Below are 55161 nucleotides of genomic sequence, written 5' to 3' on the forward strand. Positions count from 1 at the left end.
CTGGCAGGCCTATGTGTCGCGACTTGAGGCCCAACCGGGCATCATCGTTGCGGAACAAAAGGTGCGCGATGGCCAATTCTACATTTCCGGCCTGAGAGACCCGCTTGGCGCCGACCCGCAGTCGCTGTTGTCTGGAACGCATGTCGATCCCGCCCGCGTTCATTCGCAATGGCAATTCTATCAGAGCCTTGAGCCGGAGTTCGTGTTGAAGCGGCTGACGGCGTCGCTGGCTCCGCCCAAATCTGTTCTGCTTTCGATCGTCCAGGGTCGCATCGTTGTCGTGGGTGAGGCTCCTGCCAACTGGATCAACCGGGCGCGGGCCGCCGCAGAACAACTTTCGGCGGACGGAGTGGTTCTGGATGTCTCGCAGCTGAGTGAGCTGAACCTTGCAGAACTTAATTATTTGAGAGAGGCCATCCAGGCGACCGATATTTTCTTCTATTCCGGCAAAGCTGTGCCGGGACCAGAGCAGATACCGGTCCTCGACAGGTTGGCGGATCAAATAAAGGAATTGGCCCAAAATGCCCGCAAGTCAGGCGTAACAGCGCGGTTCATGTTGACCGGCCATGCGGACGCCACGGGCCGTGAGACGGCCAACGTGTCGATCAGCGCCGCCCGCGCCGAGACAGTTCGTGCGCTTCTCAACAAGCGCGGCGTCGCTCCGGAACTGCTGCTGGTTCGGGGCGCTGGCACCTTTGAGCCGGTGGTGCCTGAAAATAGTCGAACTGGGAGCTCCACCAATCGCCGGGTTTCGATTACGGTAAGCCTAGAGTAGTGCGGAGCTAGGATATTGCAAAAAAAGATCTGCATGTTGGGTGGGTTCGCTGTCGGAAAGACGAGTCTGGTTCGCAGGTTTGTGCAAAGCATCTTTTCAGATACCTACTTGACCACGGTGGGAGTGAAAATCGACAAGAAGAGTGTCGCACTCCCGGACAAAACCGTGGATCTAATTTTGTGGGATTTGGCCGGCGAAGACGATATCGGCTCATTCCGCGTCAGCAATGTGCGGGGTGCGTCCGGGCTCGTGCTTGTCGTCGATGGAACCCGCGCCGCTACTCTTCCCGTGGCGCTCACTCTGCGCGAGCGGGCCGAGGCCGAATTCGGCGCTATGCCGTTTGTATTGCTGTTCAACAAATCCGACCTGGCCGATCGGTGGGCAATATCGGATAGTGAGATTAACGAACTCAGGCAACTTGGATGGCAAATCTATCGAACAAGTGCGCTTTCGGGTGAACATGTTGATGATGCATTTCGTCAGCTTGCTTCGATGGTCACCAAATAGACCATGCATAGATTGCCAAGAGAAGTCGGAAGCTGGATTTACGATTTCTTCTGCAATGAGCACTCTGTCGCATATCTGAAAATTGACGCCCAGCTTTGCATAGCTGCGAAGGGCGGTAACGTTAAACATTACGGGCTCTCATCGCTTCGCATTGGCAAGCCTGTTGCCGATCAGCTTGAATTTATGGAAGGTTTGCTGCCTTGCCCGGAGCTTCCATATCATATGGCCATGGTCGAACTGCCCAGCGGGCGTGTCGCGGACCTTCATCTTTTTGCCGGCAATGCCTGCGTGTGGCTGCTCTTTCTTGACGCCACTGCCGAACGCGACAACAAGCAGCGGCTTCAACAGAAGGCCTATGAAATGACGCTCCTGCAAGAGAGGGAGCGTCAACTCAACGAGAAATTACAATCGACGAACGAGGCGTTGAGGAAGAGCCAGGAGGGATTGTCGCGTGAATACCAGCGCGCCGAATCCCTACTCCTCAACATTCTTCCGGCGTCGATCGCGGAGCGGTTAAAAGCGCACAAAAAAATTGCTGACAACCACGCAGAGGTGAGTGTGCTTTTTGCCGACATCGTCGGTTTTACGGAAAGAACGCGGAGCGTCGGAGCCGTGACGACGCTCGCTATCTTAAATTACTTCTTCAAGGCGGCGGATCGGCTCTCGGAACGATACGGCTGCGAAAAGATCAAGACAATCGGCGATTGTGTGATGGTGGTCGCTGGCCTGCCCACCGCGCGATCCGATCATGCAGAAGCCCTCGCGTACTATGCACTTGAACTGCGGAAGGCGGTTAAGCGCGAACGCTTCGCAGGAGAACCGCTGAGACTCAGAATTGGAATTCACTCGGGACCAATCGTCGCTGGCGTCATAGGCAAAAGGCGGTTCGCCTATGACCTGTGGGGCGAGACCGTTAATCTCGCCTCACGCATTCAAACGTCCGCGGAGCCCGATGAGATCCGTATTTCGGATGCAACTCACCAACTGCTTGGACCAAAATTTGCTTGCGACCTACTCGAGGAAACGGAATTGCGTGGTACAGGTCGTGTGCGAATGTGGCGGCTCTCGGCTTGATTTGCCGCTTGGCAGTGCCGATCCTGGAACGCATTGCATCTCAAACTAATCAAACATCATGGTTTCGAATGTCCGCAGAGGTGAGCGAAGCAGTCGACCACCGAGCGACCTCCAAAGGTCTGTCCTGGGTCAACTCAGAACATCGGATCCTGGAGATTTAAGTCCGCTATCGTTCTTCCCTGCGCCACAAGCGGACCTACTGCTCTCGGCCCCAAATTGGTCATTCCTCTAGGGCCAGGGCGATGTTAGCTGGAGGTGCATTTGAAATAAGGTGCCCCTGTAAGCTATAAGGGTTGTCGGTTCGTATCCGTTCAAGACGTTCCACCTGGAATCCTCGCCCAACTCATTCCTTCGGGACGGCTTTCGGTCTCGGTTGATACAGACGCCGTTTGACGTTCGAGCGTAGAGCATTGCGGAGATCTTTGTCCGCGATCGAAAGGTCGAACCATTCCGGATCAAAGCAGCCACCGCACCAACGAATGGTTTCAGCATATTCTGGATCTTCCCGATCGGCGATGATCTCCAGGAACCGCTCATAACCGGACACGCCACCAGCTCTATTTGCGACTGTAGTGAAAGGCGGGGCCCCCACTTTGGAATCTAGCCTTTCATCAACAGGAAACGCGCGCTTCCATTGGTTTTCATTGCCGGACATTGGCTTCGGCAGGAGATAAGTCAGGAGGTTGAAATGAGCGACAACAAGTCGACCCTTGCCGTCTTGGCCATCGGCTGCACGGCTCTCATCGCGCCGCTTCACGCAAACGCATTGGACATCGGCGGCAAGAACGGCATCAGCGTCAACGGCAGCCGCAGCGGTCTGAACGCTTCTGTTGGAGGCGCCAATGGAGTTAACGCCAGTGTAGGCCGCAGTTCGAGAAGCGGCCTCGGAGTGGACGCCTCGGTTGGGGGCTCCAAGGGGATCAACAGCAGCACATCCGTGAGCCGTCGCAGACCCGCCCTCGACGTCAGCACAACCGCCAGCATCGGCGGATCGAACGGCGTCAACGCTGATGTCGACGCGAGCATCGGAGGCTCGCGCCTGGCCACCGCAACAGCAAGGGTTGGAGTTTCGGAAGATGCTCCTGTCCAATCCACTCTCGGGACGCTTTCGGAAGGCGCTGCGGTCACGAGTGGTGTGGGGGCGGGCAGTATTCCTCGCAGCACGTCCATGGCCTTGAGCGAGATGTCTACGGCAGATAAAGCCAAGGCAAAATTGCGCTGCAAGGACGTCTTGAGCTCGGGTGGATTCGACGCGAGCCTTGTCAAGCTCTGCAAAATGGTCGTCGCGATGCGCTAGCTGATCGCGAAGCTCACCGTTCCAACGTCCTGATCGAGATTCCCGGTGCTTCGGCGTTTCGACCGTCCGGGAATCCCTCGCTTGTCTGATCCGCAAAGATGTCGCCGAGCCTTCGCGTCAATAGGTCAGGGTGACAACTACGGTATCGGTGTAGGTGCCGGGGTTGGGCGTGTCCTGCGGAGGGACGCGGCCATAGACGGTCAAGACTTGAGCCGCGCCGTTTCCGGTTCCAGCAACCGTGCTGCCTGGTGAGGCCGCATCCCCCCACGGCTGCGAGCGAGCCACATCCTTGTAGAGCGCGTAGGTGACGGTTTCGGCTCCTCTCGACATCTTGCGCGCCATCGGCGCTGAGTTCGTGGTGCCGCCGTTTAAGGAGATCGTATAGGTCGTTCCGGGCGTGCAAGTCGCCGTCACGGAGCCGGTGGCATCGACATTAGCGTTTAGTACGCCCTTAGTGCCGAAGTCGATATTCTGTATGGCGACAAGACAGTTCGCAGCAACGTTTGCATTCACGCTGAATGACGTCGTGGCCGAAGTTCCCGAGGCTGCATTGCAGTTGCTGTTGGTGGTGTAGCGATATCGGAACGGCGCGTGGGTTCCGGAAAATAGGCCGAGCCGATCATTTCCGGTTAAGTCGGTTGGGACAAAACTTTGTGTATGCCGGACTTCAGGCGGCAACACCCGCACCGGCGGTTTGAAGGAACTAAAACCGGTTCTGTACGTTGAGTTAGGTTGGAGTGCCATCACGAGCAACGCACCGCGCAGGTAAGCGCTATGGAGATGGTCAGGTACTCCGAGGAGACCTACATGGACCTCACCACACTTCTCATCATAGTTCTTATTCTTGCCCAGGTTGTTTCGCTGGCCGCAACCAGCCAATAACTTTATACACCGCGCGGAATCCTCCGCCAGTGGGCAAGCATTCAGACGTGTAAGGCGTCTACCAGCGTCCTCTGTTAAAATCCGACGCGTTGCCGCCGGCGCCAGCAAGGCCAGCGTCGCACGCGATATCGATTTCCTATGGGTTCCGACCCGGACGAAGCACGCACGGCGCCTTGGAAAATATCCTACCGTTTATCGGGCGCTTGAAAATGCAGATGGGTAGTCAAGGGCTCGAGATGAGTCGCACCGAACGTGGATTCTGCGTCCGTTCTGCGAGTTGCCAAAATCGCAGCTTCGGGCCGATCAGGCCTACTAGAGGCCGGATGAGGACGGTCCGCATCCGGCGAAAGAGAACCGTTTGCGCGATAGCAGCGATTTTGACTTCCGCATGCCGTCTCGCAGGGCGGCGAAGGCATCTTCCGAAACTTTATCGGTCGGCGTGTGCCACGGCTGATCGAAATCGATCTCTCCTTGCGCCACACGGTCGGCGATTTAGATCAAGGGCGACGGCCGCTTAGGCTGTGCGTAAAGCTGAGCTTCGGTGCTCCTGATCGCCTGCGGCCTCGTTTTCTGGCTGCTTCCAGCTGAAGTGAGACCGCGCGGCTGGCACCGAGCAGAAAGAACGGCCCTGCAGCTAAGGAGGGGTGTGTGCAGGGCCAGGTCGCCAGCGTTGCTGGCTTTGGACGCGCGGTGTCTGGCAGTTGTGGCTATGATGACATACCGCGCCATCCACTGCCTTAACGGGCAGAACGTCATAGCGTTCCGGTGCGGAGCGTGCGGTCCGGATCGCCATTATTGCAGCAGACGATGTGCTAGCCCCAAAAGCCGAACAGCCATACAAAAAAGCAGCGACACGATGACAAGCCAAAGCACCAAGCCGATCAAAGTCAGCAGCCCTAGGTCGTCGCATCCTCGCTCCGGCGGCTTTCCAGACTGGCGATTGGGATCACTCATTGGCACGTCCTCCAAAAATTCGGGCGCAGCGGTAACCAAGTCCATCCGTGAGGGGTGGATCGCGCGGCATCACCAAGAGGGAAGGTGTCACTTACTGGAGTACAAGACGCACAATCCTGCCCTCAAACAAACGGAGACACGCCATGTTCGCGTCGTCCGGCAGGCCCGTGGCCGACCTGCCGATGGAACTCACGTAGTTCGCGCTTCTCCACTCGACGACGTCTTCCATTTGCACCCAGATAGTATCCTCTCCGCCCGCGCGGCCATGTTCGAGCTTGTAAGTCGCGACCTTTCCGAAGATGTCGGCGTACTCCATGAGCCGTTCCTCCGAAGCGTCCGGCGGCGACGCCACGCCTTCCAACGCCTCGCGGGTGACGATCACGAGCAAGTCGGCCGTCTCATCGTTCATGGGAATATGGCCATTCTCGTCTCTGAGAAATGGCGGCACGTCCGGGCGCATCTGAAGCGGCATTGGTTCTTAGCCGAAGGACGAAGGGTGGGCCGACGTAGTCGTCAGAAGGCTGGCTCCTGGACCAACACGACCGCGAGAGCCCAGCAATGATAGATATCCTCCGTCACGTCGTCGCTAAAGACGTCCCGCCGTTCATCTGGCATGACCCACTTTTCAGAGCGCGGCTGGGTAGCCTCGGTTTGCAAACCGAAGCCGCGCCGGACGGGGCCTCGTGTTCTCACCGGGCGGCTCATGATTGTTTTCCTACCTAATGCCGCAAAAAGCACCTAGACCCGCGTATAGGTCATCCCCTCCTCGTTGGTATCCGATCCCTCCTCGCGGCCAATAGTCAGGCCTCGGAGCGTACGGTTATGGTCAGGGCACATCCTCCCCGGGGGGCCGTTACCCCAATCGCCCCCCATGGATCAACATATCGTGCGACACGAGAAACGCCGAGGATTGTGGCAATGACACAGAGCGTCGAAATCGATCTGGTCCCGTTGAAGCTGTTCTCCCGGCGCATATCGGAAGGCTAGACCAATAGTACCAGGCTATCCACTCCAGGTTCCGCCAGACGGTCAAAACTAATCGGATGCGAGTAATGCGATTTACTGTCATCGAAGGTGGCAAGAGCAAAGACTATAATTTCACGGGACGAGACGGAAAGCCAACGCCTGAGGCGGTTCGCCGGGAGGCCTCCCGGCGGCGCGATATCCTTGGCCTAAACAGGCATCGCGTCAGGGAGATGGCAGTTGGTGTCCCGGTGCCAGCTAAACTTCGCTATCTTGAAATTCAAATCGAATTCGTCGCCGAGTGCCTGCTGAATCAGGATGATATTCCAGAAGATTTTCGATCCGATAAATACTGGCCTGCGTAACGCTCGATCTATCAATCTGCCGTAGTATGCACTGCATAATTACGTGAGAGATGGCGTCTATGTGTCGGCGTACGGGATCACGGTTCTGAGGGAGCGTTATGGCGGGAGTTGGTGTCACAGTTGGCGTTTTCGAGTTGGGCGGCCACATCCTCCGACGTGCCCGCCCAATCGCTTAAGCAGCTTTTGCGTTGACGGTGGCCTTGGCGATCTTGGACAGCAACTGATCGGTGGTTTCCTCCTCGTCGAGGGTCTGCGCGAGTAGCTCAGCTACTTCGTCCAAACCGAGCGTCTTAGCCCAAGTGACCATCGTGCCGTATCGGCTGATCTCGTAGTGCTCCACAGCCTGCGCAGCGGCCAGGAGACCTGGATCGAGCGCGTCCGTTCCCTGGAACTCCTCCATGACTTCCTTGCCTTCTTCGATGATACCGAGGATGGCATTGCAGGTCTTTGGCTGGGCGGGCTTTCCGAGAATTTGGAAGGCCTGTTCGAGACGTTTTACGTGGTCTTCTGTCTGGCGGCGATGTGTTTCGAATGCCGCCTTTAGATCGGGCGCCTGTGCAGCGTCCGCCATCTTCGGGAGCGCTGTCAGTATCTGTTTCTCTGCGAAGTAGATGTCCTTCATGGTCTCGTAGAGAAGGTCGCCAAGGTGTTTAGAGCCTGCCATGTTCGTGTTCCTTTTCTGATAACTACGGGGGTCTTGCGGATGTTTATTCCTCAACGACGGCAGCAGGTTTCGTGCCAGCTACACCGCCGAACCAGGCTGCGATCACGCCGAGGACGAGTGCTACGAAGCCAAGAAGTGCACCTCTCGAAACGATCTGGGCGGTCGTCTGAGCTGCTTCCAAAGCCTGCTGCTTTGCCTGCTCAACGGATGCCCTGTAGCTGGCCTCGTATTCGTCGACCTTTGCCCGAGCTTGGTCGACGGAGATGTTCTGAGCCTTCGCTAATGCGTCGGCGGCGCGGGTCTTAGCTTCCTCGATCTTGGATTGATCGCCTGTCACCATGGCTTTCATCGCGGCGACTGCCGCCGTTTGAAGTGCTTGAGGATCGTTGCCACCGCTGGAATTGCGGATTTGCCGTTCGATGTCACCCATCGGATCGGTCGCAGCCGCAATCAATGGTGCGGCTGCCGTGGCGGCTGTTGCCGCAGTCCGGCCGACGCCGCCGACGGCGGTTGAAAGGCCGCTGAAAGCGCCGCCGACGAGGGCCCCAGCCGAGGTTGTCAGGAAGTAGAGGATGACCAGCGTTGTCACGGCCCAAGTGGTAATGCCGTGAAACCCGCCTGTGGACGTGCTGGGGCGGCCGGATAAGCGGCTTGCCGCATATGCTCCGATGAACGAAGCGATGATGCCAGCGACGACGAACCAAAGACCGCCAACGATGGAAAAGCTGCTAGCTGTAGGATTGTCCGAAGTTCCGGGATCGAGAACTGCGGCACCAATACCGACGCCGAGCAGATTAAGCAGGATCTGGACGGCAAGTGCGACAACGACGCCTGCAAACACCGCTCCCCACGATATCTTGTTGATGGCCGCCGTAATGCTCGGGCCCGTATACACGGTATCATCCGGCGGCAGGCGATTGATACCTGATCGGGACATTGTGGAACCTCCTTATGTTTTCACGGTTCCGTGAAGGCACAACTCCCATTTCATTTAAGTGTTCCATGACGGGTGAGGGATATTGGGCTCCATGGGAGCTTACTCGTGGAACAGCCCAGCGCGGGGCACCCTGCGCCCCTCAATGTTGCCCCGTTTCCAACGGAACGCTGCCTTCGCTAGGCCTTCCGGAAGACCGGCGCACTCAGCGTTATATCATACCGGCGTTCGCCGCGCATCCAGCGCAAGCCTGTCGCTGGTATGAAAGGTTATCGGACGAGGAGGGCGGATGACCCATCCGCGCGGTCCAAGAAGGTCGGCTACATCATCGATTTCAGAAGTGCGCGAAGGGCGGCTGTGTCGATATTCGCTGGAATTTCGCTGAGCCTGTATTCCACCAAAGCTGCAACGGCCTCTAACGTCTCTCGCTCAGACCATCCGGCGGTCCTTGCTGCTTCAATCAGATCGGCAAGAGCGAATTGTATTGCGTCCTGGCATCACATACCTACGCATTCACCCCTCCCGTGGTTCCCGTCATGGGCAAAAACGTCTTTGCCGGCAGCCTCTTGCCGTTCACATCACAAGCCACCGACGCGCTGTTCGATGGCCTGCGCCAGAATGTTCGGCAAAATGAATGCGAAGAAGCTGCCGGTCATCAAGGATGAAGACCTGCAGGCGGCAGCATCCATGTTCACCTTTTCATGGCTGTTCGACACGCTTGAGCGGACAATGGACATGCCCCCGCTCCAGAATGCCGACGGCGATGATCTCGTGTTCCACGATGTCAGGTTTCCGCTGGCTTCAGGGGCAAGGCAGAAGGACATTGCCGCTCGGGTGAACACCATTCCCGGCATGTCGCAGGAAAACGCAAAATTCTGGAATTGGCTGGAGGATAAACAGAAAAGCAAAGGCAAGAAGAACACCGGGCTTTCTCTCGACACCACCATGGACAGCGGCTTGCTTGTGCTGGGAAATGTCGAGTTGAAGGTGCGCTTCCTGCATTTGGCGCCCAATTCGGCGCGCGCGCAGACAAAGGAATGGCCCTGATCCAGGAGACCCTCGGTGATCTCGTGCGCCCTCCGCTCACTGAAATCCGCACCGTGGAGCAGATGATGGCTGAACGTCCTGCCCAAGATCAGACAGAAGCACCATCCGACATTCCGCCCGAAATCGCTGAGCAGATCGTCCATCAGTTTATGGACCGCCAGTATCGTGAAACCCTTGACCAGCCGGTCGGAATGCTCGGCAACAAGACGCCACGTCAGCGGCAAAATCAGCCGCCAGCCCGAAGGTTGCCGAGTGGATCAAATATCTCGAAAACTAGTCCGCAAGGCACCCGAATCCCGCCGACCCAATGGCCACATACAGTTTCGAGTAGACGTGGCACGAACTCGGCGTCGTCGAGCTGCGTCAGTAACCGCTACCGTATATCTGTGTCCCAATAATGTACTGAGGTTATAATCGTTGATCAATCGGCGGTGATGTTGCTCAGTCCACGGAGGGCAATCTCCCGAGCGTCCAGGAACGACCAGAACCGGCGGAGATTGAGCACCGTGCGTTGCACCGAACGTCCGATCGGCGTCGGCCCCATCTGGCGAATGCGTTCCCGCACCAACGGAGCGATCTCGGCAACGAAGGATGGGTTCGATCGACCTGGTCTTCTCCCGCTCGATCCGGACATAATCCTGTCGACGGCCCAGCGATAAAGCTTGTCGAGCGCCGCGATCATCCGGTCCAGGAAGAGGCCGATATGCGGAACGGAGGCTCGGACAGGCGCCGGGCTTCGTGGAATGCGGCAATGTCAGCGCGGTCGGCCGACCAGAGAGATTTGCCGTTCCGGCGCTCTTCGAGGAAGCGCATCCAAACGATGATGTCCCGCGCATAGGCGCGCAGGCTGTTCAACGATACCCCCATGGTCGGGCACGACCGGAGGAAACGGTTGAGGTAGTGATCGAAGCGCCGTTGCCTCCGAGGATGAACGGCATGCCCAGGGCGATGCTGTCCGCAGCCATTACCTCGTCCGCGGAGAGTTCGTCTGTCGCGCCGTTGACCGTCACCAGTTCTGTCGTTGATCGCCGCCCGGCGCTTTCATTCTGCCGACCATGCCGGCTAGCTCGGAGAAGGATGGTAGATCCGCCTCGGGCTGGCAGCGATTAGCGAGTTGCAGTAACAGTATCGGGAAACTGATCGCATCACGATGCGCCGGCGAAAGCCCCTCCCAGGCTCCGTCACTTGTTTCGATTGCCTCAGCCTTTCGCAACGCGATTTCGATATCATCGGCCGACAGCAGACCGCGCCGAACCAACACGTGATTGATCGAAGCAATCGTCATCAGTAGCCCTTCGACCTGCAGGTTCGCGACGTTCATGATTGCCTACAACCTTTTTAATGGTTCCAGCACAACTCCGCGTAAAAGGCCGGGAAAATCAATCCCCGGCCTCTCCTCCCTTCCAAGCGGCGCGAAAAGTCGATAACTAAACTTCTGATGACAGTTTGTTCCGCTCGCTGGCTTACGGACGCCGGCAAGTTTCGAACAAATTTCCTTGCGTCGTAGTGGGATTGTACGACCGTGTGGAACTATGACAACGAATGCCAAAGACAAGGAAGCCGTAGGTCCAACCGCCATTCAAAGTGACGAGCCAGCGGAGTTGCTGGCGGGTCGGGGATGGCGGGCAGCGCGAGCGGTGCTGTACGAGGCGATGCTTCGCCTTTGGGATGATGAAGCTTTGTCGCTGGCCGGAAATATCGCATTTAGAGCCGTTCTGGCGATGTTCCCCTTCCTTGTGTTCGTCAGTTCACTGACCGCCTTCCTCGGCGATCGTGGTATCTCGGATCACCTCATTGAGTTCCTGATCGCGATTATACCTGCACCCTTGGTTGACACATTGGTTGCGGAGGTTCGCGCTGTGGCGACAGTAAGGCGCGGCGAGGTCGCAGGCGTCGGTGTCCTGCTGACCATCTGGTTTGCCCTCGGTGGCGTCGACAGCGTGCGGGTCGGGTTGAACCGGGCCTACGACATCAAGGACAACCGGTCGCTTTTGGCTGTCTATGGTCTCCACATTCTGGTGGTGATCTGCGGTGCGCTGGTTTTTGTCGTGGTCGGTTATCTGCTGATCGTAGGCACATTTGCCCACCGGTTTCTGCCTGCCTTCGAGGCCCACCTGCTGACACTCGATGCTGTTCGATACCCGGCGGCGGCGGTCATCTTGACGGCGGCGCTGTTCGGGGCTCACACCTTTCTGCCCGCGCGATGGATCCGTTTCTCGAACATGTGGCCTGGCGTGCTCATCACCGTGGTGGCCTGGATCGGCCTAGCCGCGGCATTTTCGTTCTATCTAGCTCGTTTCGCGAACTACGCGAGCTACTATGCCGGATTGGCCGGTGTCATTGCCGAATTATTTTTTATCTATCTGGCGGCCCTGGTGCGGATATTCGGCGGCGAAGTGAACCGGGCCCCAAGAATTCGCCGCTTAGGCCGCTCTCTTATCGACAATCGATCAGTCGAGGCGGACGGCTCGGCGAACACTTCAGATGAAGATCGGTGATCCAGACTGTATATCTAACAACCCGTTGGGAGGAATGGCTCAACCGGAACCTTTTGCGTCAACGCCGGTTCTAATTGTCAGCAAGTCGACCCTTTTCAGCTCTTTGAGAAGAACCATAGCGTCGCAGCTCGCGGCTGTCGTGAAAGTGGCATGGAACGCAACCACCGGCCGTTCTCCGGGCAGACAATCTGCTCTCGGACGCTTAAGCGGATTAGCCTTCGCTGTTGGGGGAGGCAGGGTACTTTGCCGGCCTTGCAGAAAGCCCAGCAGTTGGCTGCGGGTTTTCCGGTGATGGACACGCAACTTCAAGAACTCGCCGGAACGATTGATGGAAAACTAGCGGAAACCGACGAGACGATTGCTGTGCACAAACAGGGGCAGGGGGAAGCCGCTCTGGCGAAGGTACGTTCCGATGTAGGCAAAGCGCTGATGGACCGTGCGAGAGTGACCTTCGACGTGCTGATTGAGCACGCTGACCGTCGCCCGATCTCGTCGAAAATCAGCGTTTTTTGGAACTATCCTGATCACCGCACTGGGTATTGTCCCACACGTGTTGACGCTGCTTAGCCTGGAGGGTTGGAATGCGCCATTCTTTCCACATTGGTGTGGTTGATCACATCGGCGGGCTTCTACCTCGCCAATTTTGCCGATTACAATGCCACCTATGGCGCGCTCGGTGCGGTTGCCGGCCTGATGGTATGGATTTGGATCTCGGTGATCATCCTCATTCTTGGCGCGGAACTGAACGCTGAACTGGAACATCAAACCGCGCTCGATACGACCATCGGTGCTCCGGCTCCCATGGGAAGAAAAAACGCGGAGCCGTGGTTGCCGATACACTTGGCGAATCTGCAAATGAGACGAGGTGCTAATAGCAGTTTAACGCGGCCATTCCCAACGCGCCGGGGTCTGCTAGGCGGCGCGCTAAACCGGAGCGTGAACTTCGTCTTGTTGGCTTATCCTTCCAAAAAATGCCCAAGCGAATTCAGCGGAGCAATCTCATCGCAGATGATCTTTAGAATTGCCAACATGGGAACGGCAAGGATAGCGCCGGGCACGCCCCACATCCAGAACCAGAAGATCAGCGACAAAATGACCAGAACTGGATTGAGCGTGAAACGCCGGGCGAGCAGCATGGGCGTAACTATTTCGCCTTCGATCAAATGGATCAATAGGTAGAGCCCTGCGGGCAAAAACGCTGTCCAGGTCCCATCGATGCCCAGCAGACCGACAAATACGAATATGGCGACACCAGCGAACGGGCCCAGGATCGGCACAAAGTTCAGGATAAAAGCCAAAACGCCCCATAAGATCGGATCGCCCAGGCCCGTTGCCCACATTGCGGTTCCGGTTGCAAGGCCCACGAACCCGTTCATAAGGGTGATGGTCACAAGATAAGCAGAAATATCTTGCTCAACCTGCTGTGACAGGGCGACCATCTGGCGCTTGTCGCTAAACCGGGGAATGATTTCGACCGTTCGCCGCAGGAACGTGTCGCCGGAGATCAAAAGAAAGAACAGGATCAAAATGGTCTCGAAAAACCCGCTTGCAAAGTGCTGCGTTCCCTGGAGCAGGATAGCGGACAAATTGAAGCCGGCATCGGCTTGTCCGCCATCAATCTGATGCATGAAGTCCTGGAAGGTCTGAAGCGGTTTGCTCAGAAAATGAAGGCGTTGCTGTAGCCTCTCAATACCTTCAGGCAGACGGCCTGCCCATGACGAGGCCGGCCCTGACACGGCAGCGCCAAGAACCACGATAAGGCCAAATAAGGTCAGAATGACCGTGAGTGCCGCAAGCGGCCGGGGGACGCGGAGCCTTTCCAGTTTCCGCATTGCCGGCTGGAACAGAAGCTTTAGCACGAACGAAAGAATAATTGGCAGCAAGATCTCCGCGGCGACATAAGCCGCCGTCAAACTCGCGAGAATCAAGAGGCACGTCAAAATGACAAGCTTCGGATCGGCGGTTAAGGGTCCCGCTTCTTTTGTGAGATCGGAAATGTCGACCGGTGTCGCTTTGCTGGTAGGACCAGTCCGAGAAAAGATTGACTTCTTCATCGATGCCTCCTCAAGCACGATACGTCCCGGCACCTGCAGTGGCCGCTCCGCCTAAATCCCAATGCGAAGAATGAAGGCCCTCATCATCGTTCTTCGGTGTTTCGTCACCGGGGAAGCTTGTCGCGGACCGGTTGGTCCCAGTCGTGCAATTGAGCATTGGAAAGCGTTTGTTTTATTCTCTTCATCCATCGCCTCAGGCGATTAATATTCTTCTCATAATATTGTCTCGGGAGGGTCAACGAAATGCCCCGCTGGATGTCGCTAAAACGCGCTGTTGTGAAAGCGGTTCCATCTTCGGAAAAGTGACCGTCGCCTCGGAGCTAAATCGCAGCGATAATGTGATGACGATCGACATGCATGGGGAAATTGATGCAGACGCGTTGCTGCAAACGCCGAGTCCCGTGCCATTCGAATGTCGCCAGGTCATTTTTTCGAGTCAGAGCCGCATGACGATCTTCGCTCGAGTGCCTCAAAGTTTGGGACGAATCTTCGACGCGGTTTGTTGGAGCAACATGAACCACATGCGTTAGCGGAACTATGTTTGGGGACAAGGTTGGCTATCGACGATGCCCGGAGCGCGCCGTCTATTGTCACATTATTTCAATAGGCTGGACTATATTTCCAAGTGGAACCAATGAAGGTGTTGACCGTTTAGCTTTTAATGAATGAAGCTTTCAAGGAGTCTACCCAATGGGTAGCGCAAGCGACAAAGTTTCCGGAATGGCCAATAAAGCAGCCGGCAATATCAAGCAGGCTGCCGGTAAGGCAACCGGTTCCAGGGAAATGCAGGCCAAAGGCAGGATGCAGGAGATGAAGGGCGAGGCCCAGGAGGCCAAAGGTAAAGCCAAGGATGCTGTGAAAAAGATCATCGATAAAGCGTGACCGGTTTTCGGACCGGTTGTTTGGCCATTTGCGGCCAGGATGACATACGGCGCGTTCCACTGCTTCAACGGCGTAACAGGCGCGTCGTTCCAGCCCTCTAGCAACGAGGCTTCACATTTACGTTGCGAGACAGGGTGCAATCTGCTGAAACGTCCCATGAGCGAGAGGAAGCCGTCGCGGCCATGATCGAAGCCAGGAGCGATATCCAAGCGGTCGGAACTTACCTCCGGTTCATAGTGGATTCGGTCGACTCGGATGACGAGGGAGGCTCCCGAACAATTGAGCTCGTCAAAAGCAATCGAACCCGGCCTGCCGCGACAGAGTCGGCGGCCGTCGACGAAGCGTCGATCTCGCCCAACGGCCGGCAATGTGGTTGTGCTGGCTTGATCTCTACTCTCCGGATGCGCGAAAAGAATGACTCCGCCCGGCGGTTCAGGTCGTCGTGGCGATACGCCTGCTTTGGTGTTCGCTTGACGTCGAAGAGGACATGGAGCGTCGTTGCCAGGAACTAATTTTGAGAACGTCCGAGAGTTTGCTCTCCAGCATTCCGCCATAAACACTTGCGGAGAGGCTTTGAATCCAACCGCCGAGCCGGATAGAAGTGGGTCGCCTCTCCGCCTGTTCGTTTTATATCGACCGGACGGCTATGGAGTTGAGCAACCAGGCCGAGTCGATCGAGATATCGATGCTGACGTCGTTGAGCAGTGCCCAAATTTCGTCAGCGAGCCCAACGTAAACCCAAATCTTCTTGTTGGCGGGAAACGCCATGCTCGTGTACAGATTGACGATCCGCCGTTGGCCCGGCGCCATCTGGACGGTGTCGCCTGGGTAGCTCTCGCCGTCACCACTGCAATCAAGCCCCGCGACAAACCATTGATCGCTGACCTCGTTTGCTGGATCGACGTCCTCCCAGTTCCAGAACACTGCCAGCACCAACCTCCCCCGCGTCGACGCGTTAAAGTCGGACCAGCCCCATTCATCATCGGTCCTGATGCTGTGATGGCAATAGAGGGCAGAAAGATCTGCCTTGACTTGCAGGATGCCCGTGCGAAGGGTCTTGAACCTGACCAGATAACCGGTTTCCCGGCCGACGCTGATAAGATCCACGTCGGATGCGTCGTGGTTTCTGGCGACAAGCTTCGAGCCCAGTTTCGCTGTCTCGTCGAGGTACGAGGCGTTCGTTACGACGACTCCGTCTCCCGTCGCCTGATTTCGCTGAAAGCGGTCCCAGGATCCCATGAACGGCGGGTAGAACACCTTCTCTTTATCGGGGTCCGGCAAGGGAATCCAGATGATCGGCGGCGGCGACGCAAACCAGTCGGGATTGTTGCCGACCACCGTTTCCGCGTAACGAAATCGATTGCTAGCCGTAACAAATCGCGCCCGTCGATATGTGGCGTCATGTACGTCCTTGAGCGCCGACAAATCGACGCCCGCATCTCGAGCCGCGATCAAGGATCTGTAGCGATTGCCGGGGGCGCGAAGATCCTGTGACTGGTCTTCCCGAATGGTCGCTCGAATTTTCTCGCGCAGCTCGAATGACAAGATCTCGCTCCGCTTCTGCGAGAATGAACGGCGTAAATTCTCAAAGCTATCCACCTTTGTGCGCCATATTTCTTCTTGATGACGGTCGTGAATGGCCTCGAGCTTCTTAAGCTCGGGATCCATCGAAGAGGATTGCTTTTCAGTGCTATCGTCTGTTCTCATATCGTCCCTCCTGAGAACGAGGCTCGGCAATGTGGTAGCACGGTCTACCCAGGCTTGAAAACACAGCCATTCGGGTTACTGCCTGAAGTTGATTTCGCAGCTCGAGACAGTACCATGCGAGTTAGTTAGTACCTTGTTCATGAGCCTGGTTTGCCTCACCACAGCATCTTGTCTATCGAGACGAATAGAGGGGCTGTGGTTTTGATACTTCTCAACATTTCATGTGGTCGAGATGGAGAGCTGGCTCGTCAATCATCGAAATGAACTCAGCTTTGCCGGGCTATCTCATGATCAGTTCCAAGCACTTCACCAATGAGCTGTCCAATCTTTCAGCCAGCGGTGGCTGAACTGGGGCCGTTGATGGCGAAAGCTCAACGCGGTCTGCAGGTGCTATTGAAGCAAGACAATACAATCGGCGTCCATTGCGAGGAGGTCACCGCCCGGATGCCGTGCCGCCGCCGCGGGGTTAAACGAAATGAGTCGGTGAAGATGTCCGACGGAGTCAACTCCCCGTCGCCCACCGGTTTCTCAGTATCTGACGACACCCAGAATTAGGGGACGTTTCCGGCGCCCAGTATTGTGGGCGTGGCGCTCAAACGCGAGCGGTATCCTATTTCAGAGCCGCGTTCGCCCTCGACACATCGCGAAAAACCTGTCTACCCTTTGAATGCTGACATCCGGTCGATCCCGAATCCATTGCGGGTTTAATCCAAGCCAAAATTCCCCGCGGGGTGATCGAAAAGGGCGAATAGCAGAGCAGGGGCGGCCTGCTGTCCGCTTCAAGAGGAACATCAAATCCTGATGCCCGTGAAACCGACAGAAGGTCAATTATCACTGTCGGACCTTCACTCCGCCCAGCGTCGGTTGAGTGCCTGGCAAGTGTAGCCAGCCAATCCGCCGATTGATGTAGCACCGGTCAGGTGAAGGAAAGACCCGGCTGTCATGTCGAATTCGGCGGCGAACCACGTCACCATACCAAGGAACCAAGCGAGCATATTGCCGGTGACGCGCTGCGTCCGCAATCCGACAATCAAAAGGGCGACCAGGAAGACGACCAACGGCAGGGCCAGATGTCCGAGCGAAGGGATAAGCGCCACGGTCAGAACTCCGGATGCAGCGCCGATGGCAAGGCCGAGCCACAGGCAAAGCATGGCGGCGAGGCTATTTCGCAGTGAGGTCGGTCGGCTGAACCATGCGATAAACCCGGCAAACATGACCCAGACCTCCAACGCTAATGCCGCGCTAAGCCACGCGGCGAAGGCTGCAACGACTGACGCGATTACCGTCCAGAGAATGAATTTTCCACGCGTCTGGCGGTGAACCGCGGTTGGCTGATTTTGGACTTTGCTCATGAGTATCTTCCTTCTTTTCTGTCTTCCTAAAAGAGTGGGATAGAGTTCGCTCGATCGCGCCACGCCTGCAGAAAGCGCGATGTCCTTTCTTGCATTCAATATTCGGGATGACTCGCTTTGAGCGGTGGCTATGGCTTAAGGCCCGTTGAAGATCGCAAAACGCCGCGCATAGTCCGCCATCCCTTTCGGCAAAGCGTTCTCACCTGACGCGCTCGACAAGGATTTCGCCGCCAGGCGGATTGGGATCGGCAAGAAGTTGCGTCACTTCGGTGATGTAGGCGGCAAGCGGCATGGCATGAGGATCGCTAAGCTGATGCGGGCCGCTTAGTTCCGTTTGAACATACGGCGGGGCCAGTTCGAGCACGTTGACGGACGAACCGCGAAGCTGGACGCGCAGTGATTGCAGCCAGGAATGCAGGAACACCTTGCTGGCGCAATAGGTCGGAAAGTTGTTACGGGGCACGAAGGCGAGGCCGGAGGTCGTCGTGATGATCGCCGCATTCGGCTTCGCCTTCAGTGCCGGGAGCAAAGCCACCGTCATTTGCAGCACGCTCATGATGTTGGTCTCGACGATGTCGCGCGCGATAGAGAGATCGGGCTCGGCCCGCTAGGCTCTCGGGCCGCGAGATGCCTGCATTGTTCACGAGGACATTCAGCTCCGGGACCTTATCGCGGATGCGAGCCGCGAAGGCTTCGATCGCGACCGGGTCCCGCACGTCGAGTTGAAAGGCGAGCATTCCGGGATTGGCTTCAGTGATCTCATCGAGGCGGCTTTGGCGGCGGCCGGCGATGAGGACCTGGTTGTCGAACCTGTGAAAGGCTTCGGCGAGGCCTCGACCGATGTCGCTGGTGCCACCGGTAATGAGGATGATATTGCCTGTCATCTGCATGATGTCATTTTCCTTGAAGGTCAGCCCAAGAGCGCCGGTCGCAGGACTTCTTCGCACCATTCGCGGAAGCTGGTCGGGGTGGTGTTCTCAGGCGTTCTTTCGATGCCGAGGTCGAGGCCCCGGTTCTTGGCATCGGCCATGTCGGTCATGCCCCGTGCCATCGCCTCGGAGAAGCCGAACTGAAGGAAGCGGGTCTTGTAGGCTTCCAAGGAGAGCTGCTGGAACCGTACGGGATTGCCGAGAGCGCCCGACATGATCTCCGCCATGTCGTTGAAGGAAATGTTCTCCGGCCCAAGAACCGCCACCTCTTCCTGGCCGCTCGAGCTCTCGTCCAGCAGCAAGCGGGTCGCCACGGTTGCAATGTCGCGGGTGGCGCAGCTGGGTAGTTTCAAATCGCCAGAAATCGGCGAGAAAAACATACCCTGATTCTTGATCGAGGCGGCCTGCATGAGAAGATTATCCATGAAGGACGGCATGGTCAGCGCCCGAAAGGAGACGCCGGTGCTGGCGATCAGGTCGTCCATCGCCAGCGATCCGGTCACATAGCCGGCATTGTCGGCGAGGGGCGTGGTTCGGCCGAGCGCAGTGATGCCGACGACTCGCTTCACTCCGTTGGCCTTCATGGCAGCCGCGGCCGGGCGTGAGAAATCCACATAGGCGGCCATGACGCTTTCCGCTTTCGCGTCCGCTGGCACCAGCCAGAACACGGCCTCCGCACCTTCAAATGCGCGGTTCACGGTATCGGCGTCTGCGTGGGAGCCCTGAACTACCTCGACCTTGTTATGAATGACATCCGGCAACCTTGAAGGATCACGGACGATAACGCGGACTGAGGCGCCGTGCTCGAGCAGATTTTCGACGACCTGGTGGCCGATATCGCCCGTGGGGGCAGTGACTACAATCATGGCATCCTCCTGATGTCTTCGCGGGACCGTGTGGCTTTGATGGTCAACGCCAACTCATAAGATAAGTAAGGCATTGTCGGCGGACGCTCCATGCTCTATCGTCGCGATTATCGTCGCGATCGTCCGGAAATGCCATGGATCCCCTCTCCGAGTTCCTCAGCCTGCTCAAACCCTCGAGCACCATTTCATCAGGCTTTGACGCCACGGGAGACTGGTCGATCCAGTTCGGCGACCAGCACCATCAGATCAAATGCTATGTGATCCTATCTGGCGGATGTTGGTTGGCCGTGGATGGTGTTGGTAACATCGTGCGTCTCGAACAGGGCGACTGCTTCGTGCTTCCGCGCGGACTTTCTTTCCGGCTTGCAAGCGACCTGAACCTGCCTTCGGTCGCGGCCTCGACCATCTTTCCGCCCGCCCGTGCTGGCGGGATGGTGACCGTCAATGGAGGTGGCAGTTTTTCCCTTGTGGGTGCGCGTTTTGCGGTGGGCGGCAATCACGCCGATATATTGCTGGAAATGTTGCCGCCCATCGTGCACCTTAGCCAGGAGGCTGAGCGGGACGCGCTGCGCTGGTCGATCGAACGCATGATGCAGGAAGTGCGTTCACAACAGCCGGGTGGCTATCTCATGGCGCAATACCTTGCGCACATGATGCTACTGCAAGCGCTCCGCATTCATCTGGCGAGGGATCATCAGGGCACCGGATGGTTCTACGCTTTGGCTGACAAGCATTTGAGCAGCGCAATTCGAGCCATGCACGCCGACCCTGCAAAAAACTGGACTCTGGCGGAACTCGGTGAGACCGCGGGAATGTCGCGCTCAGTCTTCGCGGAGCGCTTCAAGGCAAGCGTCGGCGAGACACCTATCGACTATTTGTCCCGATGGCGCATGCTTCTTGCTTGCAACCGGCTTGAGAACGGCGACGATCCGATCTCCGTTGTCGCACCAGCGCTGGGCTACCAATCGGAGAGTGCGTTCAGCAAGGCGTTCAAACGGGTTATTGGGTGCTCGCCCCGTCAATATCGCGGGCAAGCAAACTTTTCATCTGAAACGCGACCCGTACCATGGTGACTCGTGGCCGTTATACGATTGGCCGCCCGGACCGTGCCCGGCGCCGGCCCTAACGCCGCGGTTGATTTCTTTGCCCTGCACGGATCAGGCAAAATTGGTTCGATTCCCCTCCGGACCGTTCATGACGGTACCCTTGCGACGCCTGTAGCTGGTTCCTAAGCTGTAGCGGTGGTTTTGGGATTCTGCGAGTTCAGATGGACACTCCATAATGGAAACTTGCGTCTAGGTTATCCCGGTTGGCGCCGATCGTAGTCAGCCTGTGCAGTTTCTACTTCAGCCCCATGCGCGAGAGCCCAGCAATACAGCGCCTCGAAGGGTGCCTGTAGTGATCGACCAAGAGGCGTGATTGTGTACTCAACCCCGACAGGGCTGGTTGGTAATACCTCTCGTTTGATCAGGCCGTTTCGTTCGAGTCGTTTCAAAGCCTCAGCCAATGCCTTGTGCGTGATGCCGTCCAGACGCCGCATAATTTCGTTAAATCGTGAGGGCTTTGAGCAGAGGACGGTGAGAATGAGCACAGACCATTTATTGGCAATGTTCTCCAGGATTGGCCGTGTCTTCCGGGCATCGATCAGGGCTTCGTTTGCGAATTCGGCCATCGATATACTCCATGATATCTACGCTATATATAGTGCGTAATTGACCGTAGATATAAAATATATATCTAACGTGCAACATTTTTGAAAAAAGAGGCGCACATGTACAGCTTGTCCAACAAGATTGCATTGGTTGTCGGAGGAAACAGCGGGATCGGAGGCGCGGTTGCCGAACGCTTCGCCAGGCAGGGCGCGGAGGTGTATGCGACGGGGCGATCGGCGGTCGAGAAGAAAAGGCCGGTGGAGCCGGCTGCCGGTGTGATTCACGCCATAAAGGCGGACGCCGGCGATTTAGTTGAGATGGAACGGATATTTGCCGCGATAAGAGCAGAGCGTAGGAGAATCGATATCTTGGTGGTTAACGCGGGAATTTCGGAAAACGCGACGCTCGGGAACATCACTAAAGGTCATTTGGACCGGACATTCGGCATCAATGTCAAATCGCTCATATTCGCAATGCAAGGCGCTGTCGAGTTGATGCCTAGAGGCGGAGCAGTAGTGCTGATCGGCTCTATCGCCGGCTTTATCGGGACAAAGGGCTACGGCGTATACGGCGCCAGCAAGGCCGCGGTTCGGGCGTTAACGCGCACTTGGGCAAATGAGCTGGCCGAGCGGGGAATACGCGTCAACGTTGTCAGCCCCGGCCCGACCGCCACCGCCATGTTCGATGCTGCGTCGAACGAGGTACGAGAAGCTTTGACGCAACTGATTCCCTTGGGCCGATTGGGTCGCCCCGAGGAGGTGGCCGCTGCTACGCTATTCCTCGCCAGCGATGAGAGCGGCTTCATCACCGGCGCAGAATTGTGCGTCGACGGGGGCATGGCCCAGGTTTAGCCGATGATGGCTATGTCCAGGCATCCGGTTCGACATCATCGATGGCCACCCCTCATTCGGGATCGGCGTACGCCGGAACGAGCGGGGCGACATCACGATAACGGCCGCGGCTGCGCGCACCCTCAACCTGCTGCGCAGCAGCGATCCGAATTTCCTGCTTCTCGTCGAACCGCGTCAACACGGTATCTGCCACTCACTTTCGTCTGTAAACACGGTTGCGAACAGAACACGTTTGAACTGATTGATCGGCTCGGGCTGCGCTCGACTTTCATGCGCATCATCGCTCCCTCCCATGATGCGAGCAGGAATGTCCCCACATCATCTGCATCGAGATCGCTCCTGACCTCACCTGCGGCCTGTGCGGCGCGGACTGTCTCGGCGAAGGCATCCGTGAGCGAACGGCAAATTTCAGTGAGATGCCTGCGCAGCACGTCACTGTGCTCCGGCACTTCCAGACTCATGTTGCCGACAAGGCATCCGTATCTCCAGCCAGCATCCTCAAGCCATTCTGCGATCGCGACGAAATACGCTCGCAGCCGTTCTTTGGGCTGGCGGCTCTGATCGCGCAGCGTCGAATCCATGATGGCTAGGATTCGCTGATGATAGCGGTCAAGGACTACGACGGCGAATGCTTCCTTGGACCTGAAGTGGTTCGTGAAGCAGCCCTGCGGAACGCCCGCTTCGCCGGTGATCTCGCGAATACCGGCGGCCGCGAAGCCGCGCTTGTGAAGCGTCGCGACACCGGATGCGATGATTTTTTCTTTGAGGGACGGTCTTGCCATGGACAGACAATACAGTTGGACGATGCGAAGCCTGCACCCTCAACCTGCCGCCAGGCCCAGAATTCTGTGGCCGATTCGACATCCCGCGCCTTGACCGCAAGGACCAGAATATCGCCCGGATGTAGCGCCGGCGGCGTGGCCGTATCGGCGGTGTGGAGCCTGATCACGCGGTGTCCGCCCGGCCGGTGATACGAGAGACCGTGAGCGGCGATATGGGCAATCTGGGGGGACGCCGTGCGTTTCGAATTCGGCCGCAAGGCTCGCGCCGACTGCGCCGGCGCCGATGATGATGTAGCGTCATGATCAGGCCGTCTTCAGTACGGTGAGATTGACCGGAGGAGCCAATGGCGTGTCCTTTTCGCTCTTCCAACGTTCGAAGGCGGCGCGCCCGAGAATCGAAATGGACGTGTCTTCCTGCGGGGCATGGACAAGCACCGACTGAATGTCCCGGAAATGGCGCTCGAGCCCCAGTTCGTTCCCGAGGCCGGGGTTGCCGATGCCGCGCACGGCGATCTGCACCGCGTCGCGCAGCTGCCGGCCGGCAATCAGCCGGGCCCTGATGTGCTTTTCGGCCTCGGCTTGCTTGTCCTTCAGCGCATCGAAAATGATCTGCCGGGCGCCGGAGACGAGGAGGTCGATTTCGCCGGAAAGTGTTACGAAGCGTTCCGTGCGGGCAATCGGATGGCCAAGGTTGGTTGGAACACGCTCGTGAGCAAAGCGGATGAACGCCTCCTGAGCCGCTTCGGCCACCCCAAGATAGAGCGCGGTCAGCGCCAGCGTGATTGCCGCGTGGGCGCGGTTGTCCTGCTGTGCAACGGATGGATCGACCAGATCAATGACATTCTCGAGTGGGATTTCGACATCGGTATATTCGACATCGTGAGAGCCGGAGGCGCGCATGCCAAGGCTGTTCCAGTTCTCGATGACGCGAATGCCCGGGAGCCTGTTCGGAACGACGAATGTTCCGACGCGGGCCGGCGTTTCATCGGTGTGCGCCCAGACCAGGAAATGGGTCAGGCCGTGTGCTCCGGTGACGAAGCGTTTGCGGCCGGTGATCGACCAGCTGGAGGCGGTACGCCGGGCAACCGTCGCCGGCAGGCCGCCGCGGGCGGGCGAGCCGAGTTCCGGTTCGACACGCGCGGCGTTGAGCAGCAGCGGATGCTGCTTGGCCTGCTTAAGCAGGACTTTGTAGAGGTCGTCAGGCCAATGGCTCTTCGTCGCCTGACCGAGGTGGTTGAAGATCGTCATGGCGCTGATCAGCGCGACCGACGGATCACCCCGCCCGAGTGCTGCAAGTATCGTCGCGGCCTCGTAGAGGCTTGCGCCGGCGCCGCCATATCTCGTCGCGACAGTGCTTTCGAGCAGGCCGCTTTGATGAACCGCACGGATGCCCGTCCAGGGAAAATCCCCCGTCCGGTCCGCCTCGGGAGCTGCGTCCGCAAGAGCGCGCGTCGTCGCGCTCAGCAGGCTTGGATCGAAAGCCGTGTCGCGCGCGATCATCAGGCTGCGGCCTTCTTCTTCGCCTCTTCCCGCTCGCGTATGCCTTCACGCACGAGCGGCAGGATGTAGCGGCCGTAGTCGACGGCGTCGTTGTAATTGTCGTAGCCGCGGATCGAGATCAGGTCGGCGCCGAGATCGATGTAGTCGAGAATGGAATCGGCGATGGTGCGAGGCGAGCCGACGAGCGCGGTCGTTGCGCCGGAGGCATTGGTGGCGGTGACGGTTGGATACCACAGCGCCCGGTCATGCACGTCGCCGCGCTTGGCGATGTCGAGCAGCCGCTGCGAGCCGACATTGGCGGGCGGCGCGGCGTTGATCGGCGCGCGGTGGAGGCCCTTCTGGCGGTTCTCATTCAGGCGATCCAGAACTTTATGCGCCTTTTCCCAGGCAAGCTCGTCCGTTTCGGCCACAATCGGCCGGAACGTCACCCAGATGCGCGGGCGGTCCGTCCGGCCTGCCTTTGCGGCTTCCGCATAGATGCGATCGATCTGCTGTTTGGTTTCCGCCAGAGGCTCGCCCCAGAGCCCGAAGATATCGCAGAGCGAACCGCCGATGCGATAGGCCGCATCCGATGAGCCACCGAGCGAAATCGGGATCAGACCGTTTGTCGGGCGCACAGCACTGCGGAATTGCTTGAACTGGTAGTATTTGCCATCGAAATCGAAGGGCTCGGTCGAGGTCCATGCAAGGCGCAGGATCCGGATATACTCTTCCTGCCGCTCGTAGCGCTGTTCCTTGTTGAGGAAGTCGCCCTCGCGCGCCTGCTCGTCATCGCTGCCGCCGGCAATGAAGTGGACGACGACGCGTCCGCCGCTCAGCTGGTCAAGGGTGGCAAGCGATTTGGCCGCGACCGTCGGGTAAACGGTGTTGGGCCGCAGCGCGACGATGATCTTGATGTTCTTCGTGTGCGCGAGAACCGTGGCGCCGATCGTGAAAGGGTCGAAGGACGAGGAGGAGTATGGGATCAGCGTATAGTTGAAACCGTAGTCGTCGAGGGCGCGCGAGTATCGCTCAAGATAGCGGGGATCGACCGGGGCGTCCGGGATGGGATTGAGATCGTTCGAGGCGTTGGGAAAGCTGACGCTGATGAATTCCGCGGACATGGGAGCTCCTCTGAATGTCGATGGTGGTCGAAAGTTAGGCGGCAGACAAAGGCTAAGGAAGACAGGTCTTTCTATTTCTAGTGAAACTATAGAAAATATCTCTATTGGCGGCTGCCGGCGTTCAAATTCCAGTGGAGGTTCTACCAGTCAGGCGACCAGCCAAGGCTCGGGGCGATAGTCCCGGCAAGGTCGGTCAGCAGCTGGATGTTCTCGGCGAGGCGGAATGCCGGTGGCAGGAAGAGAACGATCTCGTCGGCCGCGGCGAGCCCGGGATCACTCAGCACTGCTTCGATTACCTGGTCCGGTGTGCCGTGGAAGACCGGCGAGATCTGGCTTCCCGGCGGCTGGTTGGTCCGCGAGCTCGGTTCGAGAGCGCCCTTCGGCCGCGATGCGGCTATGCCCTGGGTACGGCGCTCGAGATCATAGGCTGCGTATCTCTCGCGAAGATCTGGCGTCGTGCCGACCAGGATCGACGCTGCCACGGCGACAGGCGGCGGCCCGCTTGTCCGCTGCTTTCGCCAGGTGGCCCGGAAAGCCTCGATGCAACGGGCCTGATAGTTTCCGAAGCTCTCACCCTCGGCGTGGTCGTGCTGTACGGTTCCGGCGATCAGCCCGATGCCGAGTTCGGCGGCCTGGATAGCTGACCCGAGGCTGGCGGAACCTTGACGGATGCGCGAGCGAAGGGTCGGGCTGTGCGGTGTCACCCTCAGTTGGCTGCCTTCCGCGGCACCTTGGCCTGGTTCTGCGACCGTGTGCAGAACCTCGCCGGAGATCGCGGACAGAAAACGCGCCTGACGGCGTTTGGCTTCCGTCCTGGCGTCGGTCTCGACCGTACCGAAGACGGCATCGAAGGCTGCGTTGGCGCTGGTCGAGATCGCCAGTTCCAATCTACCGCCGATCAGCAGGTCGGTCGTGCCTGCGGCTTCCGCCAGCAGGATGGGATCCTGATAACGCATCGGAATGACGGCCGAGCCCAGCACGATATGACTGGTATGCTGGCCCGCCGCGGCAAAGAAGGGCAGCGGCGAGGATAGATAGTGGTCGAAATGCCGCTGATAGGCCCAGCCTGACTGGTAGCCCAGACGTTCGGCCGCCTTGAAAAGCTCGATGCCCTCCCGCAAGCCATGGGCTGGACCGGTTTCATCGTTGAACGAGACGCGCGTGTTGAATCCGAGCCGCTTCTTCGGACGGAATGACGCGGACGGTGCCGGGGCGGGGGCGACGACGGTCATGCGATCTTTTCCTCATTGAAGATCTGCCGCTGCTGCAGGGGCTGGGTGCGCGCAAAACGCACGGCACCTGATGGGATCGATTCCAGCAGCGAGCGGGTGTAGGGCTGGCGGGGGGTGTCGAAGATCTCTCCGACGGTGCCGTGCTCGACGATGCGTCCGCGCTGCATGACAGAGACCGTGTGGGCAAGCTGGCGCACGAGAGCCAGATCATGCGAGACGAAGATGTAGGTGAGGCCGAGCTTGACCTGCAGCGACAGCAGCACTTCGACGATATCGGCCTGAACGCTGACGTCGAGCGCCGAGGTAGGCTCGTCAAGGACGATCACATCAGGTTTCAGGACAAGCGACCGGGCGATGGCAACGCGCTGGCGCTGGCCGCCAGACAAGGCGGCGGGCTTGCGGGACAAGAGATGCTCCCCCAGCCCGACATCTGCGAACGCCTTGCGCACCGCGAATGCCCGCTCCTGATGTGTCCCGACCTTGAAGCGGTCCAGCGGCTCGCGCACGATTTTCTCGACGTTCCAGGTCGGATCGAGCGATGTGAACGGGTTCTGGTAGACGAGCTGCAGGTGCCGCCAGACAGAGCGCAGCTGCTCCGGTGACCGACCATTCACCTGTTCGCCGCCGACAGCGATCCTCCCGGTATCGGGTTGCTCCAGCCCCAGCAGAAGCCGGATCGCCGTTGTCTTCCCAGATCCGGATTCACCGACCAGCGCATGCGTCGTTCCCGCCTGAACCTCGAACGAGACGTCGTTGACGGCGGTCAGAACCTTGCCGTCGACGGTGAAGTTCTTCGTTACGCCGCTGACCTCGATCTTCGGTGTCTTTTCGCGCCTGGCGCCGAGATGCCGGAAGCCAGGCTCTCGCAACGACCGGTACCGGTCCGGGTTGAGTGCCGGCACATCGCCATGGAGCTTTCTGGCGTAGGATGAGGAAGGGGCGGAGAATGCCGTAGCGGTACTGCCGGCTTCCTGGATGGCGCCGTCCTTGAGGACCACAATGGAATCCGCGCGTTCGGCTGCAATCGCCAGGTCATGGGTGATCAGGAGAAGGCCAATCTGCAGCTCCTCCTGTAACTTCGACAAGAGGTCGAGAATACGCTTCTGGATCGTCACATCGAGTGCGGATGTCGGCTCGTCTGCGACCAGCAGCGAGGGTCGCGGCAGAACGGCGAGACCGATCAGCACGCGCTGGAGCATGCCGCCGGAAAGTTGATGGGGGTAGGAGTCATAGACGCGCTGCGGATTGTCGAGCCCGACCTGCGCGAATGTCTCCAGAACGAGTGCCTTGCGAAGCGCCTTGTCCGGTTCGTCCAGAAGTGCGGTAGCTTCCATTGCCTGCGCGCCGATGGCGCGAACCGGGTTCAGGGAGTTGCCCGGATCCTGCGGCACGAAGCCGATCCTGCGTCCCCTGAACGGGCGGAAGCGGCGCTCCGGAAGCCCCAGAAGCTCCTGGCCATCGAATTCGACGCGGCCCGCGGCGCGTCCCGTTCCGGGAAGCAGCCGCAGGACGGCGCGGGCGATGGTCGATTTGCCCGATCCGGATTCGCCGATCAGCGCGAGACTTTTGCCGCGTCCAAGCTCGAAGCCGACATTGGTCACGACCCTGTGGGTGCCGTAGGCGACCGACAATCCTTCAGTCCGCAGCAATGGGGACGATGGACGATTCAAAAACGTGGTCAGTCTGTCTTGCGGAGCCATCGGCTGATCCTGTTTAGAGAGAGAACGGTTGCGATCGTGACGAGGGCCGGGGCGTAAACCAGCCAGGGCCATTTGAGGTAATCCTTGCCGATCGAGATCAGCAGGCCCCAATCGGAAGCAGGTGGCGGGTCGCCGTAGCCAAGGAAGGCAAGGCTGGCGATCACCAGGATGGAATCGCCGAACTGCAGGACGGCAAGCGGCAGCACCGATCGCGATGCGTTCGGAAGCACGTGGCGCCACAGAATGTGCCAACGGGAGCCGCCGAGAAGGAAGGACGATTCGACGAAGGTTGCCTGCCTCGTCTTGATGACTTCGGAGCGCATCACCCGGGCAAAAAGAGCGACGGCCGAGACGCCCGTCGCGATTGCCGCATTCGTCGTGTCGAAACCGATCGCGGTGACGACGATCACCGCCAGCAGGAATTTGGGGATTGCCAGCAAGACATCGACGAGGCGGGCAAAGACCGTGTCCACCCAGCCGCCGAAGAAGCCGGCCAGCAGTCCCATAATTCCGCCGGCGACAACGCCGATCACGACCGCGATCAGCGCGCTGGCTACCGATGAGGCTGTGCCATAGACAATCCTGGCATAGAGGTCGCGGCCGAGATGATCGGTGCCGAACCAGTGCGCCGCACTTGGGCCAAGCAGCTTCTGGGCGGGAGTGCCGTTCACTGGATCGTAGCTTATGAAGAGGCCAGGCGCCAAGGACCAGGCGATCGCCAGAGCGACGACCAGGAACGAGAGGATTACGACGGGCGGCACACGCAGGCCCGTCAGACGGCCGACCAGCGTCGCACGCGGTGTGGACGAAATAGAGGCGAGCGTCATGGGGTCACCGCCTTGGAGATCGGGAGAGAGCTGTCATCAGCGGTCGTCGGGCGACGCTGCTGCGTGCCGAGAAGCTTTACGCGGGGATCGAGCAGCGGGTAGGTCAGGTCGGCGATCAGGTTGACGACGACAAAGACCACCGCGGCGAGCGAAACGACCGCCTGTAGGACCGGCAGGTCCTGGGTGCTGACCGACCGCTGTACCAGGCTGCCAAGCCCGTTTCGGCCAAACACCGTCTCGGTGATCAGTGACCCTCCGAGCAATTCGCCGACCGTCAGAGCGACGACGGTGATGACCGGCAGCGATGACGGCTTCAGCAGGTGCATGACGAAGAGCCGCATCTGACCAAGACCGCGTCCGCGTGCGACGGCGGCGTAGTCCTGGCCGGACTCATGGTCGAGATTGGCAATCAGGACTTCGGCGATCTGCGCGGAGATCGGGATGCCGAGAGCGATCGCTGCGAAAAGCGTTGCCCAGAAGCTGTCGGGCTCGATGACGCGAAAGACGCCGAGCTGGAAACCGAAGAGGTGGATCAGCACCAACCCGATCACGAAATTCGGCACCGACAGGAACAGCGAGGGGAAGCCGCGCAGCAGACCCTGGCCGAACCGCCGAGGCAGAAACTGTGTGCCGTAGGCGATGATCGCCGCCAGGAAAAGCGCAACCGCAAGGCCCGCCGAGGCAAGCACGAGCGTCGACGGCAGAACCTCGCCGATCAGCGTCGCCACCGCCCTGTTGGTCCGCATCGACAGGCCGAGATCGCCGGTCACGAAGCCGGAAAAGGCGTTCCAGAGCTGCACGGGGATCGGTTTGTCCAGCCCCTGCGCAGCGATGATCTCCTTGATCTCATCCGGCGTGAATCCGTTCTGCGGGTTGTTCAGGACATTGGTGATCGGATCACCAGGTAGGATGCTGACGACGACAAAGGTGAAGACATAAGACAGCAGGATCACGACGATCGCCTGCAGCAGCCGCTTTCCGGCATAGTTGAAATAGGCTTTGATCATGCCCATCACCTCTGTGTCTGTTGAATGGCCGGGCTATTCGCTCTTCGTCGCGGTGTAGTAGCTGGCATAGGCGACGCCGTTGTAGACCTCGCCCTTGAGCTTCGGCGACTGCACGTAGATGCGCTGGACGATCTGCGTTCGCGGAATGAAATAGCCCTGGTCGAGGACGTATTTCTGCAATTCGTCGAGAAGCGGCTTGCGGGCTTCGATGGAGCCGGCGCCGGCGATCTTGTCGCGCAGATCGTTGAGGGTCTTGTCGCTCTCGTCGAGCGCAAACCAGTTCTCGCCATTGTTGGCGTTGGTCAGAATGCCGGCGACGGTGCCGGCGTCGATGAAGGAGCGCGTCACCTCATATGCCGGCACTCCCGCGCCGCCATACTTCACCTTCTGGCCGAAGGTGACGACGTCATAGGCGCGGATATCGACCTTCCAGCCGATTTTGCCGAGTTGCTGCGAAATCAGTTCGTCGATCGATTTCGATGTCGCGAGGTACGGGTTCGAGTTCAGCGTCAGCAACAGCGGCTTGCCATCCTTGACGCGGATGCCGTCCGGGCCCTTCTTCCAGCCTGCCTCGTCGAGAAGCTTCTCCGCCTTTTCAGGATTGTAGGCGAGGAGCGCGCTCTGGTCGGTCGCACCCGGAACGTTGCTCTGGATGAACGACGTCGCAAGCTTCCAGTCGGGCGTATAGATGGTGTCGATGATTTCCTGGCGATTGATGCCGGCCTGAAGCGCCTGGCGAACCTTCACGTCGTCATAGGGGGCAAGCTTGGTGTTGATCGCCCAGCCGTTGACGAAGCCGAGATAACGCGGCGTTGCCACCGTGAGGCCTTCCGACTTGAGGGACTCGAGTTCCTGAGGCGATGCATTGTAGGCGACGTCGGCCTGGCCGGACTGGACTGCCGCAACGCGCAGCGACGGTTCCGAGACGAGCTTGTAGGTGATCGTATCGAGATGGGCGGGACCGGTCTGGCCCACCGCTGCCGGGCCCCAGTTGTAGTCCTTGCGCTTGGCGAGCTTGACGTAGTCGCCTTCCTTCCAGGACCCGACGACATAAGGGCCGCTGCCGGAGGTCTTGCTCAAGTCCGCCTGGACGCTTGCCGGCGAGGCGATGGTCTTCGGGGAAATGAGGATCGAGCCGTGGTAGCCGAGCGTCGGAATGAAGCCCAGGGTCGGCTTCTTGAAGAAGACCTTCACGGTTGTCGCATCGACGGCTTCGGCATGATCATAGGTTTTGGGGAACAGGCCGATCGGATTGATGCCCTCGCTCTTGCGCCCGGCATACCAGATGTCGAGATTTGCGACGACGGCTGCCGCATCGAGCGGGCTGCCATCGGAGAAGGTCACGCCGCTCTTCAGATGCAGGGTGAATTCAGTCGCATTGTCGTTCTGCTCCCAGCGCTCGGCGATCCACGGGCTGACCTTGCCGTCGGCATCGACATAGAGAAGCTTGTCGGTCACATGGCCCCAGATATGGCCCTGAAAGCTGGAGATCGCGCTGTTGTTAGGAATCCAGGTGTCCCCGAGGGAGTCGATCAGGAAGACGACGTCTCCGCCATCATGCGCTCCGTCTTCAGCCAATGCCGGGGTTACATTCGCTGTCGCGACCAGAGCGGCAAATGCCAGTGCAGAGGTGGCGGTCAGCAGACGACGCCGGGAAAGAAAAGGGCGGAAAGAGCGGTCGTTCATGAAGCGGTCCTGTTTGGTTGCCGGGGCTGATTATGAAGAGGAGCCTATGTGAGCGGATCGGTTTCGAGAAAGACTGGTTGTTCTTTTTCTACCAAATTTGTAGATTATTTTATCAGCGCAATCTGAAGCAGGAGGATCAGGATTTCCGGTGGCCGTTCGCCCGATAAGGTAACGCCCTTGTTGGTCTATTCGTCGATGAACGTCGTTCCGTCGAGAATGCGCACGGGCGGCAACTCCCCGACAAAGCGCTCGACATCGACCTTTGTAGAGAAGATTTCGATCTTGCCCGATGGCGTAGGCAGCGGATTGGCCTCCGGATCGGCCCGGAATGCGCGCGCAGGGCCGCCATCGTCGCCTGGCGAAGCCTGTTGAGATCCTGATGACGATGGAACGGGTTGCCGTCGGCCCAATAGACAAGGCGGATGTCAGGATAGCGCAGAGCCTGGCCATTGTAGTGGAACGGTTCGCCCGGGTTCAGCAGCATGTCGGCGATCCGTGCGACGGGAATGAAATCCGGCACCGGATTGTGGAATTGCTTGAGCGTCGGCAGGGGAACGGCGAGCTGGCTTTTGCCGATGTTGCCGAGGGCGCCGAGCGAATAGGAGAAGCCGCCGCCATCCAAGCCCATCTGACCGAGCATGGCCGCCAGCACGATCCCCATCCAGACCGGCTGTTCGCCGTAGTCAGCGCGCTGCAGGGAATGGCTGACGGTGATCAGGGTTCGGACGTTCGCCATGCGGCGTGCCAGATCCACAATCTTGTCGGCAGCGATACCGCAGATGCCGGCTGCCCATTGCGGGTTCTTCTCGACGCCATCCTCGTGTCCCAGCAGATAAGCCTCGAAGCGTGGATAGCCTGTCGTATAGCGGTCAAGAAACTCCCGGTCATGCCGCCCCTCTTTGACGAGCACAAGAGCGATCGCGAGCATGAGGGCGACATCGGTTCCGGGGATGCCGGCAGCCATTCAGCCGCCAGATCGGTCGCAATATCATCCTTGAGCGGGCTAATGAGGACGAAGCGCGCGCCGCGCGCACGGGCGCCGTTCAGCGCCGGGCGCACGACGTGCTGGCTGATGCCGCCGCCATGGACATCGGTATTCTTGACCGCCATGCCGCCGAAGGCAACGATCAGCTCGCTGCTGCGTTCGATCGCGTCCCAGGTGACGCTCTTTCGGTCGAAGCTGTCGTAAGGACCGAGCACATGCGGAATGATGACCATCGCCGCGCCCGAACTGTAGGTATTGAACGATCTGACATATCCGCCGAGCACGTTGAGGAAGCGGTGGATCTGGCTTTGGGCATGATGAAACCGCCCTGCGCTGGACCAGCCATACGAGCCGCCGAAAATGGCCCGCGGTCCGGCTTCGGCGTGAACACGGCGAAGCTCGTTGGCAACAAGATCGAGCGCTTCCGGCCAGCTGACCTCGACATAACCGTCGCTCCCACGTTTCCCGGCGTTTTCGGGCCGGCCTTCAAGCCAGCCGCGCCTGACGGCCGGGCCGGATGCGGGCGGGGCTATGAGCGATTGCGGGCAGGTTGCCGAGCAGGGGAGATGGGTGGGGGTCGGCGGGATGCGGACGGATTTCGAGGGCTTCGCCCTGATGCCGTGCATAGAATGCGCCCCAATGAGAGCTGTGGGGTTTGAAGCCGTCCATCGCACCGTCTCCCGTGAACAAGGGCAGAAAGATCGGCAACACTCACACCGGCAGGATCTTGCCGGGGTTCATGATGCCCTGGGGATCGATGGCTTGCTTCAGCGAGGCCATCAGCTCGACGGCGTCTCCGTGTTCCTGACGCAGATAGCCGATCTTGCCGGTGCCGACGCCATGTTTCCCCGGTCGACGTGCCGCCGACGGAGATTGCGTGTTCGACCATCGTCTTGTTGATGGCCGCGACCTCGGCGAGCTCCGCCTTGTTTTCGGGATTTACGGCGAAGACCACATGATAGTTGCCGTCGCCGACATGGCCGAGAATGGCAGCCGGAACACTGCAGTCCTGCAACAGGGCGCGGGTCCTGAGGATGCAGCCACTGAGTTCCGATACCGGAACGCAGACATCTGATGACCAGCCCTTGGCATTCTGTCTCTGCGAGACGACTGCGTAGAAGGCGTTATGCCGGGCCTTCCAGAGGCGATTTCGCTCCTCCGGCGCGTTCGCCCATTCGAAATCCTTGCCGCCGTGATCCTTCACGATGTCCGCAACCAGCTCGACCTGTTCCTGAACCGAGGCAGGGGACCCGTGGAATTCGAAGGCGAGGGTATCTTCGATCTTCAGCGAAAGGCCGGAATAGGAGTTGGCGGCAGCAATCAGGCGCGGTCCATCAGCTCCATCCGCGCGATAGGGATGGCAAGCTGCACGATCGCGATCGCGGCGCCGACCGCCTGCTCCACGCTCTCGAACGAGCAGAGGGCTGCCGAAATGGTTTCCGGAACGCCCTGGAGCCGCAAGGTGACGTCGGTGATGATGCCGAGCGTGCCCTCCGAGCCGACGAAGAGGCGGGTGAGGTCATAGCCGGCGGACGATTTGCGCGCCCGACCGCCGGTGCGAATGACCTGACCCGTTGGCAGTACAACGGTCAGCGACAGCACATTCTCGCGCATGGTGCCGTAGCGCACGGCGTTGGTGCCCGATGCCCGTGTCGCCGCCATGCCGCCAATCGAAGCGTTGGCGCCCGGGTCGATCGGGAAGAACACGCCCTGGTCGCGCAGATGCGCATTGAGCTGCTCGCGCGTGACGCCGGCTTGGACGGTGCAGTCGAGATCCTCGGCGCTGACACGAATGATTTGCGACATCTGCGAAAGATCGATCGACACGCCACCGCGCACCGCGCTCAGGTGCCCCTCGAGTGAAGTTCCCGCGCCGAATGCGATGACGGGCACGCCTGCCGCAGCGCAGAGCCGGACGGCTTCGGCCACGTCGTCAGTGCTTTGCGCGAATACCACGGCATCCGGAATTGCCGGCGTGTGATGGGATTCGCCGCGGCCATGCTGCTCGCGCAGGGCCTTCGAGATCGAGAAGCGATCACCGAACCTTGCCAGCAATTGGCCCGATAGCTCAACGGATAAGATGCCCATCGTTCACTCCTCCTTCGGTGGTGACCGTGTCAGCCGAAATCGTGCCATGCCGTCATGATCAGGCACGGATGCAGATTGACCGGCACCAAGTCTCACCAGGCTAGCTGTCAGACGGCGATCTTCTCGCCGTTCAGGTGGCGCTCAAGGAAGGGCAGGCTATCCTGCCCCCAGTAGAGCTCGTCTTCGTAACGAAACGTCGGGAGGCCGAAGACGCCGGCGGTCCTGGCGTTTTCGATGTTGGATCTCCAGATCGATTGGGTGGCCTCGGCCTGGGCGCGTTCTTCCAGCTTTGTCCCGTCGATCCCTATCGAATTGGCGATTGCCTGACGCACCTCGCTCCGGCCGATATCCGCCGCGTCCGTCCAGAATGCTGTCTGCAGAGCGCGCGTGAGCCCGAGCCAGTCCAAGCCGTCCTCGATGGCAGCGATGACCGTGAAGCCGGCGGGCGTGGGATCGGACAGGGCTACGCGATTTTCGAAGTTCAGCGTCTTGCCGCGCAGGACTGCCCATCGCTTCAGGTCCTTGGTCCAGTAGGCACGCCGGGCTTCCGGCCTGTTGCGCGAATAAATGCCACCGTTGTCTTCGATGAGAGAGATGACGTGCGGTCGGATCACGGCGTCATGCCTGGACGCGAGTTCCGAAAAGGCATCTAGGCCGATGTAAGCCCAAGGGGAGCCGATACCGAAGAAGTAATCAATAACCTTTGCCATGTTCCGCCTGTTCAGGACCTCATTGAAAGACGCGCTTCGTCGAATACAAAAAGCGCGCACTCCCTGGCGGTCAGCACAGCCTGGGGATCGCGCCCGACGGCAACTGTCGCCAGAGCGCCCTCGTAAAGAAGGGAAAGATGAGCGGCCGGCTGGGCCGTCTCGAGACCCGCCCTTTCCATCAGCGCGCCAAACATCTGGCTGACGGCCGCCTTATGGGCGCGCGCGACGGTAACAACGCGTTCTGAATCCCCGTGCTCGGCCACTGCCAGGGCGAACGCGCATCCACGAAACTCCGGGCTGTCCGCCTTTTCATGCAGCCGCTCGAAGATGAGATTGAGCTGATCCCGCGGGCGCGGGACTTCGTTCAGGACCTCTTCCAGAGAGCGGATGACCCGCTCGTGACGGTCATGAAGATAGGCGGCCACGAGATGATCCTTGGACGGGAAATGCCGATAGAGCGTTGCCTTGGCAACCTTGGTTTCTTCGATGATGCGGTCGATGCCGACAGCGCGGATACCTTCGCGGTAGAAGAGCGCGCCGGCAGACGCGAGGATGTGATCTGAAATGGAAGCTTTCATCGAACTGCTTGCGGAACCTTCTCGAAACAGCGCGCTCTGACATGCGAGTGCAGCAAGGCAGATTTCTATGCGGCCTAACCCTCGGGAGAAAGACAGGTCATTCCATTTGGATGTGCCGTTGGAAATATTTTTGCTCCAACGCATGTGGATAGTCTTTGGGCCTGCGACCCAGGACCTGTATGCCGGGACCCTACGTCGAGCTGCCGGGGTAAGAATCGCTATCGCCGAAATTGATCGGCCGAAGGCCCAAGCGATGATTTAAGGGATGGAGCCGTGCTAGCAGTCGTGGATTCGCCGGCTTCGGCGACTGAGCCAAACGAGCGACTCTATTCGCAGGTGCGGCGAGCGACTGACGAATTTCGTGCGGTGGTGCCGAACTTGCTTTAAGTTTTCCGACAGTGAAGTTCGCGCTGTGGGGAGCATTTAGAGGGCATTGCCGAGATTGTGCTGCTCCCCCCGAACAAGGTTGGTGGTGAATTCGAACATTATACTCGTGCGTGCGCTTTGACCTTTGAGCTGGCCAGCTTCCTCGGCGGCAAGGGCCTCGGGACGTTCAGGCCGCGGTCTTGCCAACTGATAGCTCCAAAAATCACGAAGACCACAACAGCTATGCCGTTTGCTGCGTTCACCAATAACATCCGGGGCGGATTGAGGGCTTTGATCTCGATGTCCTGCAATAGACTCCACGCCGCAATCATCATCAAACCGACCGCGCCGCCGAAGTAGCCGCCATAAATTCCAAGAATGAATTGCAGCCAAGGCCACGTAGTGCGGCGAGCGAGGCCTGTTGCTTTTGACCACGGCGAGGAGCTTTACTGCGAATTCCTTGCTTTGGCCAACTGATAGCGGAGGGCTTCCGGATGCCCAGCATGTCTCAACCGGTGCATACGCGTCTCACCAAGGTGCTAGGCTGCGATTATCCCATCATCCAAGCCGGAATGGGTGGGCCGGGTCGCTCCGAACTCTGTGCGGCGGTCAGCTCGGCCGGGGCGTTCGGCTGCATCGGCATGGTCAAAGAGAAGCCAGAGTTGATCAGGAGCGAGATCGAGGCGGTGAGGGGCAGAACGGATCGACCGTTCGGCGTCAATCTCGTTCCCTCCGTCACCGATCCGGTTCTCCTGGAGGAGGAGTTGGAGGTTTGTTTCTCTGAACGGGTCAAGGTAATCGTGTTCTTCTGGGACGTAAGGCCGGATTTGGTCGCCCGAGCGCGCGCAGCAGGTTGCAAGGTTCTCTATCAGGTTGGAAGCGTCGCCGATGCGATTGCCGCCGAACGCGCCGCGGCTGATGCAATCATTTGCCAGGGTGTCGAAGCGGGTGGTCACGTTCGTGGCAAGGTGACGTCGATGGTTCTCCTTCCCCAGGTGGTCGACGCGGTGAGTGTGCCGGTCGTCGGGTCCGGAGGGTTCGGTTCAGGGGCGAGTTTGGTCGCGGCCCTCGCGCTGGGTGCTGAAGGCATCCATTGCGGAACGGTTTTTCTGGCGACCGACGAATGCTACGCACACGACTATCATAAGCAGCGTGTCATCGACGCCGCCTCGGAGGACGCGATTTACAACGACGTGTTTGCGATAGGCTGGCCGCCGCAGTCCCCGGTCCGCACGATCGAAAACAGCGTCACCAAGCAATATGAGAACGACTTACTCGGACATGGTCCCGATGATTTTCCGCTCGAAGTCATCGCCCGCGACGGCGACGACGCGGTCTACCGCTTCAGCACTCACTCACCGTTGCGCGGCATGTCCGGCGAAATGGAACCCCTAGCGCTGTACGCGGGACAGGTCTGCGGTCAAATCAAGCAAGTTCGTCCCGCAGGGGATGTCGTGCGCGACATGGTCAATGACGCCAGACACGCACTCGCCCGTCTGCGTTCGCTGGAATAGCGGTGAGCCGATTCAATGCCGTCGAAACGAAGCGGCTCCGCAACAGTTCGAAGCGGCTGGCCCTGATTCCCGAAGCAGCGCGCGTGCTGGAATACGAAGACGAGCACGTCGCGGGTAAGGCATGAATAGGCGAGAAATCCCCAGTTTGCGTCGTCGCGCGTATCTATTTGCGGGTCAGCACCGAAGAACAGGACCTGGCTCGCCAAGAGGCGATGGTAGGCCAAGCCAAAGCGGCCGGATATTACATCGCCGGCGTCTACCGCGAAAAGGCGTCGGGTGCTCGCGCCGATCGGCCGGAGCTGCTACGCCTCATCTCTGACCTCAGCCGGCGAGGCTGTCATTGCGGAGAAGATCGACCGCATAAGCCGCCTGCCGTTGCCAGAGGCCGAAAAGCTCGTTGCCACAATCCGCGCGAAGGGCGCACGGCTTGCCGTGCCCGGTATTGTCGATCTGAGCGATATCGCAGCCGACGCTGAGGGGGTCGCGAAGATCGTCCTCGAGTCGGTGCAAGAGATGTTGCTGAAACTCGCCCTGCAGGTCGCTCGTGACGATTTCGAGGATCGGCGTGAGCGCCAGCGCCAGGGCATCGATCGAGCCAGGATCAACGGCAAATACGCTGGCCGACAGGCGGACACGGCGACACACGAAAGAATCGTCGCCCTGCGAACGGGCGGAAACAGCATCGCTCGCACTGCTAAACTCGCAGGATGCAGTGAAAGCCAGGTCAAACGCGTTTGGGCGGAGCATCAACGCTCAGAAGGCAGCATGCGGGTCGGCGAAAATGCAACCTAGACCATACAAAGTGGCGGCGGCACCGCCGCGCTCAGAGATGTCTCTCCACGTATCCGTTTACAAAGTCCCATCCCATGCCGAGTGGTTGCCTGACCAGATCGTAATGATCGTTGAACCTCTTGATGAGATGGCCCTCCAGGTCTGGTTCCCAGATTGTCGCCTCATAGCCCAGTCGGCCGCTGACAAACACGGAAAACTCTCTGAGCCCGAAACGATCTTTCATCGTCTGCGCGCAAGAAGGCCTCCGCGGCAAGCGGGCTATCCGCTACGATGACATCGAGGAGGGGATCCGGAGCAACCGTCCTCCCTTACCAATCAATCTGCGCTATCGTTTCGCGATCCACGAAGCGGGTCATGCGGTTGCCATCATGCTCTTGACCTCGGACCGGTCCGTGGCCTCCACGTCGACACCGGTAGGGCGGCTAAATCGTCCCATCTCCGGTGGCGATCTTCTCACGCTCTCCTCATTCAGGAAGCCATTGCGCTTTCGCGGGCGTTGCGCCGGATCGTCTGGGGCGGCTGTCCAAGCGTCCGCAGAAAAGCCCGGCGCATGCGATCACTATCGGCAAAGCCGGTTTCCTCCGCGATCACGTCCATGGAGTGGCGACCTTGTTCCATCATCAGCCGTGCCGCCTCCACGCGCAGGTTCTCCACGGCCTTGGCGGGCGACTGACCGGTCTCTGACCGGAAGGCTCGGCTGAACTGACGCGCGCTCAAGCCCGCCGCATCCGCGAGCTCCTCAACCGACAGAACGCTGCGCAGGTTGGCCTTGGCGTACTCTACGGATTTCTGGATCCGGTCCGACTTCGGGTCCAGTTCGAGCAGCGCCGAAAACTGCGATTGGCCGCCGGCCCTGCGGTGGTAGACCACCAGCTTGCGTGCGACCGAGCGAGCGACGTCCTGGCCATGGTCCTTCTCGATCATGGCGAGGGTTAGGTCGACGCCCGCTGTCATCCCCGCCGACGTCCACACGGAACCGTCGACGATGAAGATGCGATCCTCCTCGACCCTGACAGCCGGGAAGCGCTCCCGGAGTTGGCGTGCAAAAAACCAGTGCGTCGTCGCACGCCGCCCATCCAACAATCCGGATTCCGCAAGGATGAAGGCGCCGGTACAGGGCGCGGCCAGCCGTCGCGCGGTTTGCAGGGAGTGACGCGCAAATTCAATCAGCCCGGGTGTCACCGGCTCGATCGTCGTGCCGGCTCCGAATATCACGGTGTCGTAAGGCGTGCGGTCGTCGAAGGCTTTGGTGTTGACCCCAAAGCCAGCGGACGACTTGATCTCGCCGCCGGTTTGCGAAAGCAGCTCTATCTGGTAGGCCGGCTCTCCAAGCTGGAGATTGGCCATCTCGAAGGCAGTTACCGCTGCAAAACCCAAGAGCTGGAATCCTGGAAAGACGACGTAGCCGATTTTGTGCATGACGCACCACCCTTGTCTGTAACTGCAGTATATATCACATTTACGCCATCGCAAAAAGTCCTGTGTCCTACCGGACGTTGCTCAGATCGATTGACACCAGCGGCGGATCTTCGATGACGTTATCGTGCAATGGCGCGCCCGGAGAAAGGCGCGGCGCTTCTTCGGAAACCGGATGCCGTCGGCCTCGTCGTAATCTCAGACGCGCTGTGCGGCCGTAAAGCCACCGGCGACTTTGCCACTCCGGCCTTGTTGCGGGGTCGCCACGCAGGTGAGAAGGAGCGGGCGGTACGCACTCCGGCCTTCGCTAGATTGCGTACCCGTAGACGTCATCGCCGAGATTTATGACGGCAGCGGCTTGCCGGCCTGCTCCTGTACAATGTAGTCGGCGTACCAGTCCGGCCAGTTCTCATCATGCCTGCCGCCCGTTCGCTTCTCGTGCTCGCCGTGCGCGGCCGCCGCACGCCGGAGCGCTGCCGCGAGCTCGGTCGACGAGGTGAACGTCGTGATGTCCGTATCCACGCGACCGGGCAATCGCTCGGTGACTTCCTGGAGTAGCCATCCGTTGCCGTCCGGATCGCTGAACGAGGCGTAGGAGCGGTAGCTGCGCCGCTCGGGATCGCGACCGCTGACCGGCGGCTGTCCAGGACCGGCGCGGTGGATGATCTCGCTCACGTCGGCGCCACGACCGATGAGTTCGGCGCGCGCGGCCTCGATATCCGACACGACGAGATAGAGCCCGCTTGCCGAGCCGGGTGCGGCCGACGTCAACCCCGTGCCGAAATGGATCGAGCTCGGCGAGCCTGGCGGTGTGAACTGCACGACCCGGAATGTGTCACCGACAGCGAAGTCGGCGTCGAGCCTCCAACCCAGACCGTCATAAAAGCGCTTTGCGCGGTCGACGTCCGAGACGGGGATAACGACAACTTCGAGTTTCAGGTCGGTTGTAGAGGTTTTGGTTGCACTGGTCATGGTTTTCTCCTCGTGGCTGGGAAAGCGGCGCCGAGCGCGCCGTGGTTTTTCAAAGCGATTAGCGCAGTGACTTGAACGAGGCTCTGAGCTCCTGGGCGAAGATCTCCGGCTGCTCCCAGGCCGCAAAGTGCCCGCCTTTCGGCAGTCGATTGTAGTGGATCAGCTTTGGGAAGGCGTTCTCGGTCCAGCTGCGGGGAGCGGTGTAGATTTCGTCAGGAAAAGCACTCACCGCGACGGGGATGGTAACGCCCTTGGGAGCGAAGAATGCGAGCTTGCTCTCCCAGAAGAGGCGCCCCGAAGACAGCCCCGTGTTAGTCAGCCAGTAGAGCGTGATGTTGTCGAGGATGTCATCGCGCGTCAGCCCTTCAGAAGCCCCGTCAAAGACGCGGCCGATCAGCTTCTGGCTCTCCGGATCATGGTCAATCATCCACGCGGCAAGGGCGATGGGCGAATCGTCCAGGCCGTAGAGTGTCTGTGGCCGAGCCCCCATTTCCTGTGCATAGCCAACACGGTGCTTGTAGAAGAAATCGAGCTGCTTCCACGCATACTCCTCGTCGCCCGTCAGGCCCGTCGGCTGCGGACCGCCGGCCAGCGCCGCTGAAATGTTGTCGGGAAGCGTGCCGGGCATGTTGGTGTGGATGCCAAGCAGCCCTGCAGGCTTCTGTAGCGCCATCTGCTCGTTGACGGCGTCACCCCAGTCGCCGCCCTGCGCGACATATTTCTTATAACCCAGGCGGTTCATCAGAACGGCCCAGGCCCGGGCGACACGCTGCGGGTCCCAGCCGAGTTCGGTGGGCTTACCGGAAAAGCCGTAACCGGGGATTGATGGAATTATGACGTCAAACGCATCGGCTGCCGTGCCGGCGTGCGCTGTAGGATTGGTCAGCGGATCGATGATCTTCAGCTGCTCTATGATCGAACCGGGCCAGCCATGGGTGATGATGACCGGCAGCGCGTTCGGGTGCTTCGACTTCACATGGATGAAGTGGATGTCGACGCCGTCGATATTCGTCACAAACTGGGGCAGGGCGTTCAGCCTCGCCTCGACCTTTCGCCAGTCATACTGGTTGGCCCAACAGTCGGCAAGCTTCTGCATCGTGGCAAGTCGCACGCCCTGAGAGTCGTCCATGACCAGCTCGCGATCCGGCCACCTGGTTGCCTTGATTCGCCGTTTGAGATCGGCAAGCGCCTCATCGGTTGCATGGAACTGGAATGGACGGATGGTTTCGTCGACAGCAGGCCGGGCTTCTGACGCACCCGTTATGGAAGCCTGTGCGAACTCGACGCCGCTCCGCGCAGGCGAGCTCGTTTCGGCGTGAGCCACGACCGCGGGAAGAAAAATTGCGATCGCTCCAGCCGATGCATAGGCGGAAAGGCGATTGCGCTTGCCAATTATCGAATAGAATCTCGACATGATCATTCTCCTTGCTTCGAGGATCGACGGAATGCCGTCAACGTACGTTTCAATGCGTGCGGTCTTTGACGGTTGGGAGTGTATTGCCCGAAGCTCTATATCGGGCGGCAGGCGTGCTAAGGGAGAGGCTCGGCATGAGCTTCTGCCGCGCCGCTTCGTAAGCCTCCCAGTCGCGTGCGTCCGGAAGCGACGGAATGGTGATCCGCTCGCCGAGGTCGAAGCCGGCAAGCGAGGCATCCACCATGTCCTCGGCGGACATGACCATCTCGCTGGGCATATGCTCCAGGGGCCTGCCGGCAATGTCCCAGAAATCGGTCGCTGTAGCCCCCGGAAGCACTGCCTGGACGCGGATATGTTTTTCAGCAAGCTCCTTCTGGAGCGACAAGCTGAAGGCCAACACGAAGGCCTTGCTTCCGCCGTACACTCCGTTCAGCCGTTCCGGCGCGATACCGACGATCGAGGCGATGTTGATGATCGCACCGGTACCACGCTTCACGAAGCCGGGCACCGCAGCATAGGTCAGCCGCGTCAGCGCGGTGACGTTCAGCGTGATCATCTCTTCCATCTTGTCGACATCGGATGCCAGCAGCGGAGCGGTCGCGCCGACACCGGCATTGTTGACCAGTGTGGTGATGCTGGCGTCGGTCCGAAGCACCCTCTCGACTCGGGCGAGATCATCCTTGTTGCCAAGATCCGCCGCGACCACCTCTACACCGCGACCGGTCTCGTTGGTGAGGCGCTCCGCGAGCGCATTGAGGCGCGCCTTGTTGCGGGCCACGAGGATCAGGTCATAGCCGCGGCGCGCCAGGCGATCGGCATAAATCGCGCCGATACCAGAGGAAGCCCCAGTGATAAGTGCGGTACCATTCGAGTGCTCAGTCATCACAATCTCCATCAGGTTGGAATTTCTAGCCCCGATATTAGGACAAGACTTGCACGTCTCAAATGTCGTATATCCGTCGATTCGGGACATACGGGCGACTACCTCATCTTAAGGCAAGTAGGATTTTGGCTTGAGGCTCGGGCACCCTTCCCGGAAAGACGGGAAGGTAAAGACAGGGGCTGAACAATGGACCCAGGTTTGGCGCTCGGGCTTATCTGACCTGAAGGAGCGCTACGGAGTTGGTCGCGCTCGATCGAAACGGAGGCTAAACTCTCCGGCCGGGCGGCATGAACTAACGAACTGCGGTGGGTCGCCGAGGCGAGCGGCCCGTTTGTACGCGGTTCTGAAAGGCGACGGACGGGGCAATCGTCGCAACCGATTCGCCTACACTCCCTGCCGGCGAAGCCGGCAATGATCGCGGCAAGTGTCGATTTCAGCGACCGCCTGCGCGGTTGATACGGAGCGACACGCGCGGGTGGGACGGGAAACTTCTATGTGCATGGCGTGATCGTATCAGTGATGAAAGGTTTTGGTTTTCGGCGCCAGGATGGGGGTATCATCGCCGGCCGTTGAAGCCGGCAATGATGCTTTCAAGCGCGACGCCGTTTACGATCCGGCGGGAGGAACTCACCCGAGGTACCCGGAGACGCCATCCCACAACAACTTCAACGCAGTCACCACCAGCAATCCGTAGCAGGCTCGATAGATCTGGTGCTGGTCCAGCATGCCGTGAATCCGCCAGCCGAGCCAAACGCCGCTGGGAATGGCGAGCAGGCAAATCGCCATCAGCGTCCAGTCGCTGCCCGCGGGTCTCACCAGAAGCAGCCATGGTACGGCCTTGGTCGCGTTGCCGACAGTGAAGAACAGACTCGTCGTTCCCGCATAGACTTCCTTGCTGAGGCCGAGGGGCAACAGATACATCGCAAGGGGCGGTCCGCCCGAATGCGCCACCATCGTCGTAATTCCAGAGGTGAGACCGGCGGTGATCGCCTTCGGCGTCGATCGCTGCCGGAACGCCACCTTCCCGCCTCCGGCAAGCCACAGGCCGACGAACATCAAGGTGACAACCGCTATGATGATCGCGATGGCGTGATGATCCAGAAAGCGGAACAGCAGATAGCCGAGCCCGATGCCGATCAGCAGTCCAGGCAGCAACCGGACGAGGTCTGGCCTCGACCAGGTCGAGGCCTTCCAGTAGCGCAGCGCGTACAGATCCATCGCGACAAACAACGGTGCGAGCAGGCCGCCGGCCGTCACCGGATCCATCACGATCGACAACAGTGGAATGCCGACAATGGCGAATCCACCGCCGAATGCGCCCTTCATGAAGCAGATCAGGAACACGCCGGCAAAGGCGACGAGGACCGTGGCCGCCGTCAGGTCCGGCGCAACCGATGAGGCTATCATGATAGCCTCGCCCGCTTGGAAGCGGTCATGAGACCGTAGGCCGCCGCTTCGATCTCGGAACGTGCGAGACCGATGTCCTTCAGCGCGTCGTCGTCGAGTTCGCAAAGCCTCGCAATGGCGGCGCGGCGGACGAGAAAGCGAGCGATTTCTTCTGCGGGCCGGATGATGGTTGACAGCATTGTAGACATTTTCTGTTCTCCAGTGGTTACTCTGCGGCAATGCGACGCCGTCGGCACAAGCGCTTGTGAAGCGCGGCCGGGTGCTCATTGACTGCAGGCGTTGGTAGTGCCGGGTGCAATCCGGTTGACGTAGACAGTATGCTCCGATAAAGTCTCGGTGCAATGGAAACATTGAACTCGGTGCAATAATGTCGAAGTCCGAATATCTGAAGCTGGCCGACACCATCGCCGCTGAGATTGCCGATGGCACGCTCAAACCCGGCGACCGCCTGCCACCGCAGCGCAGCTTTGCCTACGAGCGCAAGATCGCCGCCTCGACGGCGAGCCGCGTCTATGCCGAGCTATTGCGCCGCGGGCTTGTCGTTGGCGAAGTCGGCAGGGGCACCTTCATCTCCGGGGAGGCCAGGCGCGGCGCGGCGGCGCCAAGCGAGCCACGCGGCATCCGGATCGACTTCGAGTTCAACTACCCGGTGCTTGCGGGTCAGACCGCGCTCATAGCGAAAAGTCTGGACGGTCTGGAGACGCCGGCTGCGCTCGATGCCGCATTGCGACAGGCGACCAGCGCTGGAACACCAGCGGTCCGAAACCTTGCGGCCGCCTACCTTTCGCAGGGCGCCTGGTCCCCCGATCCGGAACAGCTCGTCTTCACCGGCAATGGGCGGCAGAGCATCGCCGCGGCGCTCGCGGCCGTCGTTCCCACGGGTGGCCGTTGCGGCGTGGAGGCCCTGACCTATCCCTTCATTAAGGGCATCGCAGCCCGGCTAGGTATTTCGCTGGTACCGCTGGCGATGGACGAAGGCGGCGTACGGCCTGACGCTGTGCGAAAGGCGCATCACGAGGCCCATCTCTCGGCGATCTATATTCAGCCGGCGATCCAGAACCCGTTGGGCATGACGATGACCTCGGCGCGCCGGGTCGACCTCCTGAAGGTCGTCGAGAATCTCGATCTTCCAATCATCGAGGACCATGTCTACGGCTTCCTCGATGACGAGCCGCCGCTTGCCGCTATCGCGCCGGATCGCTGCATTGTCATCGACAGCCTCTCCAAGAAGGCTGCGCCGGGTTTGACACTGGGCTTCATCGTGACGCCGCCGCGGCTGCGAGAAGGCGTGATGGCCTCGGTGCGTTCGGGTGGATGGACCGCATCGGGGTTCGCGTTTGCGGCGGCGGAGCGGATGATGGGCGACGGCACTATTGCCGAGCTTGCCAGGCTAAAGCGCCTCGACGCGCAAGCGCGCCAAAGCCTGGCGGCCGATCGTCTTTCGGGTTTCGAGATCCAGGCCAACGCGAAATGTTATCATCTATGGCTGACATTGCCGCCGCACTGGCGATCACAGAGTTTCGTCGCTGCTGCGGCCCGGCGCGACATCGCGTTGACGCCGTCGACGACCTTCGCCGTGACGCCCGGCCATGCGCCGAACGCCGTCAGGCTCGCGCTGGCGGCGCCAACAATGGATCAACTCGGTAGCGGCTTGCACACGCTTGCCGCGATGCTCAATAGCAGCGAGCACGATTTCGACTCGACTGAATAGGAAGGTGTGTCGGCTGTAAAAAACGAAGGACGGACCGGATTTGAAACCCCAGAAACGCTGGTTTTGAGGGTCGCTAGGAAATATCTGTCGGCTTAAACAGGGTCTTCTGTAACGGGCTTTCCCGAGTCAATCCCTTTTTATTTTAGCTTAATCCCTCGCCGAGTGCTTGCTTCTGTTGGGGTGGACGGCCCCCGAACGGCATCGAAATGTGCCAGAGTGAGTCGTTGTGAACTCAAGCAAAGGGAGCCGTCCGTGGACCAGATTATTCGTATTGGCATGGATACGCCAAAACATGTCGTTCAATTGCATGGCGTCAACGCTGCTGAGCAACCGATCCTGCGCAAGTAGATGCGCCGTAAGGAAATGGTGGGCTATTTTCAAGGAATGCCCACCGTCTGTGATTGCGATCGAAGCCTGCGGTGCTTCGCATCACTTGGGCCGGTTGCTGACCGCACTCGGGCATGAGGTCGAACTGATCCCCCCGCAGCTCGTGAACCCTTATGTCAAACGTGGCAAAAATGATGCAGCCGACGCGGAGGCACTATGCGAGGCGATGAGCCGCCCAACAATACGGTTCGTTCCGATGAAATCGGCGGATCAGCAAGCCGTGCTGATGCTAGTTGGCATGCGCGAGCGCGCTGTTGCCGCGCAAACGCAGCTTTCCAAAACGATTCGCGGCCATGCGGCTGAGTTGGGGCTGACCGCCGGTAAAGGCACGTCCCATATCCCGCTACTGCTTGAACGGATCATGATTGACGAAACCATTCCAGCCCTGGCACGCGATCTATTCGCATCTCTCGCTGACGAATTTCTGCAGTTAGATGGACGCCGGAAGGAAGTGGAGGCAAAACTGATGGCCTGGTATCGAAATAACGAATGCTGCCGTCGTCTTGCAAAAATCCCGGGTGTCGGGCCGATTGGCGCAGTACTACTGGTGATGAAAGCGCCGGCGCCGGAGTTGTTTGCGTCGGGAAGGCCATTTGCCGCCTGGATGGGGCTGACGCCCGAGGACCATTCGACTGCGGGTAAGGTCAGGCTTGGTGTCATTACGAGGGCCGGCATTGCGCAAAACACTGGTTGTGGGCGCGACCGCGGTGTTGCAGCACCTGCGAACGGGCCGACACAAATGTCAGAAAGGGCAACTACAGGGGTTGCCCGCAGATCAACACGGCGGCCGAGTTTCCAGAAGCGGATCACCCCGCCCGCAAGGTCGCCGAGGCCCACATGCGCGAGTTGCGGCGGCGCCTGAAGACCATGGCCGAGGGGCTGGCGGTTGCTGCGCCGCACCGGCTTGCCGGTCAGCTCGCGGTCCTGATCAACGGCGCCTTTGTCAGCATGCAACTCTTTGAACCCGGCGAGGCTACCAGCTTGCTCCGCGATGCCGCTCATGCGCTGATTGCCGCAAGCCGCAGCTGATTGAACTCACGGCCGTCAAATGGAGAACGGTGACAGCGCGGGGCGACATCTCGGCCGCGGCTCCCGTTGTCCAGGATTGTCTAGTCCATATACGCTCGAATACCTCCGCAGTGACAATGTTCGAAGGCCGCCATTTCGACCACTCGGTCATTTTGCTCTGCGCCCGCTGGTACTTGGCTTACGGCATAAGCGTGCGCAACTTGAAAGAAATGTTGCCGGATCGGGGCAACAGCGTAGATCATTCGACGATCCATCGCTGGGTTGTGAACTTCTCGCCTCCTATTCTGGACCGCTTCAATAGCAGGATGCGGGCTGTGACCGATAAATGGCATGCGGACGAAGCTTACATTAGGGTTCGGGTCAATAGATGTATCTTTATCGAACCATGGACAGCATCGGAGACCGTTGACTTTTGGTGTAGTCAAAATCGGGACCTGGCGCACTGGCAACTGCCTTCTGACCGCGCGTCCAAAAGCGTCTCTTTCTCAGCCAGATCGAAAATTTGCAACAGAGCCAAAAGAACGGGGTGCCGATGGTGGCACCCCAATTCTGACTCGCACGAAAACTGAACCCGGGTCGCTACGCCGCCCGTTCTTCTGCGGCGTTCGGTCTCCACTTGATGAGCCGGCCTTCCAGAACATCGAGAATTCGGTCGATGATGAGCACGAACATGGCCAGGATGATGATGCCGGCAAACACGCCGACCGCGTCGAAGTTGCCTTCTGCCTGCGCGATCAGATAACCGAGCCCTGCAGAAGAGCCGAGATATTCGCCAATGATGGCGCCGACCACCGCGAAGCCGACAGACGTGCGGAGCGAGGACAAGATCCAGCTGGCCGCTGCGGGGAAATAGACATGCCGCAATAGATCGGAACGTTTGGCCCCGAGGATTTTTGCGTTTGCGAGGACCACCGGATTAACCTCGCGCACACCCTGCATCGCGTTGAAGAAGGTGATGAAAAAAACAAGGGTTACCGCCAGCGCCACCTTCGACCAAAGGCCAAGTCCAAGCCAAAGAACGAAGATCGGTGCAAGCACGACGCGCGGAATGGCGTTCAGGCCCTTGATGAACGGGTCCAGAATACGCGCCGCGCTGCGGCTCAGACCAAGCCATACACCGGCTGCGACGCCCAGGCCTGTGCCGATGATGTAACCGAGCACTGTTTCCGTCAGGGTTATCGTGACATGTTTGTAAAAGCCTGGGTCAACGATCCAGCTGACGATCTGGTTGAAGATATCGAGGGGCGCCGGAAAAAAGAAGACATCGATGAGGCCGGCGGTCACGCCGAGCTGCCAGCCGCCGAGGATAAAAACCAGCATACCGAGCTGGATAATTCGTTCAGTCACGACGTTCATAGCTTTTCTCCACTTCGCCGCGCAGGGAAGCCCAGATATTGCGATACAGATCCATAAAGCGTGGATCGAGTTTGATCTCTGCCACATCCCGTGGCCGCTCGAGATCGACCGGGAAACTTTCGATGACCCGCGAACGAGGGCCGGCGGCCAGAATGGCGACGCGGTCTCCAAGCGCGATGGCCTCTTCGAGGTCGTGCGTGATCATGACCACGGCGCGACGTTCTTCCTGCCAAAGGCGCAGCAATTCATTCTGCATGAGATGCCGCGTGTGGATGTCGAGCGCCGAGAAGGGCTCGTCCATCAGGATCACCTTCGGACCGGCAATGAGGGCCTGCGCCATCTGGACACGTTTACGCTGGCCACCGGAGAGTTGATGCGGATAGCGGTGTTCGAAGCCCTTCAGCCCGACCTTGGCAAGCCAGCTCATCGAACGCTCGCGGCGCTCAGTGGCTCCAACACCCCTGAACATCAGGCCGAGCTCGACATTCTCGATGGATGTCTTCCACGGCAGCAGCGCGTCCTGCTGAAAGAGATAGCCAATGTCGTTCTGCACGCCCTTTACCGGCGTATCGTCGATCGTCACCGTTCCGCTCGCGGGTTTCAAAAGCCCTGCGATCGCGTTCAAAATGGTGCTCTTTCCGCAACCGGTCGGGCCGACGATGGCGAGAAACTCGCCATCGGCAACCGTGAGGTTGACGTCCTGCACCGCGACATAGGAACCAAACGACATTGTCACGGCGTCGATCGATACCATCGACTTTGCGTTTTGCTGTCCCGTCTGGATAGGCATGGGGTTTACGGCAGCCAAAGACATGGCCTTCTCCTAGGATCAGTTGGTGGTCTTATCCGTTACCTTGTCCACGAAAGCGTTCGTGTAGGTTTTGGAAAGATCGATAGTCGCGGCAGCAACCTTTTCGTTGAAACTCTTCAAGACGGCGAGGGGCGTCTGAGTGTCGGTCTCGCTGAATTTGCCATCGACCGAGAAGATTGGTTTGGCATTCTGGACGGCCTTCACATAGGTATCCCGGTCGCCGGAAATGAATTCCTTCGGCAGTTTTTCGACGATCTCTTCAGCGCTGTGTGTGTTCATCCAGGCCAGCGCCTTGACGGTCGCGTTCGTGACCTTCTGGATGGTTTCCGGGTTCTCATCGATATAGGCCTGGGTCGCATAGAGGACGGAGGTCGGATAAATTCCGCCATAGATCTCCTTGGCACCCTCGTCGCTTCGGGCGTCGATCAAAATCTTTCCAACACCCTTGGCCTCGATAAAGGTCGCCGCGGGATCGTAGTTCACCAGAAGATCGACTTTCCCTTGCTCGAGCGCCGCAACAGCAGCTGAACCGGAGCCGACCCCGATCAACGAGACGTCATCAGCCGATAGGCTGTGGCGCTGCAGATAATAGCGAACGAAGAAGTCTGAAGACGAGCCCGGTGCGGTGATGCCGATCTTCGCGCCCTTGATCGTTTCCGGTTTGGTCGGATCGAAGGATGAGTTTTTCCCGCCGGCCAGAACCAGGCCAGAATTGCGCGCAAGCTGGACAAAGCCGACGACCGCCTTGTTCTGCGACTGCATCTGGATCGTATGGTCGTAGAAGCCGACAGCGATATCCGTGGAGCCGGCAACAAGCGCCTGCAGCGTCTTGGAGCCGCCAGAGGCGAAGTTTTCGACGGTCACCTCAAGACCTTCCTTCTCATAGAGACCTAGGCCAGCTGCGACCGGGAAGGGCAGGTTGTTAAGGTTGTAGGACCCGACGCTGATGCGAACGTGTTCCGCAAAAGCCGAACCGGCGAAAGCGACCGTTGCCGCAAGGGCGAGTATGAGTTTACGCATGTGTATTCCTCCCTGATGCGTGGCGCCCTCCCGGCAACCACTTTCGATTATGCCGCGCAAACCATTTGCACGATAGGTTTTGCAAAGACCCGGCCCTCGAAAAGGCGGCGGGCCGTCCGCAGGATTCCGGCAACTGTCTTGCCGTCGCGGGTATCCAGTTTTACTTCCAAACGACCGCTTGGATGTTCAAGAACGAGGACGACCGGTGGCTTGCGGTCGCCGATCAGCCGCGAGGCGACGGTTCCGTCGTTGATGCAGCCCGTGGCAATCCCAACCGCGCCGGTCGTTGCGAGAGACGGGTGGCACTGGTGCGGCATGAAATAGCGTACGCCGAGATCGCCGCCGTTGTTGGGCCTAGAGATCAGCACCGGTTTTGGCGTCACCTGGTTACTGACATCACCCATGCCCATGCGCCGGCCTGCCTCAAGCCGTAGCGTTTCGAGACGATGCAGCATTGCCCCGTTGGTATTGAGCTCGGCAGCCGATTCATTGCCCGTCATACCAAGCGCCGCGGCCTCGAGCAGCATCATCGGCATCGCGCAATCGATACAGGTAACGTCGATGCCGTCGATCCTGTCCTGCGGGTTGCCGGTGGGAAAAAGCTTGCCGGTGCGTGCCCCGGCAGCATCCATGAAGGTTAGCGCGATCGGTGCGGCATTGCCGGGCACGCCGTCGATCGAGGCATCTCCCATATAGGCGACGCGGCCAGCGGGGGTCGGAACCTCGGCTTCGATGAGTTTGCCGGTATTGACGTTGTGAATGCGCACGCGAGTTACGCCCGTCGCCGCCTTGACCAGGCCGGCCTCGATCGCGAACGGCCCGACGGCTGCCAGCATGTTTCCGCAGTTGGGTGAGGTATCGACGAACTGCTGATCGATTCGGACCTGGGCGAACAAATAATCCACATCTGCATCGGACACGGTTGCCGGGCCGACGATGGCAACCTTGCTGGTGACGGGGTTGCCGCCGCCGATACCGTCAATCTGCAGAGGATGACCAGACCCCATGACCGAAAGCAGAATCTGATCGCGTTGACGCGAATCCGATGGAAGATCGGATGCGAGAAAGAACGGTCCTTTGGAGGTGCCGCCTCGCATCAGAACACAGGGAATGGAAATCAGGTCGTTCATGGTTGTGTCCGCATACTGATGTGATTTAAATATCAATCAGCTTCTTTGTTGCAGTAAGCGGCAAAACGATTGATATGTGAAATGCGAATATCAGATGGAATGATGCGTCATGAGCATTAATTGCGAGATATTGGATCTGCGCGCGTTTCTAGCGGTCGTCGAACTGGAAAACTTCCATCGTTCTGCCGAAGCGCTCAATCTGTCCCAACCGGCACTCAGCCGGCGAATTCAGAAGCTCGAGTTGGCAATCGGGGCGCCCTTGCTCGAGCGCACCACGCGGCATGTCTCGACAACCGCCCTAGGGGCGGAGCTGATCCCCCTGGTACGGCGCATGCTCGAGGAGTTCGACACGTCGCTGTTCGCCGTGCGCGATGTCGGGTCCCAGCGTAGTGGCCTTGTGACGATCGCATGTCTGCCGACGGCTGCTTTCTATTTTTTGCCGACTGTCATCAAGCAGTTCAGTGCCGAGTATCCTAATATTCGTTTTCGCATCCTCGACCTGCCGGCCACCGACGGTCTGCAAGCAGTCGCCCGCGGGGAGGTCGAGTTCGGCATCAATATCATGGGCTTTTCAGATCCCGACCTCATCTTCGACAGGCTCATCGAAGATCCATTCGTGCTGGCGGCACGCAAGGAACATCCGCTGGCGGCGAAGAGCGAGCTCGAATGGGATGATCTGGCGCCCTATCAGCTGATCACAGTCCACCGGTCGAGCGGCAACCGTACGCTTCTTGACGCAGCATTGGCGAAATCGAATCTCAAGCTGCGCTGGTCCTACGAAGTTACGCATCTCTCGACATCGCTTGGTTTGGTGGAAGCGGGGCTTGGAATTTCGGTTCTGCCGAAACTCGCCACACCACAGGAAGAGCACCCGTTCCTCGTCACGAGACCGATCCGCAATCCCGCAATCTCACGAACGATTGGCATTGTGCGTCGTCGCGGTGGGACGCTTTCGCCCGCGGCCGAGCGCTTCATGACAATGTTGATTGGGACGTGGGCAGAAGGAAACTGAGCAACTAAAGAGCTGCCATCTGTTCGCGTCACTGGCGCAATTCGAGCGCGGTCTGATACGGGAGAGGACGCGCGCAGGGCTGCAGGAACGTGGCCGGCGCGGCGGCCGACAAGCCGTCGTAATACCCGAAAAACTCGTCAAAGCTCGTAAGCATCCGGCGGCCGGGCTAACCGTCCGAGAAGCTGCCGCACGTGTCAAAATTGGGAAGACTGCGCTCTATGAAGCGCTTAAAGCGATAAGTCTTGAGTTCGACTGCGTAGCACCATAAGCATCTTGGCCGTGAAATACTTGATCGCGCAGTCCGGATGCAGGGTCATCGTTGCCGGATCGGCGTCCGGTCCTGGCCGGTAGAGGATCGACGGCAGAATTTGCGTTTCGAACAGGGAGAGAACGCCGAGCCATTTGAAGGCTGTCTTGCGCAGGCAACTATAATAGAGATTGTAGCCGTCGATGTAGACGCGTGTTCGTAACGCCGGCACTCCTACCCCCAGACATAAAAAAACCGGCTTGCGCCGGCTTTTTACCCCAACCGCCCGGAGTCCATGTCTCTCAGGATGCTGGGTTAGTTGTTAGCTCTCAACATAGTGTCGAGTGGTCCTCTAGTCAACCTATATTGACGGGCACCAACTGCCCTGAAACCGGCGATTTCGCCGTGAATTCACCTAAAATAGGCGTTCTTCGGGAAATCTGCAACGGAATGACACGGCCCTCCGCGGGCAGTGATTCAGGAGAAGGGCCACCGCCGCGTTCCGGTCGCCGCGCTTTATGCGAGGGCACGGAGCCGGCCTGCGGCCGTCTCCGCCGATCCCGGTAACGATCGCTTGTCCAGCGGCTGCTCGCGCACCCGGCACTGAGGCCCTCCCGGGCCACGTTGTTGTTTCCGCCCCATGACAGCGCCGGCCAGGCCGGTCAAGCGGCCCGTGAAGGTGGAAAATCTTCCGCACCAGTCCGCAAGCGGACCCGAGAAGACCCCCACCTTCCGCGCCACGCCACTTGACAGTCCCGCCCGCCGCCGTGGGGCGGGCTTTCGCCCTCCCCCTCTGTCCGGGGGGATGTCAGAGGCCATTCCCCCGGACAGAGGGGGAGGCTTCGCCCGAAAGGGGCTGACGACCACGCAAAACAAGTGGAGGCTTGGAACAGCCTGCCGACGTGGAACCGCGATGGCCGGTCGATCGAGTCCGCGTTGCAGGCAGAGTCCATGAAAGCCAACGACAAGCGCATCAGGTTCATCGACGGGATCGACGTCTACGAAACCGCAAGGGGAGCGGTCAAACGCGACCTCTTCGATGAACAGAACAGCGGCTACGCCCTCGATGTCGCCCTTGTCGAAAGACTTGTGGTGGAGAAGCTTGAAGCAGAAGCGGAAAAGCTTCGTGCCGATGGCTGGAAATGGGTGGAGTGCGTCTGCGAATTTCCGCAGGAGTCGCATTACATGTCACGGGTCTATCCCAAGGACGTCCCGCTGACCGATAAACAGCAGGCCGAGCTGG

General features: G+C 59.4%; 54 protein-coding genes and 14 pseudogenes (1 of these 68 only partly in view). 23 read left to right on the forward strand and 45 right to left on the reverse strand.

What is annotated here, in order from left to right; all coding sequences use genetic code 11:
• From A3C3_RS0105590 to A3C3_RS0105600, 3 genes are all read left to right on the forward strand, one after another.
• On the forward strand, positions 1–775 hold a 775-nt coding region (locus tag A3C3_RS0105590; RefSeq protein WP_022713636.1), incomplete at its 5' end, for an OmpA family protein.
• Positions 776–790: 15 nt separating this feature from the next.
• The gene (locus tag A3C3_RS0105595; protein WP_022713637.1) at positions 791–1282 is read left to right on the forward strand and encodes a Rab family GTPase; all 492 of its coding nucleotides are present in this window, start codon (positions 791–793) and stop codon (positions 1280–1282) included.
• A gap of 3 nt (positions 1283–1285) precedes the next feature.
• Positions 1286–2356, forward strand: coding sequence for an adenylate/guanylate cyclase domain-containing protein (locus A3C3_RS0105600; protein ID WP_022713638.1), 1071 nt, complete (start codon positions 1286–1288; stop codon positions 2354–2356).
• 343 nt (positions 2357–2699) lie between these two features.
• Here A3C3_RS0105600 and A3C3_RS0105605 read toward each other — a convergent pair.
• Positions 2700–2909, reverse strand: a pseudogene (locus A3C3_RS0105605) (IS1096 element passenger TnpR family protein); the annotation flags it as partial.
• 135 nt (positions 2910–3044) lie between these two features.
• Between A3C3_RS0105605 and A3C3_RS0105610 the strand changes: the two are divergent.
• Entirely contained in the window at positions 3045–3653 is a 609-nt protein-coding gene (locus A3C3_RS0105610) for a hypothetical protein (RefSeq protein WP_022713640.1), read from the forward strand.
• 117 nt (positions 3654–3770) lie between these two features.
• Here A3C3_RS0105610 and A3C3_RS37710 read toward each other — a convergent pair.
• The 4 genes and pseudogenes from A3C3_RS37710 to A3C3_RS0105630 form a co-directional block, all read right to left on the reverse strand.
• Positions 3771–4268 (reverse strand): annotated as a pseudogene (locus A3C3_RS37710) (Csu type fimbrial protein); the annotation flags it as partial.
• Positions 4269–4818: 550 nt separating this feature from the next.
• Positions 4819–5003: pseudogene (locus A3C3_RS46665) on the reverse strand (Ku protein); the annotation flags it as partial.
• A 577-nt stretch (positions 5004–5580) separates the two neighbouring features.
• On the reverse strand, positions 5581–5961 hold the full coding sequence (locus A3C3_RS37715) for a hypothetical protein (protein ID WP_022713644.1): 381 nt from the start codon (positions 5959–5961) through the stop codon (positions 5581–5583).
• A 41-nt stretch (positions 5962–6002) separates the two neighbouring features.
• On the reverse strand, positions 6003–6194 hold the full coding sequence (locus A3C3_RS0105630; protein WP_022713645.1) for a hypothetical protein: 192 nt from the start codon (positions 6192–6194) through the stop codon (positions 6003–6005).
• Between the two features lie 347 nt (positions 6195–6541).
• Here A3C3_RS0105630 and A3C3_RS0105635 point away from each other — a divergent pair, with 347 nt between their 5' ends.
• Entirely contained in the window at positions 6542–6817 is a 276-nt protein-coding gene (locus tag A3C3_RS0105635; protein ID WP_028739430.1) for a hypothetical protein, read from the forward strand.
• Between the two features lie 172 nt (positions 6818–6989).
• Here the strand turns inward: A3C3_RS0105635 and A3C3_RS0105640 are convergent, their stop codons facing one another.
• Positions 6990–7481, reverse strand: a complete 492-nt coding sequence (locus A3C3_RS0105640; RefSeq protein WP_022713647.1) for a YciE/YciF ferroxidase family protein — start codon at positions 7479–7481, stop codon at positions 6990–6992.
• 43 nt (positions 7482–7524) lie between these two features.
• Positions 7525–8418, reverse strand: coding sequence for an ATP synthase subunit B family protein (locus A3C3_RS0105645; RefSeq protein WP_022713648.1), 894 nt, complete (start codon positions 8416–8418; stop codon positions 7525–7527).
• 354 nt (positions 8419–8772) lie between these two features.
• Between A3C3_RS0105645 and A3C3_RS46670 the strand changes: the two genes are divergently transcribed.
• Entirely contained in the window at positions 8773–9462 is a 690-nt protein-coding gene (locus A3C3_RS46670) for a hypothetical protein (protein WP_233450573.1), read from the forward strand.
• A gap of 421 nt (positions 9463–9883) precedes the next feature.
• Here A3C3_RS46670 and A3C3_RS46675 read toward each other — a convergent pair whose 3' ends face one another.
• The 3 genes from A3C3_RS46675 to A3C3_RS0105665 all read right to left on the reverse strand — a co-directional run bounded on the left by A3C3_RS46675 (position 9884) and on the right by A3C3_RS0105665 (position 10783).
• Positions 9884–10144 (reverse strand): hypothetical protein, encoded by a 261-nt coding sequence (locus A3C3_RS46675; protein WP_022713650.1) that lies wholly within the window; start codon positions 10142–10144, stop codon positions 9884–9886.
• Positions 10141–10317: a site-specific integrase gene (locus A3C3_RS46680; RefSeq protein ID WP_233450574.1), complete on the reverse strand. Its 177-nt coding sequence runs from the start codon at positions 10315–10317 to the stop codon at positions 10141–10143. Before A3C3_RS46680 ends, A3C3_RS46675 begins: the two co-directional genes overlap by 4 nt.
• A 151-nt stretch (positions 10318–10468) precedes the next feature.
• Positions 10469–10783 carry a hypothetical protein gene (locus A3C3_RS0105665; RefSeq protein ID WP_022713652.1) on the reverse strand — a complete coding sequence of 105 codons (315 nt, stop codon included), beginning with the start codon at positions 10781–10783 and terminating at the stop codon, positions 10469–10471.
• Positions 10784–10994: 211 nt separating this feature from the next.
• On the opposite strand from A3C3_RS0105665, the gene A3C3_RS37725 reads away from it, so the two are divergent.
• The 3 genes and pseudogenes from A3C3_RS37725 to A3C3_RS43250 form a co-directional block, all read left to right on the forward strand.
• On the forward strand, positions 10995–11960 hold the full coding sequence (locus A3C3_RS37725; RefSeq protein ID WP_022713653.1) for a YihY/virulence factor BrkB family protein: 966 nt from the start codon (positions 10995–10997) through the stop codon (positions 11958–11960).
• Between the two features lie 243 nt (positions 11961–12203).
• Positions 12204–12527 (forward strand): CHASE3 domain-containing protein, encoded by a 324-nt coding sequence (locus A3C3_RS0105675; protein WP_167521922.1) that lies wholly within the window; start codon positions 12204–12206, stop codon positions 12525–12527.
• Between the two features lie 18 nt (positions 12528–12545).
• Positions 12546–12832, forward strand: a pseudogene (locus A3C3_RS43250) (YihY/virulence factor BrkB family protein); the annotation flags it as partial.
• A gap of 84 nt (positions 12833–12916) precedes the next feature.
• Here A3C3_RS43250 and A3C3_RS0105680 read toward each other — a convergent pair.
• Positions 12917–14014, reverse strand: a complete 1098-nt coding sequence (locus tag A3C3_RS0105680; protein WP_022713655.1) for an AI-2E family transporter — start codon at positions 14012–14014, stop codon at positions 12917–12919.
• Positions 14015–14704: 690 nt separating this feature from the next.
• Here A3C3_RS0105680 and A3C3_RS0105690 point away from each other — a divergent pair.
• On the forward strand, positions 14705–14896 hold the full coding sequence (locus A3C3_RS0105690) for a CsbD family protein (protein WP_022713657.1): 192 nt from the start codon (positions 14705–14707) through the stop codon (positions 14894–14896).
• A gap of 627 nt (positions 14897–15523) precedes the next feature.
• On the opposite strand, the gene A3C3_RS0105700 is transcribed toward A3C3_RS0105690, so the two are convergent.
• Complete coding sequence (locus A3C3_RS0105700; protein ID WP_022713659.1) at positions 15524–16603, reverse strand: hypothetical protein; 1080 nt, start codon at positions 16601–16603, stop codon at positions 15524–15526.
• A 232-nt stretch (positions 16604–16835) separates the two neighbouring features.
• On the opposite strand from A3C3_RS0105700, the pseudogene A3C3_RS46685 reads away from it, so the two are divergent.
• Positions 16836–16990 (forward strand): annotated as a pseudogene (locus tag A3C3_RS46685) (HIT family protein); the annotation flags it as partial.
• 458 nt (positions 16991–17448) lie between these two features.
• Here the strand turns inward: A3C3_RS46685 and A3C3_RS0105710 are convergent.
• The 4 genes from A3C3_RS0105710 to A3C3_RS0105720 form a co-directional block, all read right to left on the reverse strand.
• A complete protein-coding gene (locus A3C3_RS0105710; protein ID WP_022713660.1) occupies positions 17449–17955 on the reverse strand; it encodes a DUF1097 domain-containing protein in 507 nt (168 codons plus the stop codon).
• A 199-nt stretch (positions 17956–18154) separates the two neighbouring features.
• Positions 18155–18511 (reverse strand): SDR family NAD(P)-dependent oxidoreductase, encoded by a 357-nt coding sequence (locus A3C3_RS47860; RefSeq protein ID WP_280752529.1) that lies wholly within the window; start codon positions 18509–18511, stop codon positions 18155–18157.
• The gene (locus A3C3_RS47865) at positions 18408–18905 is read right to left on the reverse strand and encodes an SDR family NAD(P)-dependent oxidoreductase (RefSeq protein WP_342418169.1); all 498 of its coding nucleotides are present in this window, start codon (positions 18903–18905) and stop codon (positions 18408–18410) included. Before A3C3_RS47865 ends, A3C3_RS47860 begins: the two co-directional genes overlap by 104 nt.
• Positions 18866–19750: an NmrA family NAD(P)-binding protein gene (locus A3C3_RS0105720; RefSeq protein WP_022713661.1), complete on the reverse strand. Its 885-nt coding sequence runs from the start codon at positions 19748–19750 to the stop codon at positions 18866–18868. Before A3C3_RS0105720 ends, A3C3_RS47865 begins: the two co-directional genes overlap by 40 nt.
• A gap of 134 nt (positions 19751–19884) precedes the next feature.
• On the opposite strand from A3C3_RS0105720, the gene A3C3_RS37735 reads away from it, so the two are divergent.
• Positions 19885–20823 carry an AraC family transcriptional regulator gene (locus A3C3_RS37735; protein ID WP_022713662.1) on the forward strand — a complete coding sequence of 313 codons (939 nt, stop codon included), beginning with the start codon at positions 19885–19887 and terminating at the stop codon, positions 20821–20823.
• Between the two features lie 227 nt (positions 20824–21050).
• On the opposite strand, the gene A3C3_RS0105730 is transcribed toward A3C3_RS37735, so the two are convergent.
• Positions 21051–21422 carry a winged helix-turn-helix transcriptional regulator gene (locus tag A3C3_RS0105730; RefSeq protein ID WP_022713663.1) on the reverse strand — a complete coding sequence of 124 codons (372 nt, stop codon included), beginning with the start codon at positions 21420–21422 and terminating at the stop codon, positions 21051–21053.
• Between the two features lie 99 nt (positions 21423–21521).
• Between A3C3_RS0105730 and A3C3_RS0105735 the strand changes: the two genes are divergently transcribed.
• Positions 21522–22253, forward strand: a complete 732-nt coding sequence (locus tag A3C3_RS0105735; protein WP_022713664.1) for an SDR family NAD(P)-dependent oxidoreductase — start codon at positions 21522–21524, stop codon at positions 22251–22253.
• A gap of 122 nt (positions 22254–22375) precedes the next feature.
• On the opposite strand, the gene A3C3_RS41180 is transcribed toward A3C3_RS0105735, so the two are convergent.
• The 16 genes and pseudogenes from A3C3_RS41180 to A3C3_RS46700 form a co-directional block, all read right to left on the reverse strand.
• Positions 22376–22834: a TetR family transcriptional regulator C-terminal domain-containing protein gene (locus A3C3_RS41180; RefSeq protein ID WP_233450603.1), complete on the reverse strand. Its 459-nt coding sequence runs from the start codon at positions 22832–22834 to the stop codon at positions 22376–22378.
• Between the two features lie 105 nt (positions 22835–22939).
• A pseudogene (locus tag A3C3_RS46690) lies at positions 22940–23035 on the reverse strand (TetR/AcrR family transcriptional regulator); the annotation flags it as partial.
• A 20-nt stretch (positions 23036–23055) separates the two neighbouring features.
• A pseudogene (locus tag A3C3_RS48455) lies at positions 23056–23326 on the reverse strand (2-dehydropantoate 2-reductase N-terminal domain-containing protein); the annotation flags it as partial.
• 12 nt (positions 23327–23338) lie between these two features.
• Positions 23339–24535: an acyl-CoA dehydrogenase family protein gene (locus A3C3_RS0105750; protein WP_022713666.1), complete on the reverse strand. Its 1197-nt coding sequence runs from the start codon at positions 24533–24535 to the stop codon at positions 23339–23341.
• Positions 24535–25638, reverse strand: coding sequence for an LLM class flavin-dependent oxidoreductase (locus A3C3_RS0105755; RefSeq protein ID WP_022713667.1), 1104 nt, complete (start codon positions 25636–25638; stop codon positions 24535–24537). The genes A3C3_RS0105750 and A3C3_RS0105755 overlap by 1 nt, the downstream gene beginning before the upstream one ends.
• A 140-nt stretch (positions 25639–25778) precedes the next feature.
• On the reverse strand, positions 25779–26870 hold the full coding sequence (locus A3C3_RS0105760; RefSeq protein WP_022713668.1) for an LLM class flavin-dependent oxidoreductase: 1092 nt from the start codon (positions 26868–26870) through the stop codon (positions 25779–25781).
• Positions 26867–28570, reverse strand: coding sequence for an ABC transporter ATP-binding protein (locus A3C3_RS0105765; RefSeq protein ID WP_028739433.1), 1704 nt, complete (start codon positions 28568–28570; stop codon positions 26867–26869). The genes A3C3_RS0105760 and A3C3_RS0105765 overlap by 4 nt, the downstream gene beginning before the upstream one ends.
• Positions 28549–29397, reverse strand: a complete 849-nt coding sequence (locus tag A3C3_RS0105770; protein WP_022713670.1) for an ABC transporter permease — start codon at positions 29395–29397, stop codon at positions 28549–28551. The genes A3C3_RS0105765 and A3C3_RS0105770 overlap by 22 nt, the downstream gene beginning before the upstream one ends.
• On the reverse strand, positions 29394–30404 hold the full coding sequence (locus A3C3_RS0105775) for an ABC transporter permease (protein ID WP_028739434.1): 1011 nt from the start codon (positions 30402–30404) through the stop codon (positions 29394–29396). Before A3C3_RS0105775 ends, A3C3_RS0105770 begins: the two co-directional genes overlap by 4 nt.
• A 33-nt stretch (positions 30405–30437) precedes the next feature.
• On the reverse strand, positions 30438–32090 hold the full coding sequence (locus tag A3C3_RS0105780; RefSeq protein WP_022713672.1) for an ABC transporter substrate-binding protein: 1653 nt from the start codon (positions 32088–32090) through the stop codon (positions 30438–30440).
• Positions 32091–32442: 352 nt separating this feature from the next.
• Positions 32443–33744: pseudogene (locus tag A3C3_RS41185) on the reverse strand (molybdopterin-dependent oxidoreductase); the annotation flags it as partial.
• 42 nt (positions 33745–33786) lie between these two features.
• Positions 33787–35163, reverse strand: a pseudogene (locus A3C3_RS41190) (FAD-binding oxidoreductase).
• A 107-nt stretch (positions 35164–35270) separates the two neighbouring features.
• Positions 35271–35873 carry a 2-hydroxychromene-2-carboxylate isomerase gene (locus tag A3C3_RS0105800; protein WP_022713675.1) on the reverse strand — a complete coding sequence of 201 codons (603 nt, stop codon included), beginning with the start codon at positions 35871–35873 and terminating at the stop codon, positions 35271–35273.
• A gap of 11 nt (positions 35874–35884) precedes the next feature.
• Positions 35885–36451, reverse strand: coding sequence for a TetR/AcrR family transcriptional regulator (locus A3C3_RS0105805; RefSeq protein ID WP_022713676.1), 567 nt, complete (start codon positions 36449–36451; stop codon positions 35885–35887).
• Between the two features lie 423 nt (positions 36452–36874).
• Positions 36875–37024: a hypothetical protein gene (locus A3C3_RS45030; RefSeq protein WP_156890773.1), complete on the reverse strand. Its 150-nt coding sequence runs from the start codon at positions 37022–37024 to the stop codon at positions 36875–36877.
• Positions 37018–37206: pseudogene (locus tag A3C3_RS46700) on the reverse strand (sulfite exporter TauE/SafE family protein); the annotation flags it as partial. The gene A3C3_RS45030 and the pseudogene A3C3_RS46700, both read right to left, overlap by 7 nt.
• Positions 37207–37320: 114 nt before the next feature.
• On the opposite strand from A3C3_RS46700, the gene A3C3_RS0105820 reads away from it, so the two are divergent.
• The 3 genes and pseudogenes from A3C3_RS0105820 to A3C3_RS48460 form a co-directional block, all read left to right on the forward strand.
• Complete coding sequence (locus A3C3_RS0105820; RefSeq protein WP_198019849.1) at positions 37321–38331, forward strand: NAD(P)H-dependent flavin oxidoreductase; 1011 nt, start codon at positions 37321–37323, stop codon at positions 38329–38331.
• A gap of 2 nt (positions 38332–38333) precedes the next feature.
• Positions 38334–38456, forward strand: coding sequence for a hypothetical protein (locus A3C3_RS47870; RefSeq protein WP_267903808.1), 123 nt, complete (start codon positions 38334–38336; stop codon positions 38454–38456).
• 87 nt (positions 38457–38543) lie between these two features.
• Positions 38544–38600 (forward strand): annotated as a pseudogene (locus tag A3C3_RS48460) (hypothetical protein); the annotation flags it as partial.
• A gap of 52 nt (positions 38601–38652) precedes the next feature.
• On the opposite strand, the gene A3C3_RS48465 reads toward A3C3_RS48460, so the two are convergent.
• Positions 38653–38976, reverse strand: coding sequence for a hypothetical protein (locus A3C3_RS48465; RefSeq protein ID WP_425337553.1), 324 nt, complete (start codon positions 38974–38976; stop codon positions 38653–38655).
• Positions 38977–39012: 36 nt separating this feature from the next.
• Between A3C3_RS48465 and A3C3_RS48470 the strand changes: the two genes are divergently transcribed.
• A complete protein-coding gene (locus A3C3_RS48470) occupies positions 39013–39123 on the forward strand; it encodes a hypothetical protein (protein ID WP_425337552.1) in 111 nt (36 codons plus the stop codon).
• A gap of 468 nt (positions 39124–39591) precedes the next feature.
• Here the strand turns inward: A3C3_RS48470 and A3C3_RS0105840 are convergent, their stop codons facing one another.
• The 6 genes from A3C3_RS0105840 to A3C3_RS0105865 form a co-directional block, all read right to left on the reverse strand.
• Positions 39592–40542 carry a GlxA family transcriptional regulator gene (locus A3C3_RS0105840; protein ID WP_022713681.1) on the reverse strand — a complete coding sequence of 317 codons (951 nt, stop codon included), beginning with the start codon at positions 40540–40542 and terminating at the stop codon, positions 39592–39594.
• Between the two features lie 339 nt (positions 40543–40881).
• On the reverse strand, positions 40882–41511 hold the full coding sequence (locus A3C3_RS0105845; protein ID WP_022713682.1) for a VOC family protein: 630 nt from the start codon (positions 41509–41511) through the stop codon (positions 40882–40884).
• 58 nt (positions 41512–41569) lie between these two features.
• The gene (locus A3C3_RS0105850) at positions 41570–42925 is read right to left on the reverse strand and encodes an epoxide hydrolase family protein (protein ID WP_022713683.1); all 1356 of its coding nucleotides are present in this window, start codon (positions 42923–42925) and stop codon (positions 41570–41572) included.
• 49 nt (positions 42926–42974) lie between these two features.
• Positions 42975–43808 (reverse strand): SDR family NAD(P)-dependent oxidoreductase, encoded by an 834-nt coding sequence (locus tag A3C3_RS37760; RefSeq protein WP_022713684.1) that lies wholly within the window; start codon positions 43806–43808, stop codon positions 42975–42977.
• A 627-nt stretch (positions 43809–44435) separates the two neighbouring features.
• Entirely contained in the window at positions 44436–45215 is a 780-nt protein-coding gene (locus A3C3_RS0105860; protein ID WP_022713685.1) for a sulfite exporter TauE/SafE family protein, read from the reverse strand.
• Entirely contained in the window at positions 45212–45403 is a 192-nt protein-coding gene (locus tag A3C3_RS0105865; protein ID WP_022713686.1) for a DUF1127 domain-containing protein, read from the reverse strand. Before A3C3_RS0105865 ends, A3C3_RS0105860 begins: the two co-directional genes overlap by 4 nt.
• 179 nt (positions 45404–45582) lie before the next feature.
• Here A3C3_RS0105865 and A3C3_RS0105870 point away from each other — a divergent pair, with 179 nt between their 5' ends.
• The 4 genes and pseudogenes from A3C3_RS0105870 to A3C3_RS45930 form a co-directional block, all read left to right on the forward strand.
• Positions 45583–46926 (forward strand): aminotransferase-like domain-containing protein, encoded by a 1344-nt coding sequence (locus A3C3_RS0105870; RefSeq protein ID WP_022713687.1) that lies wholly within the window; start codon positions 45583–45585, stop codon positions 46924–46926.
• A gap of 252 nt (positions 46927–47178) precedes the next feature.
• Positions 47179–48053 (forward strand): annotated as a pseudogene (locus A3C3_RS43270) (IS110 family RNA-guided transposase); the annotation flags it as partial.
• Position 48054: 1 nt separating this feature from the next.
• A pseudogene (locus tag A3C3_RS37770) lies at positions 48055–48342 on the forward strand (TetR family transcriptional regulator C-terminal domain-containing protein); the annotation flags it as partial.
• Positions 48343–48458: 116 nt separating this feature from the next.
• Positions 48459–48779, forward strand: a pseudogene (locus A3C3_RS45930) (DDE-type integrase/transposase/recombinase); the annotation flags it as partial.
• Positions 48780–48921: 142 nt separating this feature from the next.
• On the opposite strand, the gene A3C3_RS0105880 reads toward A3C3_RS45930, so the two are convergent.
• The 4 genes from A3C3_RS0105880 to A3C3_RS0105895 are packed head-to-tail and all read right to left on the reverse strand — an operon-like array spanning position 48922 to position 52659.
• Complete coding sequence (locus A3C3_RS0105880; protein ID WP_022713688.1) at positions 48922–49698, reverse strand: ABC transporter permease; 777 nt, start codon at positions 49696–49698, stop codon at positions 48922–48924.
• On the reverse strand, positions 49682–50512 hold the full coding sequence (locus tag A3C3_RS0105885) for an ABC transporter ATP-binding protein (protein WP_022713689.1): 831 nt from the start codon (positions 50510–50512) through the stop codon (positions 49682–49684). Before A3C3_RS0105885 ends, A3C3_RS0105880 begins: the two co-directional genes overlap by 17 nt.
• A 15-nt stretch (positions 50513–50527) precedes the next feature.
• The gene (locus tag A3C3_RS0105890) at positions 50528–51529 is read right to left on the reverse strand and encodes an ABC transporter substrate-binding protein (RefSeq protein WP_022713690.1); all 1002 of its coding nucleotides are present in this window, start codon (positions 51527–51529) and stop codon (positions 50528–50530) included.
• Positions 51530–51576: 47 nt separating this feature from the next.
• A complete protein-coding gene (locus tag A3C3_RS0105895) occupies positions 51577–52659 on the reverse strand; it encodes a 4-oxalomesaconate tautomerase (RefSeq protein ID WP_022713691.1) in 1083 nt (360 codons plus the stop codon).
• Between the two features lie 109 nt (positions 52660–52768).
• Between A3C3_RS0105895 and A3C3_RS0105900 the strand changes: the two genes are divergently transcribed.
• The gene (locus A3C3_RS0105900) at positions 52769–53671 is read left to right on the forward strand and encodes a LysR family transcriptional regulator (protein WP_022713692.1); all 903 of its coding nucleotides are present in this window, start codon (positions 52769–52771) and stop codon (positions 53669–53671) included.
• A 227-nt stretch (positions 53672–53898) separates the two neighbouring features.
• Here A3C3_RS0105900 and A3C3_RS37775 read toward each other — a convergent pair whose 3' ends face one another.
• Entirely contained in the window at positions 53899–54150 is a 252-nt protein-coding gene (locus A3C3_RS37775; RefSeq protein WP_022713694.1) for a PIN domain-containing protein, read from the reverse strand.
• Between the two features lie 719 nt (positions 54151–54869).
• Between A3C3_RS37775 and A3C3_RS0105915 the strand changes: the two genes are divergently transcribed.
• Positions 54870–55161, forward strand: the start of a protein-coding gene (locus A3C3_RS0105915) for a LysR family transcriptional regulator (RefSeq protein WP_233450575.1). Its footprint extends 1082 nt past the window's final position; 292 of the gene's 1374 nt are visible here — the first part of the coding sequence; it begins with the start codon at positions 54870–54872; its stop codon lies off the right edge, out of view.

The organism is Rhizobium mongolense USDA 1844, assembly GCF_000419765.1.
Taxonomy (GTDB): domain Bacteria; phylum Pseudomonadota; class Alphaproteobacteria; order Rhizobiales; family Rhizobiaceae; genus Rhizobium; species Rhizobium mongolense.

Bases quoted from the DNA above. Each gene is read 5' to 3' on its own strand.
- A3C3_RS0105850 (WP_022713683.1), bottom strand. From the start codon at position 42,925: ATGTCGAGATTCTATTCGATAATTGGCAAGCGCAATCGCCTTTCCGCC.
- A3C3_RS0105735 (WP_022713664.1), top strand. From the start codon at position 21,522: ATGTACAGCTTGTCCAACAAGATTGCATTGGTTGTCGGAGGAAACAGC.
- A3C3_RS0105720 (WP_022713661.1), bottom strand. From the start codon at position 19,750: ATGATTGTAGTCACTGCCCCCACGGGCGATATCGGCCACCAGGTCGTC.
- A3C3_RS0105635 (WP_028739430.1), top strand. From the start codon at position 6,542: ATGCGATTTACTGTCATCGAAGGTGGCAAGAGCAAAGACTATAATTTC.
- A3C3_RS47860 (WP_280752529.1), bottom strand. From the start codon at position 18,511: ATGAGCGTGCTGCAAATGACGGTGGCTTTGCTCCCGGCACTGAAGGCG.
- A3C3_RS0105760 (WP_022713668.1), bottom strand. From the start codon at position 26,870: ATGACCGTCGTCGCCCCCGCCCCGGCACCGTCCGCGTCATTCCGTCCG.
- A3C3_RS0105710 (WP_022713660.1), bottom strand. From the start codon at position 17,955: ATGAGCAAAGTCCAAAATCAGCCAACCGCGGTTCACCGCCAGACGCGT.
- A3C3_RS0105800 (WP_022713675.1), bottom strand. From the start codon at position 35,873: ATGGCAAAGGTTATTGATTACTTCTTCGGTATCGGCTCCCCTTGGGCT.
- A3C3_RS0105680 (WP_022713655.1), bottom strand. From the start codon at position 14,014: ATGAAGAAGTCAATCTTTTCTCGGACTGGTCCTACCAGCAAAGCGACA.
- A3C3_RS0105765 (WP_028739433.1), bottom strand. From the start codon at position 28,570: ATGGCTCCGCAAGACAGACTGACCACGTTTTTGAATCGTCCATCGTCC.
- A3C3_RS0105700 (WP_022713659.1), bottom strand. From the start codon at position 16,603: ATGAGAACAGACGATAGCACTGAAAAGCAATCCTCTTCGATGGATCCC.
- A3C3_RS0105820 (WP_198019849.1), top strand. From the start codon at position 37,321: ATGTCTCAACCGGTGCATACGCGTCTCACCAAGGTGCTAGGCTGCGAT.
- A3C3_RS0105865 (WP_022713686.1), bottom strand. From the start codon at position 45,403: ATGTCTACAATGCTGTCAACCATCATCCGGCCCGCAGAAGAAATCGCT.
- A3C3_RS0105665 (WP_022713652.1), bottom strand. From the start codon at position 10,783: ATGAACGTCGCGAACCTGCAGGTCGAAGGGCTACTGATGACGATTGCT.
- A3C3_RS0105690 (WP_022713657.1), top strand. From the start codon at position 14,705: ATGGGTAGCGCAAGCGACAAAGTTTCCGGAATGGCCAATAAAGCAGCC.
- A3C3_RS0105880 (WP_022713688.1), bottom strand. From the start codon at position 49,698: ATGAACGTCGTGACTGAACGAATTATCCAGCTCGGTATGCTGGTTTTT.
- A3C3_RS0105895 (WP_022713691.1), bottom strand. From the start codon at position 52,659: ATGAACGACCTGATTTCCATTCCCTGTGTTCTGATGCGAGGCGGCACC.
- A3C3_RS37725 (WP_022713653.1), top strand. From the start codon at position 10,995: ATGACAACGAATGCCAAAGACAAGGAAGCCGTAGGTCCAACCGCCATT.
- A3C3_RS46675 (WP_022713650.1), bottom strand. From the start codon at position 10,144: ATGATCGCGGCGCTCGACAAGCTTTATCGCTGGGCCGTCGACAGGATT.
- A3C3_RS0105755 (WP_022713667.1), bottom strand. From the start codon at position 25,638: ATGTCCGCGGAATTCATCAGCGTCAGCTTTCCCAACGCCTCGAACGAT.
- A3C3_RS0105870 (WP_022713687.1), top strand. From the start codon at position 45,583: ATGTCGAAGTCCGAATATCTGAAGCTGGCCGACACCATCGCCGCTGAG.
- A3C3_RS37715 (WP_022713644.1), bottom strand. From the start codon at position 5,961: ATGCCGCTTCAGATGCGCCCGGACGTGCCGCCATTTCTCAGAGACGAG.
- A3C3_RS0105750 (WP_022713666.1), bottom strand. From the start codon at position 24,535: ATGATCGCGCGCGACACGGCTTTCGATCCAAGCCTGCTGAGCGCGACG.
- A3C3_RS0105845 (WP_022713682.1), bottom strand. From the start codon at position 41,511: ATGACCAGTGCAACCAAAACCTCTACAACCGACCTGAAACTCGAAGTT.
- A3C3_RS0105885 (WP_022713689.1), bottom strand. From the start codon at position 50,512: ATGTCTTTGGCTGCCGTAAACCCCATGCCTATCCAGACGGGACAGCAA.
- A3C3_RS0105600 (WP_022713638.1), top strand. From the start codon at position 1,286: ATGCATAGATTGCCAAGAGAAGTCGGAAGCTGGATTTACGATTTCTTC.
- A3C3_RS37735 (WP_022713662.1), top strand. From the start codon at position 19,885: ATGGATCCCCTCTCCGAGTTCCTCAGCCTGCTCAAACCCTCGAGCACC.
- A3C3_RS0105805 (WP_022713676.1), bottom strand. From the start codon at position 36,451: ATGAAAGCTTCCATTTCAGATCACATCCTCGCGTCTGCCGGCGCGCTC.
- A3C3_RS0105645 (WP_022713648.1), bottom strand. From the start codon at position 8,418: ATGTCCCGATCAGGTATCAATCGCCTGCCGCCGGATGATACCGTGTAT.
- A3C3_RS0105730 (WP_022713663.1), bottom strand. From the start codon at position 21,422: ATGGCCGAATTCGCAAACGAAGCCCTGATCGATGCCCGGAAGACACGG.
- A3C3_RS0105900 (WP_022713692.1), top strand. From the start codon at position 52,769: ATGAGCATTAATTGCGAGATATTGGATCTGCGCGCGTTTCTAGCGGTC.
- A3C3_RS0105630 (WP_022713645.1), bottom strand. From the start codon at position 6,194: ATGAGCCGCCCGGTGAGAACACGAGGCCCCGTCCGGCGCGGCTTCGGT.
- A3C3_RS0105860 (WP_022713685.1), bottom strand. From the start codon at position 45,215: ATGATAGCCTCATCGGTTGCGCCGGACCTGACGGCGGCCACGGTCCTC.
- A3C3_RS0105775 (WP_028739434.1), bottom strand. From the start codon at position 30,404: ATGATCAAAGCCTATTTCAACTATGCCGGAAAGCGGCTGCTGCAGGCG.
- A3C3_RS0105840 (WP_022713681.1), bottom strand. From the start codon at position 40,542: ATGCACAAAATCGGCTACGTCGTCTTTCCAGGATTCCAGCTCTTGGGT.
- A3C3_RS37760 (WP_022713684.1), bottom strand. From the start codon at position 43,808: ATGACTGAGCACTCGAATGGTACCGCACTTATCACTGGGGCTTCCTCT.
- A3C3_RS0105890 (WP_022713690.1), bottom strand. From the start codon at position 51,529: ATGCGTAAACTCATACTCGCCCTTGCGGCAACGGTCGCTTTCGCCGGT.
- A3C3_RS0105780 (WP_022713672.1), bottom strand. From the start codon at position 32,090: ATGAACGACCGCTCTTTCCGCCCTTTTCTTTCCCGGCGTCGTCTGCTG.
- A3C3_RS41180 (WP_233450603.1), bottom strand. From the start codon at position 22,834: ATGGATTCGACGCTGCGCGATCAGAGCCGCCAGCCCAAAGAACGGCTG.
- A3C3_RS47865 (WP_342418169.1), bottom strand. From the start codon at position 18,905: ATGGTGCGAAGAAGTCCTGCGACCGGCGCTCTTGGGCTGACCTTCAAG.
- A3C3_RS0105610 (WP_022713640.1), top strand. From the start codon at position 3,045: ATGAGCGACAACAAGTCGACCCTTGCCGTCTTGGCCATCGGCTGCACG.
- A3C3_RS0105770 (WP_022713670.1), bottom strand. From the start codon at position 29,397: ATGACGCTCGCCTCTATTTCGTCCACACCGCGTGCGACGCTGGTCGGC.
- A3C3_RS0105640 (WP_022713647.1), bottom strand. From the start codon at position 7,481: ATGGCAGGCTCTAAACACCTTGGCGACCTTCTCTACGAGACCATGAAG.